43 protein-coding genes, 1 tRNA gene and 3 rRNA genes (2 of these 47 only partly in view) are annotated in these 57,671 nt (G+C 61.8%); 26 read left to right on the top strand and 21 right to left on the bottom strand.

Annotated elements, in window-relative coordinates; translation table 11 throughout:
• From treS to rrf, 5 genes are all read left to right on the top strand, one after another.
• On the top strand, nucleotides 1–618 hold the 3' portion of the coding sequence (gene treS / locus AC6I97_RS19965) for a maltose alpha-D-glucosyltransferase (protein WP_224166502.1). It extends 1,179 nt beyond the left edge of the window; the window shows 618 of its 1,797 coding nt (coding positions 1,180–1,797); its start codon lies off the left edge, out of view; it ends in the stop codon at nucleotides 616–618.
• 1 nt (nucleotide 619) lies between these two features.
• A complete protein-coding gene (locus tag AC6I97_RS19960) occupies nucleotides 620–4,276 on the top strand; it encodes a 1,4-alpha-glucan branching enzyme (RefSeq protein ID WP_309931058.1) in 3,657 nt (1,218 codons plus the stop codon).
• 494 nt (nucleotides 4,277–4,770) lie between these two features.
• Nucleotides 4,771–6,293, top strand: a 16S ribosomal RNA gene (locus tag AC6I97_RS19955).
• Between the two features lie 572 nt (nucleotides 6,294–6,865).
• Nucleotides 6,866–10,021, top strand: a 23S ribosomal RNA gene (locus tag AC6I97_RS19950).
• A gap of 145 nt (nucleotides 10,022–10,166) precedes the next feature.
• Nucleotides 10,167–10,283 (top strand): 5S ribosomal RNA (rrf, locus tag AC6I97_RS19945).
• The 16S, 23S and 5S rRNA genes sit together here, the layout of an rRNA operon.
• A 158-nt stretch (nucleotides 10,284–10,441) precedes the next feature.
• On the opposite strand, the gene AC6I97_RS19940 is transcribed toward rrf, so the two are convergent.
• Nucleotides 10,442–11,497, bottom strand: coding sequence for a patatin-like phospholipase family protein (locus AC6I97_RS19940; protein WP_497946321.1), 1,056 nt, complete (start codon nucleotides 11,495–11,497; stop codon nucleotides 10,442–10,444).
• A gap of 252 nt (nucleotides 11,498–11,749) precedes the next feature.
• Here AC6I97_RS19940 and AC6I97_RS19935 point away from each other — a divergent pair, with 252 nt between their 5' ends.
• Both AC6I97_RS19935 and AC6I97_RS19930 read left to right on the top strand, forming a co-directional pair.
• Nucleotides 11,750–12,244, top strand: coding sequence for an SRPBCC domain-containing protein (locus AC6I97_RS19935; RefSeq protein ID WP_224094486.1), 495 nt, complete (start codon nucleotides 11,750–11,752; stop codon nucleotides 12,242–12,244).
• A gap of 73 nt (nucleotides 12,245–12,317) precedes the next feature.
• Nucleotides 12,318–12,761, top strand: a complete 444-nt coding sequence (locus AC6I97_RS19930) for a GNAT family N-acetyltransferase (RefSeq protein ID WP_497946317.1) — start codon at nucleotides 12,318–12,320, stop codon at nucleotides 12,759–12,761.
• A gap of 45 nt (nucleotides 12,762–12,806) precedes the next feature.
• Here the strand turns inward: AC6I97_RS19930 and AC6I97_RS19925 are convergent, their stop codons facing one another.
• Together AC6I97_RS19925 and AC6I97_RS19920 are read right to left on the bottom strand one after the other, a co-directional pair.
• Nucleotides 12,807–13,829, bottom strand: coding sequence for a LacI family DNA-binding transcriptional regulator (locus tag AC6I97_RS19925; RefSeq protein ID WP_497946313.1), 1,023 nt, complete (start codon nucleotides 13,827–13,829; stop codon nucleotides 12,807–12,809).
• Between the two features lie 20 nt (nucleotides 13,830–13,849).
• Complete coding sequence (locus AC6I97_RS19920) at nucleotides 13,850–15,607, bottom strand: glycoside hydrolase family 13 protein (protein WP_497946311.1); 1,758 nt, start codon at nucleotides 15,605–15,607, stop codon at nucleotides 13,850–13,852.
• Nucleotides 15,608–15,813: 206 nt separating this feature from the next.
• Here AC6I97_RS19920 and AC6I97_RS19915 point away from each other — a divergent pair, with 206 nt between their 5' ends.
• The 7 genes from AC6I97_RS19915 (at nucleotide 15,814) to AC6I97_RS19885 (ending at nucleotide 25,679) form a co-directional block, all read left to right on the top strand.
• Nucleotides 15,814–17,112: a sugar ABC transporter substrate-binding protein gene (locus tag AC6I97_RS19915; protein ID WP_309926752.1), complete on the top strand. Its 1,299-nt coding sequence runs from the start codon at nucleotides 15,814–15,816 to the stop codon at nucleotides 17,110–17,112.
• Nucleotides 17,113–17,228: 116 nt separating this feature from the next.
• A complete protein-coding gene (locus AC6I97_RS19910; protein ID WP_497946307.1) occupies nucleotides 17,229–18,932 on the top strand; it encodes an ABC transporter permease subunit in 1,704 nt (567 codons plus the stop codon).
• Nucleotides 18,932–19,870 carry a sugar ABC transporter permease gene (locus AC6I97_RS19905; protein ID WP_497946304.1) on the top strand — a complete coding sequence of 313 codons (939 nt, stop codon included), beginning with the start codon at nucleotides 18,932–18,934 and terminating at the stop codon, nucleotides 19,868–19,870. Before AC6I97_RS19910 ends, AC6I97_RS19905 begins: the two co-directional genes overlap by 1 nt.
• Before the next feature lie 2 nt (nucleotides 19,871–19,872).
• Nucleotides 19,873–21,792 carry a glycoside hydrolase family 13 protein gene (locus tag AC6I97_RS19900; RefSeq protein WP_497946302.1) on the top strand — a complete coding sequence of 640 codons (1,920 nt, stop codon included), beginning with the start codon at nucleotides 19,873–19,875 and terminating at the stop codon, nucleotides 21,790–21,792.
• 92 nt (nucleotides 21,793–21,884) lie between these two features.
• Nucleotides 21,885–23,342 (top strand): FAD-binding oxidoreductase, encoded by a 1,458-nt coding sequence (locus AC6I97_RS19895; RefSeq protein ID WP_497946300.1) that lies wholly within the window; start codon nucleotides 21,885–21,887, stop codon nucleotides 23,340–23,342.
• Nucleotides 23,343–23,763: 421 nt separating this feature from the next.
• Nucleotides 23,764–25,131: an MFS transporter gene (locus AC6I97_RS19890; protein WP_497946297.1), complete on the top strand. Its 1,368-nt coding sequence runs from the start codon at nucleotides 23,764–23,766 to the stop codon at nucleotides 25,129–25,131.
• Nucleotides 25,132–25,190: 59 nt separating this feature from the next.
• Nucleotides 25,191–25,679 (top strand): pyridoxamine 5'-phosphate oxidase family protein, encoded by a 489-nt coding sequence (locus AC6I97_RS19885; RefSeq protein ID WP_497946295.1) that lies wholly within the window; start codon nucleotides 25,191–25,193, stop codon nucleotides 25,677–25,679.
• 81 nt (nucleotides 25,680–25,760) lie between these two features.
• On the opposite strand, the gene AC6I97_RS19880 is transcribed toward AC6I97_RS19885, so the two are convergent.
• The 6 genes from AC6I97_RS19880 to AC6I97_RS19855 form a co-directional block, all read right to left on the bottom strand.
• Nucleotides 25,761–26,990: an amidohydrolase family protein gene (locus AC6I97_RS19880; protein ID WP_497946291.1), complete on the bottom strand. Its 1,230-nt coding sequence runs from the start codon at nucleotides 26,988–26,990 to the stop codon at nucleotides 25,761–25,763.
• Between the two features lie 36 nt (nucleotides 26,991–27,026).
• Nucleotides 27,027–28,049 (bottom strand): ABC transporter ATP-binding protein, encoded by a 1,023-nt coding sequence (locus AC6I97_RS19875; protein WP_497946288.1) that lies wholly within the window; start codon nucleotides 28,047–28,049, stop codon nucleotides 27,027–27,029.
• 7 nt (nucleotides 28,050–28,056) lie between these two features.
• Nucleotides 28,057–29,115: an ABC transporter ATP-binding protein gene (locus tag AC6I97_RS19870; RefSeq protein WP_497946285.1), complete on the bottom strand. Its 1,059-nt coding sequence runs from the start codon at nucleotides 29,113–29,115 to the stop codon at nucleotides 28,057–28,059.
• Entirely contained in the window at nucleotides 29,112–30,113 is a 1,002-nt protein-coding gene (locus AC6I97_RS19865; protein ID WP_497946283.1) for an ABC transporter permease, read from the bottom strand. Before AC6I97_RS19865 ends, AC6I97_RS19870 begins: the two co-directional genes overlap by 4 nt.
• An 82-nt stretch (nucleotides 30,114–30,195) precedes the next feature.
• Entirely contained in the window at nucleotides 30,196–31,920 is a 1,725-nt protein-coding gene (locus AC6I97_RS19860; protein ID WP_497946280.1) for an ABC transporter substrate-binding protein, read from the bottom strand.
• Between the two features lie 43 nt (nucleotides 31,921–31,963).
• Nucleotides 31,964–33,016 (bottom strand): ABC transporter permease, encoded by a 1,053-nt coding sequence (locus AC6I97_RS19855; protein ID WP_497946277.1) that lies wholly within the window; start codon nucleotides 33,014–33,016, stop codon nucleotides 31,964–31,966.
• Between the two features lie 130 nt (nucleotides 33,017–33,146).
• Between AC6I97_RS19855 and AC6I97_RS19850 the strand changes: the two genes are divergently transcribed.
• Nucleotides 33,147–34,613 (top strand): chlorohydrolase family protein, encoded by a 1,467-nt coding sequence (locus tag AC6I97_RS19850; protein ID WP_497946276.1) that lies wholly within the window; start codon nucleotides 33,147–33,149, stop codon nucleotides 34,611–34,613.
• Between the two features lie 34 nt (nucleotides 34,614–34,647).
• The gene (locus AC6I97_RS19845) at nucleotides 34,648–35,349 is read left to right on the top strand and encodes a GntR family transcriptional regulator (protein WP_224166519.1); all 702 of its coding nucleotides are present in this window, start codon (nucleotides 34,648–34,650) and stop codon (nucleotides 35,347–35,349) included.
• Between the two features lies 1 nt (nucleotide 35,350).
• On the opposite strand, the gene AC6I97_RS19840 is transcribed toward AC6I97_RS19845, so the two are convergent.
• The 5 genes from AC6I97_RS19840 to AC6I97_RS19820 form a co-directional block, all read right to left on the bottom strand.
• Nucleotides 35,351–36,766 carry a DUF4032 domain-containing protein gene (locus AC6I97_RS19840; RefSeq protein WP_224166520.1) on the bottom strand — a complete coding sequence of 472 codons (1,416 nt, stop codon included), beginning with the start codon at nucleotides 36,764–36,766 and terminating at the stop codon, nucleotides 35,351–35,353.
• Nucleotides 36,763–38,400 carry a beta-N-acetylhexosaminidase gene (locus AC6I97_RS19835; RefSeq protein ID WP_224166521.1) on the bottom strand — a complete coding sequence of 546 codons (1,638 nt, stop codon included), beginning with the start codon at nucleotides 38,398–38,400 and terminating at the stop codon, nucleotides 36,763–36,765. The genes AC6I97_RS19840 and AC6I97_RS19835 overlap by 4 nt, the downstream gene beginning before the upstream one ends.
• Nucleotides 38,401–38,548: 148 nt before the next feature.
• The gene (locus AC6I97_RS19830) at nucleotides 38,549–39,631 is read right to left on the bottom strand and encodes an ABC transporter ATP-binding protein (RefSeq protein WP_223935952.1); all 1,083 of its coding nucleotides are present in this window, start codon (nucleotides 39,629–39,631) and stop codon (nucleotides 38,549–38,551) included.
• Between the two features lie 226 nt (nucleotides 39,632–39,857).
• Entirely contained in the window at nucleotides 39,858–40,661 is an 804-nt protein-coding gene (gene otsB / locus AC6I97_RS19825) for a trehalose-phosphatase (RefSeq protein WP_497946270.1), read from the bottom strand.
• A complete protein-coding gene (locus tag AC6I97_RS19820) occupies nucleotides 40,651–42,153 on the bottom strand; it encodes an alpha,alpha-trehalose-phosphate synthase (UDP-forming) (RefSeq protein ID WP_275965182.1) in 1,503 nt (500 codons plus the stop codon). The genes otsB and AC6I97_RS19820 overlap by 11 nt, the downstream gene beginning before the upstream one ends.
• Nucleotides 42,154–42,330: 177 nt before the next feature.
• Between AC6I97_RS19820 and AC6I97_RS19815 the strand changes: the two genes are divergently transcribed.
• Together AC6I97_RS19815 and AC6I97_RS19810 are read left to right on the top strand one after the other, a co-directional pair.
• A complete protein-coding gene (locus tag AC6I97_RS19815) occupies nucleotides 42,331–43,209 on the top strand; it encodes a DsbA family protein (RefSeq protein WP_497946268.1) in 879 nt (292 codons plus the stop codon).
• 135 nt (nucleotides 43,210–43,344) lie between these two features.
• Nucleotides 43,345–43,421: transfer RNA gene (locus AC6I97_RS19810), tRNA-Thr, on the top strand.
• A 355-nt stretch (nucleotides 43,422–43,776) separates the two neighbouring features.
• On the opposite strand, the gene AC6I97_RS19805 is transcribed toward AC6I97_RS19810, so the two are convergent.
• The gene (locus AC6I97_RS19805) at nucleotides 43,777–45,129 is read right to left on the bottom strand and encodes a cation:proton antiporter (RefSeq protein ID WP_497946267.1); all 1,353 of its coding nucleotides are present in this window, start codon (nucleotides 45,127–45,129) and stop codon (nucleotides 43,777–43,779) included.
• Nucleotides 45,130–45,213: 84 nt separating this feature from the next.
• Between AC6I97_RS19805 and AC6I97_RS19800 the strand changes: the two genes are divergently transcribed.
• Nucleotides 45,214–46,890, top strand: a complete 1,677-nt coding sequence (locus tag AC6I97_RS19800; RefSeq protein WP_497946266.1) for a RecQ family ATP-dependent DNA helicase — start codon at nucleotides 45,214–45,216, stop codon at nucleotides 46,888–46,890.
• Between the two features lie 19 nt (nucleotides 46,891–46,909).
• Here the strand turns inward: AC6I97_RS19800 and AC6I97_RS19795 are convergent, their stop codons facing one another.
• Together AC6I97_RS19795 and AC6I97_RS19790 are read right to left on the bottom strand one after the other, a co-directional pair.
• On the bottom strand, nucleotides 46,910–47,782 hold the full coding sequence (locus tag AC6I97_RS19795) for an NAD(P)H-hydrate dehydratase (RefSeq protein WP_497946265.1): 873 nt from the start codon (nucleotides 47,780–47,782) through the stop codon (nucleotides 46,910–46,912).
• A 14-nt stretch (nucleotides 47,783–47,796) separates the two neighbouring features.
• Complete coding sequence (locus AC6I97_RS19790) at nucleotides 47,797–48,591, bottom strand: histidine phosphatase family protein (protein ID WP_497946264.1); 795 nt, start codon at nucleotides 48,589–48,591, stop codon at nucleotides 47,797–47,799.
• Between the two features lie 191 nt (nucleotides 48,592–48,782).
• Between AC6I97_RS19790 and AC6I97_RS19785 the strand changes: the two genes are divergently transcribed.
• Nucleotides 48,783–50,099, top strand: a complete 1,317-nt coding sequence (locus tag AC6I97_RS19785; RefSeq protein ID WP_497946263.1) for an NAD(P)/FAD-dependent oxidoreductase — start codon at nucleotides 48,783–48,785, stop codon at nucleotides 50,097–50,099.
• Between the two features lie 2 nt (nucleotides 50,100–50,101).
• Here the strand turns inward: AC6I97_RS19785 and AC6I97_RS19780 are convergent, their stop codons facing one another.
• Nucleotides 50,102–50,380: a DUF3040 domain-containing protein gene (locus AC6I97_RS19780; RefSeq protein ID WP_497946262.1), complete on the bottom strand. Its 279-nt coding sequence runs from the start codon at nucleotides 50,378–50,380 to the stop codon at nucleotides 50,102–50,104.
• 202 nt (nucleotides 50,381–50,582) lie between these two features.
• Between AC6I97_RS19780 and AC6I97_RS19775 the strand changes: the two genes are divergently transcribed.
• Nucleotides 50,583–51,044, top strand: a complete 462-nt coding sequence (locus AC6I97_RS19775; protein ID WP_497946261.1) for a GatB/YqeY domain-containing protein — start codon at nucleotides 50,583–50,585, stop codon at nucleotides 51,042–51,044.
• 39 nt (nucleotides 51,045–51,083) lie between these two features.
• On the opposite strand, the gene AC6I97_RS19770 is transcribed toward AC6I97_RS19775, so the two are convergent.
• From AC6I97_RS19770 to AC6I97_RS19760, 3 genes are all read right to left on the bottom strand, one after another.
• The gene (locus tag AC6I97_RS19770) at nucleotides 51,084–51,815 is read right to left on the bottom strand and encodes a DUF72 domain-containing protein (protein ID WP_497946260.1); all 732 of its coding nucleotides are present in this window, start codon (nucleotides 51,813–51,815) and stop codon (nucleotides 51,084–51,086) included.
• Between the two features lie 98 nt (nucleotides 51,816–51,913).
• On the bottom strand, nucleotides 51,914–52,156 hold the full coding sequence (locus AC6I97_RS19765) for a hypothetical protein (protein WP_497946259.1): 243 nt from the start codon (nucleotides 52,154–52,156) through the stop codon (nucleotides 51,914–51,916).
• A 234-nt stretch (nucleotides 52,157–52,390) separates the two neighbouring features.
• Nucleotides 52,391–52,849, bottom strand: coding sequence for a MarR family winged helix-turn-helix transcriptional regulator (locus AC6I97_RS19760; protein ID WP_224093591.1), 459 nt, complete (start codon nucleotides 52,847–52,849; stop codon nucleotides 52,391–52,393).
• Nucleotides 52,850–52,988: 139 nt separating this feature from the next.
• On the opposite strand from AC6I97_RS19760, the gene AC6I97_RS19755 reads away from it, so the two are divergent.
• The 5 genes in view from AC6I97_RS19755 to AC6I97_RS19735 are tightly spaced (at most 59 nt apart) and all read left to right on the top strand, a layout consistent with a single transcriptional unit that may run on beyond the window.
• Nucleotides 52,989–53,927 (top strand): SDR family NAD(P)-dependent oxidoreductase, encoded by a 939-nt coding sequence (locus tag AC6I97_RS19755; protein WP_497946255.1) that lies wholly within the window; start codon nucleotides 52,989–52,991, stop codon nucleotides 53,925–53,927.
• On the top strand, nucleotides 53,927–54,817 hold the full coding sequence (locus AC6I97_RS19750; RefSeq protein WP_497947223.1) for an amidohydrolase family protein: 891 nt from the start codon (nucleotides 53,927–53,929) through the stop codon (nucleotides 54,815–54,817). The genes AC6I97_RS19755 and AC6I97_RS19750 overlap by 1 nt, the downstream gene beginning before the upstream one ends.
• A gap of 1 nt (nucleotide 54,818) precedes the next feature.
• On the top strand, nucleotides 54,819–56,015 hold the full coding sequence (locus tag AC6I97_RS19745; protein ID WP_497946253.1) for an acyl-CoA dehydrogenase family protein: 1,197 nt from the start codon (nucleotides 54,819–54,821) through the stop codon (nucleotides 56,013–56,015).
• 59 nt (nucleotides 56,016–56,074) lie between these two features.
• The gene (locus AC6I97_RS19740; RefSeq protein WP_497946251.1) at nucleotides 56,075–56,530 is read left to right on the top strand and encodes a MaoC family dehydratase; all 456 of its coding nucleotides are present in this window, start codon (nucleotides 56,075–56,077) and stop codon (nucleotides 56,528–56,530) included.
• Nucleotides 56,531–56,582: 52 nt separating this feature from the next.
• Nucleotides 56,583–57,671: the 5' portion of an MFS transporter gene (locus tag AC6I97_RS19735; RefSeq protein WP_224093599.1), read on the top strand. The gene runs 237 nt beyond the window's last position; 1,089 of the gene's 1,326 nt are visible here — the first part of the coding sequence; it begins with the start codon at nucleotides 56,583–56,585; the stop codon falls past the right edge of the window.

Raw genomic sequence — 57,671 nt, 5'->3', positions numbered from 1 at the left:
GGCAGCCCTTTCCTCTATTACGGGGACGAAATCGGCATGGGGGACAACATTTGGCTCGATGACCGCGATGCCGTCCGCACACCCATGCAATGGAACCCGGACAGGAACGCGGGTTTCTCGGGCGCGGACCCGGGCAAGCTGTACCTGCCGGTGATCCAGTCCCTCGTCTACAACTACAGCATGGCCAACGTTGAGGCAGAGGCCGCGCACTCAGGCTCCCTGCTGCGATGGACCCGGCAGATCCTTAGCGTGCGCAGGAACCACCCCGTGTTCGGCCTGGGTAGTTTCCGCCACATCGAAGCGGACCACGAGGCCGTCCTGGCCTATGTCCGGGAACTGCCCGCCGGCAATCCTGAGGGCGAGGACGCGGAGACTATCCTGTGCGTCTTCAACCTTTCGCAGCATCCGGTGGCCGCGACCCTTGATCTGCCGGAATATGCCGGCAGGGGCTTCCGCGACATTTTCGGTGGCCAACCATTCCCGGCCGTTGGGGACAACGGCCAACTAACAGTCATGCTGGGTAGCCACAACTTCTATTGGCTGCGGCTGCGCTCTGCGTTTTCCAACCCCTCATCGCCATTTACCCAGGCGATTCCCGTGGTGTCTACCAAAGGATGAGATGAAAAAGGGAACACTTAACCCCTCGATCGAAAGTCTTCTCCGGAGCTGGCTTCCCACTAAACGCTGGTTCCCGGTGAAGAGCCCCGACTTTGCGCTGGAGCGTGTGGGCGGCTTCACCCTCCCGTACCCCGAAGGTAGCGCCGGTTTGCAGGTTGAACTGCTCGCCGTAACGTATCGGACAGCCGACGGCGGTCCCCGGACCGACGTCGTCCAGGTGCCGTTGAGCTTCAGGAGCCAGCCGTTGCCGGATGCTCCCACTGCCCTGCTCGGGGAGATCACGGATCCCGAACTGGGGCTCCGGCTCGTCTACGACGCCGTGTACGACACCGAGTTCATCACGGCGTGGCTGGACCTCATGCGCCGGGAGGACACAGTGGGTGACGGCCTCGCCGCGGGCCATCTCACCCGGGGCCGTGTGGCCCTTCCGGAAGGACCTACCTCGGTCCGCGTGCTGTCCGGGGAGCAGTCCAACACGTCCGTCATCATTGACGACGGCGGTTCGACGGCGATCGTGAAGATCTTCCGTGTGTTGGCAGCCGGCAGGAATCCCGAGGTGGAGTTGGGCGCTGCGCTGACGGCAGCAGGGACAACCGAGGTGCCCGCAACGTTGGGTTGGATCACAGGTTCCTGGGATGGCCAGGACCCAGGCGGTTCGGCGACCGGCGAGCTCACGGTGGCCCATGAATTCCTGCTGGGGGGACTGGACGCGTGGAGGCTGGCAGTCGAGGCCGCTGCAGCCGGCGCTGATTTCACCAAAGAGGCCCACGAACTCGGTGCTGCAACAGCAACGGTCCACGCCAGGCTCGCGGAAACTTTCGGCACACTGGATGGCCAAACGCAGGGCGCCGGCATCATTGCGACCCTGGCCCGGCGTGTCCGCCAGTCATGGGCAGAAGCGGCTTCCGCCGTCGGGCCTTATGAGGGCAACCTCGAAGAGCTGCTGGACACGCTTCATCCCAGCGATGTGGGCCAGCTGCAACGCGTCCACGGCGATCTCCACCTTGGCCAGATCCTTAAGGTTCCCGGAAAGGCGGGGGCGCCCGGCAGGTGGGCCATCCTGGACTTCGAAGGCGAGCCCCTCCGGACCATTAACGAGCGCAACACTCCCGATCTCCCCTTGCGGGACGTCGTGGGAATGCTCCGTTCCTTCGACTACGCGGCAGGAGCCGCTGTCCGTGAGAACGCCGAAGCCAAGGTGCCCGCAACATGGGCGGATGACTGCTCCACCGCGTTCCTGGCCGGCTACAGCGAAGTCATGCCGGGAACCATTGACCGCCGCTCGCCGCTCTTTGTGGCATTGTGGCTGGACAAGGCCTTATATGAGGTGGTCTATGAGTTGCGGAACCGGCCGGACTGGCTGTCCATTCCGGTCAACGCATCACGGCAAATCCTCGACAACACGAGCCGCGGCAAGCACGCCGCGGCTACAGCGGAAGGTAATGAAATGACAGGCTCTGCACGCACCGAACGGCCCCGAGTTCCCCTGCATGTGGACTCCGAGACCTTGGCCCGCGTGGCAGCTGGAGCCCACCACGCACCACACTCCGTGCTCGGCGCCCACCTGGACGATCACGGCCACGTCACCATCCGGACCGTGAAGCACCTCGCCACGTCGGTAACGGTGGTGACGGAGGCCGGACGCACTGCCATGGAGCACGAGGCCAACGGCATTTGGGCCGCTGTCCTGGATCCGCTGCAACACGGCCATGTGCCGGACTACCGGCTGGAAGTGGTTTACGACGCCGAACCCGTCACCATTGATGACCCGTACCACTACCTGCCTACCGTGGGCGAGGTGGACCTGCACCTGATCGGCGAAGGCCGGCACGAGCGTCTCTGGGACGTCCTTGGCGCCCACGTCCAGCATTACCGCTCTTCGCTGAGTGAAGTAGACGGTGTTTCCTTTGCTGTCTGGGCCCCGAACGCCCAAGCGGTTCGGGTCAAGGGTGATTTCAACGGCTGGGATGGCCGTAGCCACGCAATGCGTTCCCTCGGCTCGTCCGGCGTCTGGGAAATCTTCATTCCCGGGGTTGTAGCAGGGGCGTGCTACAAATACGAGATCCTGACCCGCGGCGGCCACTGGGTTGAGAAGGCGGACCCCTTGGCCTTCGGCACGGAGGTTCCACCGCTGACGGCATCCCGAGTGGTGGACTCCAGCTACCGCTTCAAGGACGCGGAGTGGATGACTGCGCGCGCCGAAAAGGACCCGCACAACTCGCCCATGAGCGTCTACGAAGTCCACTTGGGATCCTGGCGCCTTGGCCTGGGCTACAAGGAGCTGGCCAAGGAACTGGTTGACTACGTGAAGTGGCTTGGTTTCACGCACGTGGAATTCATGCCCGTAGCAGAACACCCGTTCGGTGGCTCGTGGGGCTACCAGGTCACGTCCTACTTTGCGCCCACGTCCAGGTTCGGGCACCCGGACGAGTTCCGTTTCCTCGTGGACTCCCTGCACCAGGCGGGCATCGGTGTCCTGCTGGACTGGGTCCCTGCACACTTCCCCAAGGATTCCTGGGCGCTGGCCCGTTTTGACGGCGAGGCACTGTACGAGCACTCGGATCCCAATCTGGGCGAACACCCGGACTGGGGCACCCTCATATTCGACTTCGGACGCACCGAGGTACGCAACTTCCTGGTTGCCAACGCACTGTACTGGCTCGAAGAATTCCACATTGACGGACTCCGCGTTGACGCCGTGGCCTCCATGATCTATCTGGATTACTCGCGCGAGGAAGGACAGTGGCAACCCAACAAGTTCGGCGGCCGCGAGAACCTCGAAGCAATCTCCTTCATGCAGGAGGTCAACGCGACCGTCTACAAGACGCACCCCGGAGCCGTCACCATCGCAGAGGAATCCACTGCATTCCCAGGTGTAACGGCACCCACCAATCATGGCGGGCTCGGCTTTGGCCTCAAATGGAACATGGGCTGGATGCACGACTCCCTGAAGTACATCTCCGAAGACCCCATCAACCGCAGGTGGCACCACGGCACCATCACGTTCTCCATGGTCTACGCCTTCTCGGAGAACTTCCTCCTGCCCATCAGCCATGACGAAGTAGTCCACGGCAAGGGATCAATGCTTCGGAAGATGCCGGGTGACCGTTGGCAGCAACTGGCAAACCTTCGGGCCTTCTTCGCCTACCAGTGGGCACACCCCGGTAAGCAGCTCATTTTTATGGGCACCGAATTCGGCCAGGAAGCCGAGTGGTCGGAGCAGTACGGACTTGACTGGTTCCTGGCTGACATCCCGGCGCATCGTGGGCTCCAACTCCTGGTCCGCGACCTCAACGGCCTATACAAGTCAACGCCTGCACTGCATGTACGCGATAACGAACCCGGTGGCTTCCAGTGGATCAACGGTGGAGACGCCGACCACAACGTGCTGACTTTCATTCGCTGGGACCACGACGGCAAGCCTTTGGTGTGCGCAGTCAATTTCTCGGGGGGCCCGCACAACGATTACATCCTGGGAGTGCCAGAAGCAGGGGAGTGGGTTGAAGTCCTGAATACGGACTCCGGGACCTACGGTGGTTCGGGTGTCATCAATGCCGGAACATTGAAGGCTGCGTCACCGGGGACTGACGGCCAGCCGGCAGCATTGACCGTGACTCTTCCACCACTGGGAGCCTCGTGGTTCGCGTTGGCTGACTAGTTCTCTGGAACAGGGAGGGTCCTGGAGCTTGCCGCTCCGGGCCCTCCTTCCCTGTGTTTCAGGGGTTTCAGAGGTGACGAGGGAGACCTCTGCCAGCGGGCTTTGCCATCTCGCTGGAGTAGGGGTATAGTTAGTACCCGCGCTGGTCCCCGAGTGGAGATCGCCAAGCAGACAAGATACCGCAAGGAAAAATCAAGTCATGCTTGCCGATTTGACTCCGAGAGGTCCAGCCGGTAAGTTTGAAAAGTTGCTCCGGAGCGATCCAGCGAAGGCTGGTGGTACTGCTTTGGAATAGTGACCTGTTGTTTGAGAACTCAATAGTGTGCCAAGTTTGTTGATGCCGATTGTTTTTTTGATTGGTTGAAATTATATGCCGGATCGTCATGCACCCCCGTGTGTGGTGGTTTGGTTTTCAGCTGGTTTCGAATTTTGTGCAGCCGTGTTCGCCGTTATTTCCGGTGGGTGTGGTTGTGTCTGTTTGATTTTTTTTGTTTTCAACGGAGAGTTTGATCCTGGCTCAGGATGAACGCTGGCGGCGTGCTTAACACATGCAAGTCGAACGATGATCCCTGGCTTGCTGGGGGGATTAGTGGCGAACGGGTGAGTAACACGTGAGTAACCTGCCCTTGACTCTGGGATAAGCCTGGGAAACTGGGTCTAATACCGGATATGACCATCTGGCGCATGTCATGGTGGTGGAAAGCTTTTGTGGTTTTGGATGGACTCGCGGCCTATCAGCTTGTTGGTGGGGTAATGGCCTACCAAGGCGACGACGGGTAGCCGGCCTGAGAGGGTGACCGGCCACACTGGGACTGAGACACGGCCCAGACTCCTACGGGAGGCAGCAGTGGGGAATATTGCACAATGGGCGAAAGCCTGATGCAGCGACGCCGCGTGAGGGATGACGGCCTTCGGGTTGTAAACCTCTTTCAGTAGGGAAGAAGCGAAAGTGACGGTACCTGCAGAAGAAGCGCCGGCTAACTACGTGCCAGCAGCCGCGGTAATACGTAGGGCGCAAGCGTTATCCGGAATTATTGGGCGTAAAGAGCTCGTAGGCGGTTTGTCGCGTCTGCTGTGAAAGACCGGGGCTCAACTCCGGTTCTGCAGTGGGTACGGGCAGACTAGAGTGCAGTAGGGGAGACTGGAATTCCTGGTGTAGCGGTGAAATGCGCAGATATCAGGAGGAACACCGATGGCGAAGGCAGGTCTCTGGGCTGTAACTGACGCTGAGGAGCGAAAGCATGGGGAGCGAACAGGATTAGATACCCTGGTAGTCCATGCCGTAAACGTTGGGCACTAGGTGTGGGGGACATTCCACGTTTTCCGCGCCGTAGCTAACGCATTAAGTGCCCCGCCTGGGGAGTACGGCCGCAAGGCTAAAACTCAAAGGAATTGACGGGGGCCCGCACAAGCGGCGGAGCATGCGGATTAATTCGATGCAACGCGAAGAACCTTACCAAGGCTTGACATGAACCGGAAAGACCTGGAAACAGGTGCCCCGCTTGCGGTCGGTTTACAGGTGGTGCATGGTTGTCGTCAGCTCGTGTCGTGAGATGTTGGGTTAAGTCCCGCAACGAGCGCAACCCTCGTTCTATGTTGCCAGCGCGTTATGGCGGGGACTCATAGGAGACTGCCGGGGTCAACTCGGAGGAAGGTGGGGACGACGTCAAATCATCATGCCCCTTATGTCTTGGGCTTCACGCATGCTACAATGGCCGGTACAAAGGGTTGCGATACTGTGAGGTGGAGCTAATCCCAAAAAGCCGGTCTCAGTTCGGATTGGGGTCTGCAACTCGACCCCATGAAGTCGGAGTCGCTAGTAATCGCAGATCAGCAACGCTGCGGTGAATACGTTCCCGGGCCTTGTACACACCGCCCGTCAAGTCACGAAAGTTGGTAACACCCGAAGCCGGTGGCCTAACCCTTGTGGGGGGAGCCGTCGAAGGTGGGACCGGCGATTGGGACTAAGTCGTAACAAGGTAGCCGTACCGGAAGGTGCGGCTGGATCACCTCCTTTCTAAGGAGCTGCTAACAACCGTGTCGGTTCCCGTGCATGCGGGGGCTGGTGGTTGTCAGTGTTGCCCATTGCGCAGGCGTATGTTCTGCGGTGGGTGCTCATGGGTGGAATATCAACGAATCAAACGTTTGTTTGGCATGGCCTGACCGGTTGTGTCCTGGTGTTAGTACGGCAGTGCGTGCCCCCTTGGGGGTGTGTGTTGTTGGGAACGTGCCGGGGCGTGGTTTGTGTGGGTTGTGTTTGGCGCACTGTTGGGTCCTGAGGCAACAGGACCTTTTTGCAGCAATGCAGGGGGACACAGTTCTGGTGTTTCTTTTGTTCCTGCTTCCGGTTCGTACCGGCACCCGTGTGGGTGTTGGGGGTCTGGTTGACGGGGTTGTTGTTTGAGAACTACATAGTGGACGCGAGCATCTAGAACATGCATGGTGCCGGCTCTTCGGGGTTGGTGGGTGTGTGTTCTTACAGCAATTTCTTATGAATGAACCTGGCCTTTTGTGGTCGTGGTTCTCTCGAATAGATGATGCATCGTGAACCGGTGGGCCCCTTTGTTGTGGGTTTGCTGGTTTGTGTGTGGTCAAGTTTTTAAGGGCACACGGTGGATGCCTTGGCATTAGGAGCCGAAGAAGGACGTAGGAATCTGCGATAAGCCTGGGGGAGTTGATAACCGAGCGTTGATCCCAGGATGTCCGAATGGGGAAACCCCGCACAACGCTTTTGGGTGATTGTGTGACCCGCATCTGAACACATAGGGTGCGTGGGGGGAACGCGGGGAAGTGAAACATCTCAGTACCCGCAGGAAGAGAAAACAAGAGTGATTCCGTTAGTAGTGGCGAGCGAACGCGGATCAGGCTAAACCGTTTCCATGTGTGATAGCCGGCGGGCGTTGCATGGGCGGGGTTGTGGGACTTTCCGTACTGGTTCTGCCGGACCGGTGGGGTGTGTAGTGCAGGCATAGGTGAACGGTCTTGAAAGGCCGGCCAGAGAGGGTGTGAGCCCCGTAACCGTAATGTTGTGTACCGCCTGGAGAGGATCCCAAGTAGCACGGGGCCCGAGAAATCCCGTGCGAATCTGTCAGGACCACCTGATAAGCCTAAATACTTCCTAATGACCGATAGCGGACCAGTACCGTGAGGGAAAGGTGAAAAGTACCCCGGGAGGGGAGTGAAACAGTACCTGAAACCGTGTGCTTACAATCCGTCGGAGCAGTCGTGAGTAATCACTAGTAACTGTGACGGCGTGCCTTTTGAAGAATGAGCCTGCGAGTTAGTGTTACGTCGCGAGGTTAACCCGTGTGGGGTAGCCGTAGCGAAAGCGAGTCTGAACAGGGCGAGTGTAGTGGCGTGATCTAGACCCGAAGCGGAGTGATCTACCCATGGCCAGGTTGAAGCGACGGTAAGACGTCGTGGAGGACCGAACCCACTTCAGTTGAAAATGGAGGGGATGAGCTGTGGGTAGGGGTGAAAGGCCAATCAAACTCCGTGATAGCTGGTTCTCCCCGAAATGCATTTAGGTGCAGCGTTGCGTGTTTCTTGCCGGAGGTAGAGCTACTGGATGGCCGATGGGCCCTACAAGGTTACTGACGTCAGCCAAACTCCGAATGCCGGTAAGTGAGAGCGCAGCAGTGAGACTGTGGGGGATAAGCTTCATAGTCGAGAGGGAAACAGCCCAGACCACCAACTAAGGCCCCTAAGCGTGTGCTAAGTGGGAAAGGATGTGGAGTTGCGAAGACAACCAGGAGGTTGGCTTAGAAGCAGCCATCCTTGAAAGAGTGCGTAATAGCTCACTGGTCAAGTGATTCCGCGCCGACAATGTAGCGGGGCTCAAGTACACCGCCGAAGTTGTGGATTTCACACAGTACCCTAGCCTTCGTGGTTCAGGGGTGTGGAGTGGTAGGGGAGCGTCGTGTGGGCAGTGAAGTCGCGGTGGAAACCAGCGGTGGAGCCTACACGAGTGAGAATGCAGGCATGAGTAGCGAAAGACGGGTGAGAAACCCGTCCGCCGAATGATCAAGGGTTCCAGGGTCAAGCTAATCTGCCCTGGGTAAGTCGGGACCTAAGGCGAGGCCGACAGGCGTAGTCGATGGACAACGGGTTGATATTCCCGTACCGGCGAAAAACCGCCCATGCCAAGCGGGGGATACTAACCGCCCGGAGCCTGCCCGCCCACCCTTGTGGTGTGTGGGTTTTGGCCGAGCGCGGGACCTGATCCCGGGAGGTAAGCGTATTAACAGGTGTGACGCAGGAAGGTAGCCGGGCCGGGCGATGGTTGCCCCGGTCCAAGGATGTAGGGTCAGGGATAGGCAAATCCGTTCCTGTGTGTTTCGAGCACGATCCTGAGATCTGATGGGACTCCCGTTCGGGGGGATCCGGTGATCCTATGCTGCCTAGAAAAGCATCGACGCGAGGTTTTAGCCGCCCGTACCCCAAACCGACACAGGTGATCAGGTAGAGAATACCAAGGCGATCGAGAGAATTATGGTTAAGGAACTCGGCAAAATGCCCCCGTAACTTCGGGAGAAGGGGGGCCTGCCCCGTGATGGAGACTTGCTCTCCGTGAGCGGGTGTGGGCCGCAGAGACCAGGGGGAAGCGACTGTTTACTAAAAACACAGGTCCGTGCGAAGTCGCAAGACGATGTATACGGACTGACTCCTGCCCGGTGCTGGAAGGTTAAGAGGACCGGTTAGCCCCTTGTGGGCGAAGCTGAGAATTTAAGCCCCAGTAAACGGCGGTGGTAACTATAACCATCCTAAGGTAGCGAAATTCCTTGTCGGGTAAGTTCCGACCTGCACGAATGGAGTAACGACTTCCCCGCTGTCTCAACCATAAACTCGGCGAAATTGCAGTACGAGTAAAGATGCTCGTTACGCGCAGCAGGACGGAAAGACCCCGAGACCTTTACTATAGTTTGGTATTGGTGTTCGGAGTGGCTTGTGTAGGATAGGTGGGAGACGTTGAAGCCCGGACGCCAGTTCGGGTGGAGTCATCGTTGAAATACCACTCTGGTCACTTTGGACATCTAACTTCGGCCCGTGATCCGGGTCAGGGACAGTGCCTGATGGGTAGTTTAACTGGGGCGGTTGCCTCCTAAAAAGTAACGGAGGCGCCCAAAGGTTCCCTCAGCCTGGTTGGCAATCAGGTGTCGAGTGTAAGTGCACAAGGGAGCTTGACTGTGAGAGAGACATCTCAAGCAGGGACGAAAGTCGGGACTAGTGATCCGGCGGTACATTGTGGAATGGCCGTCGCTCAACGGATAAAAGGTACCTCGGGGATAACAGGCTGATCTTGCCCAAGAGTCCATATCGACGGCATGGTTTGGCACCTCGATGTCGGCTCGTCGCATCCTGGGGCTGGAGTAGGTCCCAAGGGTTGGGCTGTTCGCCCATTAAAGCGGTACGCGAGCTGGGTTTAGAACGTCGTGAGACAGTTCGGTCCCTATCCGCTGCGCGCGCAGGAAATTTGAGAAGGGCTGTCCTTAGTACGAGAGGACCGGGACGGACGAACCTCTGGTGTGTCAGTTGTACTGCCAAGTGCACCGCTGATTAGCTACGTTCGGATGGGATAACCGCTGAAAGCATCTAAGCGGGAAGCTCGCTTCAAGATGAGATTTCCATACACAATACGTGTGAGAGGCCCCCAGCCAGACCACTGGGTTGATAGGCCGGATGTGGAAGCGAGGACCAAAGACTCGTGAAGCTGACCGGTACTAATAGGCCAACAACTTACACCACACACAACACACTGCACGCGTCCACTATGTGGTTCCCGAACAACAACCGTTCCAGGAACCAACAACTGAATACACAACACCACAGTTGTAACCACACAGTCTTCCCACCCCGCACCCGAACAGGTGCGCGGGACGGGTAACAAGGTTACGGCGGTCATAGCGTGGGGGAAACGCCCGGTCCCATTCCGAACCCGGAAGCTAAGACCCACAGCGCCGATGGTACTGCACCCGGGAGGGTGTGGGAGAGTAGGACACCGCCGGACACACATTAGGTAGAGACCCCCAACCCACACCGGGTTGGGGGTCTCCCGCATTCAATCGACTGCATTCAAACGAGAAAAAACAGACCAACACAAGACAAGCCCCGACCACCACAGCCGGGGCTTGACCCATTTAAACCGGGTTTAGCTATGCCCCGTGTTTAGCCGTTCCAGAACCCATCGAGTCGCTCGGCCAGTGTTCGGCCTTGGTCGTAACCGGCATGCGCAGCTGCCGGACGTAACGACAGGTCCATTGCATTGGCTCCGAACATGTGCTCGGAGCTGCCCTCCGGGAAGATTGTTTCGACCCGGCTGCCGCCGGCACGTAATTCGTCGACCTGCGCGGCGAGATGCATGCCCCACTCCAGCGGAGTCCGTGTTCTGCCCCCAAATGGTGACAGCACCAGGACGCGTGCGTATCCCGAAGCCAGGTCCGCGTTCTCGGCGTTGGATCGGTAACCGCCGTCAATGTATCGCCCGTCACCGATGCTGTAGGCGAATCCACTGGCGCAACTGGCGGCTACAGCATCCGCCAGTTCCACTCCGCTGTGACGATCGAACTGGACCGGCTGACCTGTTACGGCGTCCGCGGCAGTGATGAGCACTGTTCGCTGGGGCCATTGCAAACTTGGGAGTCGGGAGGCAACTGTTGCACGCCACTGTCTTTGGCTTGATTCGTCCGCACTAGCAGGCAGCTCGAGCGCTGCAGCGCCCATCTTGCGACGCATATCGGCAGGATCCTTCGACGCCTCAATGATCTTTTGTGTTCGTTCCAATTGATCCACCACATGCCGCACTGGACCGGACTGTGCTGGACCGGACTGTGCTGGACTGGACTGTGCTGGACTGGACTGTGCTGGACCGGACTGTGCTGGCCTGGGCTGCGGCGGCCGTGGCTGGGGTGGCGCGGCAAGGATAGCTGCATACAGTTCTGACGGGCTCGCGCCAGCTATCTGTGCAGCTGCGGTGGAGCCAGCCGATGTGCCCACCGTCAAGTCGGCCGTGGTCACATCCAAGCCGGCATCGAACATTCCAGCGAGGACGCCGATCAGCCACGCATTGCCCGTGGATCCACCGCCACCAAGCACCAGCGCTCGTCCGGCTGTTTGCCCGGGAATCGTGGCGGGTGTTTCCTGCGGCTGGTCCCGGGCAGACCGTGGCTGCCCGGAAGTGGTGGTCGAGGTGCCGGGCAGGGTTGAAAAAGGTGTTGTGTTCATGGGAGTCGCCTTTCGCGAATTGCCTCTGTGGCGCTCCCGTTGGCGACTAGCTGAGTCGCGAGATCGTGTCCTGCGGGGGAGCACCCATTTCGGATACTGCGTTCATGGGTCTCACCTCCTGTTGATAGATCACGATCAACGGGACTCTAGCACCGCGCTAACAAGCTGCGCAACCAAGCCAAGCTCCAGCAGCCGGGGTGGACATGGTTGCCGGGGGAAATGCGCGTTTCGGCACCGGTAGAGTTGGTGGTCATGGACAGTATTTTCAGTCATCCCGAGCCGGAGCCTGAGCCCTCGTCACAGGACACCAACGACCTCGAACCCCTGGTGGTGACAGTGGTGGTGCCAACCAGCGTTTCACATGCCTTTTTGGGTTTTACGGACCATCCCCATCTGTGGTGGCCCCTTGAGGAGGAGAGTGTGTTCGGCGCGGGATCACACGTGGAATTCGAGGAGAACCTGATCCTGGAGACGGCCGAGGACGGGCGCACTTCGGTTTGGGGAACCATCGATGACTGGCAACCGCCGTTGTCCTTCCATGCAAGCTGGTATCCGGCGAGCACGCCCCTCTGGTCCACTGAATTGAGGGTCTCGTTCAGGGCGGTTGAGGGTGGCACGGAGGTGCGGTTGGTTCATGACGGTTGGGAAGGGGCAGAGGATCCTGCTGCCAGCCGGGCATCGTATGCGGAAGGTTGGCCTCGGGTCCTGGAACGCTATGTACGGTTCATGGGCGGGACAGTTGCCTAGGGTCAGGCGACTTCGTGCTGAGGATTGGTCACTCCTGAGGAAAGTCCGGCTGGAAATGCTGACGGACACGCCCATGGCTTATGTCGAAAGCCTGGAGGCGGCGCGGCGGCAAACGGATGCGCAGTGGCAGGAGCGGACTGCCGCTATGGCCGGCGATTCCAGCGTGACGCTGGTGGCTGACGGTGGCGTGGATGGAAGTCCGTTCTGTGCGCTGATGAGGGTTGTCGTGAAGCATCCTCAAGACCCGCAGAAGCCCCTTCAGGCCATGCTGATAAGTGTCTACGTTGCCCCCGAACATCGAGGTTTGGGGTTGGCTGATGAGCTCCTTCACGCGGCGTGCGAGGCTGCCCGGGTCGATTTGGGTGCTAAGGTCTTGGAGTTGGGCGTCCACGAGGACAATACGCGGGCGCTGGCTTTCTACCGGCGGCACGGTTTCAATACCACAGGGGACAGCCGGCCGTATCCGCAGGACACGTCCAAGCGGGAACTGGTCATGGAAAAGGTCCTGGAGCAGTAGCCGTTGGTTGAGGCGGGAGCCCCGGTTCCCGGGATGAGCGCCAGCCTAGGAAGCGTCACTCCTGGGCACGGCCGTGCTCGAACGAACCACGAGCCTGGTGGGGTGTTCAGTATCGGACGGTTCAAGGACCAGGCCATTGTTGATGGCGCCCAGTAAGGTGCGCACGGCCAGTGCTCCTTGCCCCTTCGCGTCCTGGTCGATGGTGGTGAGGCCCATGACCTTGCCGAGGTCGTGTCCGTCGATGCCGATGACCGAGAGGTCCTCTGGAATCCGCAGGCCGAAGTCACGCGCAGCGAGAATGGTGCCGATGGCCATCTCGTCTGATGCCGCGAACACCGCTGTTGGTCGCTCTGGTGCGCCTCCCAGCAATTGTCGGGCAGCGGCGTAAGCGCCTTCGATAGTGAAGTCGGCGGAAACGATCCATTCGGGCCGAACCTGGGAGCCGGCGTCGTTCATTGCTTTCTCGAAACCACCGCGCCGTGTCCCGGGAAGCTGGAAGTCCTGCTCGTATGCTTCTTCGCCGGTCATGTGGGCGATCTTGGTGTGACCCAGGCCGATCAGGTGGTTGGTGGCTTGCTGTGCAATCGCGGAATCATCGATCCGGATGGTGGATGCCCCCGGAAGGGGCCCGCCGATTCCAACGATCGGCCGGTGCACGGCGAGGAGCTGCTGCATCTCGTCCTCGCTGAGCTCCAGGGAGACCGCAATGACCGCGTCCACGCGCTTGCGCAGCAGGAAGTCGTTGAACACACTGTGCCGGTGTTGGGGGTCTTCCCCGATGTTGTAGAGCGTGAGGTCGTATCCGGCACTCAGGAGCGCCGCGGAGGCACCCTCGATCACCGCTGAATAGAACCAGCGGTGGACCGAGGGCACCACCAGGCCCACGTTGTGGGTACGGCCGGAAGCCAGGCTCGAGGCGTGATAGGAAAGCACGAAGCCAAGCTCGGCTGCGGCTGCACGTGCCCGTTCCCGGCTGGCGGGGGAGACGTTGCCTTTGCCACTGAGCGCGCGTGAAACCGTGGCAACGGAGAGTCCCGATCTCTCGGCTACGTCCTTGATGCCGGTCATGCTGCTCCTCGGTGGGAAAGTTAGCTGGTTGTGAGCCAGATGCTCTCCCCCGAGCTTAGTAGATCGGTGCCCTGCAGATTGGAGCCCACGGGATGGGCGCCGGCTGCTGCCGAACTGCGAAGTATTACCTTGCCGTCGGGAAGCGGCAGGGGCTGGTTACCCACATTCATGATCACCAGGGTGTCGCCGTTGAGGTAGGCGAGCGAGGAGTCGGTGCAGTAGTCCTCCACCCATGCCAGGGAACCCTGGCCCAGCCGACGTTCGGCGCGTTCGGCGAGCATTTCCCGGTAAAGGCTAAGGTGCGACGCCGGATCCTCCTGTTGCTTGTCCCTCGCCAATGCGGCCCAGGACTCTGGTTGCGGCAGCCAGGGTTCCTGGCCATCGCCGAAACCGGCATGCAACTCCGACGAACGCCAGGGCAACGGTACGCGGCAGCCGTCCCGGCCTATCCTTTCTCCGCCGGTCCGGGCGAAGGTTGGGTCCTGACGCATGCTTCCGGGAATGCTTGTGGAGTCAGGCAGCCCAAGCTCTTCCCCTTGGTACAGGTAGGCAGCACCGGGGAGGCCAAGCATGAACATGGTGGCCGCGGCAGCCCGGCGTCGTCCGAGTTCTTCATTGGGCTGTACATCGTCGGGACCGATGCCGTCGCCGTCGCGGGGACCGGGGCCCTCGTAACCGAAGCGGGAGGCGTGCCGGACGACGTCGTGGTTGGACAGTACCCATGTGCTGGGAGCGCCAACCGCGTCCAGGGAGACCAGCGAATCGGTGATGATGTGGCGCAGGCGGTTCACGTCCAGACCGGCGTGCAGGTACGGGAAGTTGAAGGCCTGGTGCATTTCGTCGGGCCGAACCCACTGTGCCAGCCGTGGAAGGGGATCGACGTTGGCTTCGGCGCAGAGGATCCGGTCGGGGCCATATTCCTCCAGGATGGAGCGCCAGCGCCGGTAGATATCGTGCAAGGCGGGTTGGCCGAACATGGGGGCATCGTGGCCGGGGTAGCCATCGGAGCTGTTGCCATCCGCGCGTCCGCCCCAGTTGGGCAGGCCGGCGGCTTTCACCAGCGCGTGGGCCACGTCAACCCTGAAACCGGAAATGCCGCGGTCCAGCCAGAAGCGGAGGACCCGCTCGAACTCGGCGTGCACGGCATCGTTGTCCCAGTTGAAATCCGGCTGGGAGGAATCAAAGAGGTGCAGGTACCACTGTCCGGGCTGGCCATCCGGTTCCATGATCCGGGTCCAGGCGGGGCCGCCAAAATGGGACTGCCAGTTGTTGGGAGGTTCGTTTCCGTCAGGTCCTTGGCCGTCCCGGAAGATAAACATGTCCCGCTCGCGGCTATTGGCCGGAGCCGCGAGTGCGGCTTGGAAGGCGGCGTGTTGGTCGGAGCAGTGGTTGGGAACAAGATCTGCAATGACCCGCAGGTGCAGGCGGTTGGCTTCGTAGATGAGGGCATCGAAGTCCGCGAGGCTGCCGAACAGCGGATCGACATCGCAATAGTCGCTGACGTCATAACCTGCGTCCCGCTGCGGTGAGCGGTAGAAGGGCGAGAGCCAGACGGCATCAACGCCCAGTTCGGCGAGCTGGGCGAGTTCACGGGTGATACCGGCGAGGTCACCGATTCCGTCGCCATTGAGGTCACGGAAGGATCGCGGATAGATCTGGTAAATGACTGCGGAGCGCCACCATCCGTGGGCCCGGGAGGCCTCGTGGACGGGGGTCAATGCAGTGAAAGCTGCAGAGGGCGCGGACGCCTCAACTGGAAGCAATGAATCAACAGACATGAACACATCGTAGAAGACCAGGCATCAGATTGGAAACGCTTTCAGTCAAAATTGTCCTTCCATGACAGCAATGTTTGGTGGGGGGGTTTACCAATCATCGTTTTGACATGTACTGTTTGGAAGCGCTTGCAGTTGTGAGCCACATCACCGACGTTGCCTCTGGGCGAAGAGCCCCGCCGTCGAAGCACATAAGGAAAGGGACACCAATGAAGGTGCACAACACCCTCGCGACTCAGACCACCCGCCGCGTTTTCGCTACCGGCGCGATCTCCGTGGTCGCAGCCCTGGCCCTGAGCGCCTGTGGCGGCAGCGCCTCCACCGCTCCCAGCTCGGAAGCCACGAAGCAGGACCTCAAGGCAGCCGGCGCCGGCACCATCACCATGTGGGTAGATGCCGAACGGTCGCCGGCGTTGAAGGACATCACCGAAAAGTTCAAGTCCGACACCGGCATCGAAGTCAAGCTCGTAGTGAAGGATTTCGCTGCCGTCCGCGATGACTTCATCACTCAGGTTCCTACCGGCCAAGGCCCGGATCTGATCGTTGGACCGCATGACTGGATTGGAAAGTTTGTTCAAAATGGTGTGATCGCACCGGTGGAACTGGGCGACAAAGCCAGCCAGTTCCAGGATTCGTCCATCAAGGCCATGACCTACAACGGCGCCGTCTACGGCGTACCGTACGCGATCGAGAATATTGCCCTCCTGCGAAACACCAGCATCGTGGACAGCAAGGCGAGCACCTTGGATGAGGTAGTGGCCAACGGCAAGAAGGCCGTTGCAGAGGGCAAAGCCACCTTCCCGTTCCTGGTGGGCATGGATCCCAAACAGGGCGACCCGTACCACCTGTACCCGCTGCAGTCATCCATGGGTTCGCAGGTTTTCGGTAAGAACGCCGACGGCGGTTACGATGCCAAGCAGCTGCTCATTGGTGACGCTGCCGGCGTCGAATTCGCCAGGAAGCTGGCCGCCTGGGGCGATGCCGGCGAGAAAATCATCAACTCCAACATCACAGGCGACATCGCCAAGGAGAAGTTCCTTGCCGGAGAATCTCCCTACTTCCTGACGGGTCCGTGGAACGTGCCGGATGTTCAGAAGAAGGGCATCAAGTTCGCAGTTGATGAGCTGCCCACGGCCGGTGGCGAGGCAGCGCAGCCATTCATCGGCGTCAACGGTTTCTTCATCAGCGCCAAGAGTGCCAACGCCCTGGCCACCAATGAGTTCGTCACCAACTACCTCACCTCAGAGTCCGCCCAGGACTCCATGTACACGGCCGGCGGTCGCCCGCCGGCGCTCAAGGCATCCTTTGAGAAGGCAGCCAGCGATCCCGTAGTGGAGGCCTTCGGCAAGATCGGCGCCACCGGCGTGCCCATGCCGGCCATCCCCGAAATGAGCGCCGTCTGGGCCGACTGGGGCGCCACGGAACTGGCCATCATCAAGGGCCAGGGCGATCCCGCTGAAGCGTGGACCAAGATGGCCGCGAGCATCAAGTCCAAGATCGGCGGCTGACGCCGCAACCGGTGATTCCACCGGTCTGCCCGGGGCCGGACGGTGCCCGCCGTCCGACCCCGGGCCCACCGTCCGGCCCATGCCAGCCGCAAACTGCTTTACTCCAAGGATCAAAGATGCCAGAGCCAGATCTCCACGAACTGCCAGCCAGTCCAGCCAGTACGACGCCGGTGCAGCCGCCTCGCGGTGCTCCCCACCAGAAGGCTGCCCACCAGAAGGCTGCACACCAGAAGGCTGCACACCGGAACGCTGCCCGCCGGAAAATAGGGAACGGCAGCCGGGGCCCCGACTCCATCAAGGGCACCATCCTAAAGATCGTCCTGTTGGGCGTGGTGGATGCCTTTGCCGTGTACGTGCTGATGATGCTGTTCCTGAGCCAATCATGGGCCGCGCTCGCTGTCTCCTCGCTGGTGGTCCTGGCGATTAACTGGATCTATTTGCGCAGGGGCGGGCTTCCGGCGAAGTATCTGGCTCCGGGTGTGCTGTTCCTGCTGGTGTTCCAGGTCCTGGTGGTGTTCTTCAGCGGCTATATCGCCTTCACCAACTATGGCGACGGGCACAACAGCACCAAGGAAGACGCCATCGCGGCCATCCAGCTGACTGCCCAGAAGCGCGTCCCGGATTCGCCCGCATACAAGGCGGCCGTGCTGACCAAGGGCGATACGTTCTACCTCTTGTTTACGGACCCCTCCGGCAAAGCTCAGATAGGCAGCACCGAGGCGCCGCTCACTGACGTCTCCGGGGCGGGAAAGGATGCCACCGGCAAGGCCAACTCCCTTCCCGGTTACGAAACACTGAAATTCCAGGAGATCGTGGCCAACCAGCAGGAAATCCTGAAGATTACCGTTCCCGTCTCGGAGAACCCCGCTGATGGAACCCTGCGCACCGCCGACGGCAGCACCGCCTACCAGTTCAAGCCGGCGCTGAGCTACGACGCCGCCACCGATACCTTCACTGACAGCGAGACCGGCACAGCCTACCGCGACAACGGCAAGGGCGCCTTCGCGGACGCTGACGGAGAGACGTTGGCCACCGGCTGGAAGATCGACGTAGGCATGGAGAACTTCGCCCGCGCCTTCACCGATCCGAGCCTCCGCGGTCCACTCCTGGGCGTCATTCTTTGGACTTTCACCTTCTCCGTAGCCTCCGTTGCCTTGACGTTCGCCATGGGACTGTTCCTGGCCATCACCTTCAACCGTGAGGATCTGCGCGGCAAGAAGGTTTACCGGATCCTGATGATTTTGCCCTACGCATTCCCGGCATTCCTGTCTGGATTGGTGTGGTCGGGCATCCTCAACCCCGAGTTCGGGTGGCTCAACCAGACACTGCTGGGCGGGGCGAACATTGGCTGGCTCACGGACCCTGTCCTGGCAAAGATCAGCGTGCTGGTGGTCAATGTGTGGCTCGGATTCCCGTACATGTTCCTGGTATGCACCGGGGCACTCCAATCCTTGCCAACAGAAATTGACGAGGCTGCCCGCATGGATGGAGCATCCCCTTGGCGAGTGTTCCGCTCCATCAAGCTGCCGCTGCTGCTGGTCTCGGTGGCACCGCTGCTGATCTCCTCCTTTGCGTTCAACTTCAACAACTTCAATGTCATTTACATGTTGACCGGTGGCGGCCCGCGCTTTGCAGACACCGATCGCGATATCGGAGCCACGGACATCCTGATCACGCTGGTCTACAAGGTGGCGTTCGGCCAAGGCACAGGGCGCGACTACGGACTGGCAAGCGCGCTCGCCATCATCATCTTCATCATCGTGGCCACGATTTCGGCCGTTAGCTTCAAGCAGACCAAAGCACTCGAGGACGTGAACTAATGAGCGAGGCACAGGTACGCACCCTCCCCACCATTGAACATGCGCACGACGGCGGTCCCGCATCGCCGGCGCCAAAGCGGCGTCCCTTTGGGGTTTGGTTCAAAGACAAGGGCTGGCGGCACGCCGTCGGGATCGTCACCACCATCTTCGCCGTGTTCCCGCTGCTCTATGTTTTGTCGGCGGCACTGGACTCCAATGGCACCTTGGTAGGCTCCAACGGTCTGTTCTCCAGATTCGATACCGGCAACTTCACTGCGCTCTTCAGCGATCCAAGCCGTCCCTTCGGCCGCTGGTTCTTCAATACCCTGGTGGTGGGCCTGGTTACTTCCGCCGCCACGGTCTTCCTGGGGGCGATGGCCGCGTACGCGTTCTCCCGTATGCGCTTCAAAGGCCGACGTGTGGGACTGTTGACCCTGCTCCTGCTGCAGATGTTCCCGCAACTGCTGGCCGTCGTCGCGATCTTCCTCCTCCTCAGCGGTATCTCGCAGGTGATCCCCGCCCTGGGCCTTGGCAGCCAACTGGGGCTCATCATGGTGTACCTCGGTGGCGCGCTGGGTGTGAACACGTACCTCATGTACGGCTTTTTCAACACGGTCCCGCAGTCCCTGGACGAAGCTGCCAAGATCGATGGCGCCAGCCATGTCCAGATCTTCTTCGGCATCATCCTGCGCCTGGTCACTCCCATCCTGGCGGTTGTTGGACTCCTGGCATTCATCGGTATCTCCAGTGAATTCGTGATCGCCAGCGTTGTCCTGACCGATCCTGATAGCCAGACCCTCGCCGTCGGGCTCTATTCCTACGTGGCACAGCAGCGTTCGGAGAATTGGGGCGTCTTCGCCGCTGGCGCCGTCATCGCGGCTATCCCGGTCATGGCGCTGTTCCTCTTCCTGCAGAAATACATCGTCAGCGGCCTTACCGCTGGCTCAGTAAAAGGATGACCATGTCGCTTGCCGTTCCACATCACGACGGATCCGCTCTTTATGTTTCGAGCCATGCTCCCGGGCGGATTTCCTTGGGCGAGGTTGTTCGGCTTCGCCTGCGCGTTCCGCAGGACTGGGGTTCCGCGTCCCGCGTTTGGGTCCGTTCCGTGCAGGACGGCGAGCCGCGGTACGACGCCGCGATCCGGCTCGGCAGCATCGATGGCTGGGTCTGGTGGGAAACGGCGATGCTGGTGGCCAATCCTGTGGCGAAATACCGGTTCCTGCTGGAAATCGAGATCAGCAGCGCGAGTGGGCGGCACTATTGGAACCTCAACGCCCAAGGGCTTTTCAACAGAGACGTTGCTGATTCAGCGGACTTCCGCCTCACCACATTTGCCCCCGCACCGCAGTGGCTGCATCAGTCCACCATGTACCAGGTGTTTCCGGACCGTTTCGCCCGCTCTGCCCAAGCCGATGCTCACCCCCTCCCGGACTGGGCTGTGGGCAGCTCGTGGGACGAAGCAGTAGTGGCTACCGGGCGGGAAACGCCCATTCAGTTCTATGGCGGTGACCTGCCCGGAATCACGGGGAAACTGGACCATCTCCAGGAATTGGGCATCGACGTTCTCTACCTGACGCCCTTCTTCCCGGCCCGTTCCAACCACCGCTACGACGCCTCCACCTTCAACTCCGTGGACCCGCTCCTTGGCGGGAACCAAGCGCTGGTGGAGTTGGTGGAGGCGGCGCACTCCCGGGGCATTCGTGTGATGGGTGACCTTACCGCCAACCACACGGGCGAAGCACACGACTGGTTCGTGAAGGCTCTCGCCGATCCCGGCTCGGAGGAAGCGGGTTACTACTACTTCAGCGAGGACCATTCGACGTACGAGTCGTGGTGGGGTGTGCCGTCGCTGCCGAAACTTAACTGGTCTTCGGACGCCCTCCGGCGGCGTTTCGTGACGGACGAGGATTCGGTGGTTGCCCGGTGGCTCAAGCCGCCCTTCAACCTGGACGGCTGGAGGATAGACGTCGGCAATATGACCGGACGCCTTGGCTCCGTGGATCTGAATCACGAGGTTGCCCGGCTCATCGCCGAGCGGGTCCGTGAGATCAACCCGGATGCAGCTTTGTTGGCCGAGTCCACATCCGATGCCGCGCCGGACTTCACGGGTGAGCACTGGCACGGTGCCATGACCTACTCCAACCTCACCCGGCCACTGTGGTCCTGGCTTGCCGGGGATGCACCGCACGTAAACTTCTTTGGGTCGCCCCAGGCAGGACCCAACAAGATCGAGGCCGAAGCCTTCCTGGCCACCCATCTGGACCTCACTGCGGGATTTAGCTGGGGTGTGCGAAATAACACGATGAATGCGCTCAACACACATGACACCGCACGCGCAGCGACAGTAATGCTCGACGGCGGCCAGGAAGTTGGCGCGCTGCTCACCTTCACCCTGCCGGGCGTTCCTGTCCTGTTCGCGGGAGACGAGTTTGGCCTTGAAGGCTTCAACGGCGAGGACTCCAGGACGCCCATGCCGTGGGGCTGGCAGGAAGGAAAATCCGGCCGCCACCCCGTCAAGGATCTGCGTTCCTTCTACTCGGCCCTGGGGCGGCTAAGGAGTGGGCTGCCCGCACTCACCGAAGGCGGGCTGCGCTGGATTCACGCGGAGGCGGACGCCGTGGTATTCGTGCGTGAGACCACTGATTCTGCAGTCCTGGTCATGGCCGTCCGCGACTCCGCCCGGGTCTGCCTGGATAAGGCCGTCCTTTCCAAGCTGCAACTCGAATCGCTGTCCGACGCACCCCTGCACAGCTTTGGGAACATCTCGACGAGCCGGGGGAGTGAGGGCGACGTACTGCTATGCGCGGACGGCATTTCTGCTGGTATCTGGTCCCTGCCCGGAACCTGCCTTCCTACGGTGGTGGGTGGCGCTGATTAGACTGGGAGCACTGAAAACTCTGCGAAGACTGCCGATTTGGCGTGTCCGCGGAGCTCATGTGTGAAGGGACCACCTTGTCGGACGAAACGGCTATGGCCGGAACAACAGAGGAAAGCATCAAAGGCCGCACTGTCGGCCGCCCGGAAGCCGTGCAAACGGACGCCGGCCACAGTGCCAGGCAGCGCGCGTTCTTGGAGAGCCTTGCCGGCGGACTCCGGCCCGGCCAGATCGCCGAAGATGAAGCCACCCGCACGGTCTATTCCGTAGATCAAGGGCCATTGCTGGAGCGACATTTGCCGCTCGCCGTCGTCTGGGCCGAATCCGTGGAAGACGTCCAAAACATCGTCCGCAGTTGCGCAGCCTACCAGGTGCCAATCGTCGCGCGTGGTGCCGGAACGGGTGTCTCGGGAGGCGCACACGCCACCCAAGGCTGCATCGTGCTCAGCCTGGAACGAATGAACCGCATCCTGGACCTCAACCCCGACGACGAGACCGCCGTCGTCGAACCTGGCGTCATCAACGCCGAACTCAATGCCGCAGCCGCCGAACACGGGCTCATGTATGCACCGGATCCGGCCAGCTACAAGATGTCCACCATCGGCGGCAACGTAGCCACCAACGCAGGTGGACTGCGCTGTGCAAAATACGGGGTGACACGGGATTCTGTACTGGCACTGGACGTTGTCCTGGCCGACGGTTCACTGCTCCACACCGGGCACCAAACGTTCAAGGGCGTTGCCGGATACGACCTCACGGCACTCCTGGTCGGCTCCGAAGGGACACTCGGAATCGTCGTGGGCGTGACGGTCCGCCTGAAGTACCTGCCACGCGAAGTCCACACCATCGCCGCGTTCTACCAGGACTTCCGCAGCGCCGCCGCAGGCGTCCTGGCAGTAGGCAAAGCCCGGGTCCAGCCAGCCATCATGGAGCTCCTGGACAACGGAACACTCATCCAGCTCGACGAGATGAACGGCTCAGACCTGCAAACCCGCGGAAAATCCCTGCTGCTCATCCAAACAGACGGTTTTGGAGCAGCCGCGGAAGCCGACGTCGTCCGGCAAGTACTCGCCGAAGGCGGAGCCAAAGTCACCACCGAAGCCAGCGAAGAAGCCGAAATGCTCGTCGAACTACGCCGCAACAGCCGCGGCGTGGAAATGGACGACGAATTCAGGGTAGGCGAGGACATCGCTGTTCCACGCTCCAGGCTGGTGGACTTCGTGGCTGAACTCGAAGCCATGGCCGACCGCTTCCAGGTCCGCCTCAAAGTGGTGGCCCACGCTGGAGACGGAAACCTCCACCCCACGTTCTGGATGGACCGGGTAGACCCCGCCACAGACGCCGACGCCCTGGTACGCCTCAACGCTGCCCTTGATGAATCCATCCGGGTCGGCCTCGAAATGGGTGGCACGATTACCGGTGAGCACGGCGTGGGGCAGTACAAGCTCCGATGGCTCGGACTGGAACAACCTGAGCCGGTGCGGGAACTGCAGCGGCGGATCAAGGAGTTGTTCGATCCTGCGGGGATTCTTAATCCTGGGAAGGCTATTTAGGGGTTTGCCTGCGGGGGTGGTGGCGGACCCGGGTGGCGGGCCGCAGGGCCGAAACGCTCTGCGCGCTCGGTCGTTCCTCCCTTAGACGCGCGCTGCCGCGTTCCGGCCCTGCGGCCCTTTCGTTCGGCTCGCCACGGGCGTTGCCGCGTTTCGGCTCGCCACGGGCGTTGCCGCGTTTCGGCTCGCCACGGGCGTTGCCGCGTTTCGGCTCTGCGGCCCTTTCGTTCGGCTCGCCGCGGGCGTTGCCGCGTTTCGGCTCTGCGGCCGTTTTGCGACCTCCACCTTCCGTCCGGGATGGTATTCCAAACAGTCGCCTGCTTTTCTCCCGTCGCATTAACCTCGGGCCATTTCGCATGTTTACTTTGTGCCGCGCTCCTCGTAGTCTTGTTTGGTATACCAAAGTTGCTATGAGGAGAATTGCGTGCGCGAGAAGCGTTTGGGGCTGGGTGGGCGGCGTTCTCGGGTGTCCCGTGTTGTGGTGTTGTTGGCTTTGGTGCTGGTTTCCGTCAATCTTCGGCCTGCCATCACCACCATTGCCGGTGTGATGAACCAGGTCCCGGGAGCGTTTCACGTGGATCCGGCTATGCTCCCTGTTTTGGGTACGTTGCCGGTCCTGGCCTTCGGTGTTTCCGGGCCGATTGGGCCGTGGCTTGCCCGGCGGTTTGGAACAGGGCCTGCCGTGGCGCTTGCACTGTTGGTACTCGCTGCCGCGTTGATCGTCAGGGTCCTTGTACCCCCGCTCCTCCTTCCCGGCACGTTCCTTGCAGGCATGGCAATCATGACGGCCAGTGTGCTGGTTCCGCAGATCGTCAAGGCGAACCACGGCTCCGGCTGGTGGACGGGGCTCTGCACCATGGGCTTTGGGCTTGGAGCAGCGCTCGGCGCAGGTTTGGTCCAGCCCCTTGCCCAGGCTTTCGGCGGGAGCCTCTCCTGGGCGCTGGCGGTGTGGGCCGTCCCGGCACTGTTGGGAGCATGCCTCATCCAACGCTCCGGAAGACGGTCGACGGCGGCGGCAGGCGCCTCCGCCGGCAAAGCCGGGTCAACGGCAGGCGCCGTTTCGCCGCTGACGCAGGGCGCGCCGTCGTTCTCTGTATTCCCGGCGCCTGTCATCCCGGCGCCCGTCAGCCCGTCGGAAGTCACGCCGGTGCAAGTCACACCGCTGCGTAAGCAGCGCACAGCCTGGGCTGTCACGGCTTTCTTTGGACTTCAGGCCATGCTCTACTTCGCGATCACGTCATGGCTGGCGGTCTATCTCGTCTCCAAGGGGCTATCATCGGCGGACGCTGCTGCGTTGCTGGCCTGGTTCAGCCTTGCGGGGCTCCCCGCGAGCCTGCTGGCTCCTGTGCTGGCCGGTCGTCCTGCCATCCTGCGGATCATGGCACCCGGCCTGGGACTGGCGGTTGCCCTGGCACTTTTAGGAGTCCTCGCGGTGCCGTCCGCCCTGCAGTTCGTGATGGTGGGGATCCTGGGAGTCGTCCAGAGCGCCGGGTTCGGCCTGGCGATGGCTTTGGTAGTGATCCGCTCCTCAGGTCCGCAGACAGCGGGAAAGCTCTCGGCCATGAGCCAAGGGCTGGGGTTCGCCCTTGCCTCGCTCGGTCCACTCGTCGCCGGGCTGCTCCATGCATGGACCGGAGGCTGGGAAGTGACGTTCTGGGCACTCGCGGCCCAAGCGGTGGTTCTGGCCGCTACAGGCTTCCTGGCCATACGTGGGCCCGTAGTGAATGTTGAGCCGGTAAGCCGCAATGCATCCCCCAACGGACTATTCACCCTCGCGCGCGGGGGTGAATAGTCCATTAGGCGGGGTTCGACCACTGTCGGCCGGCTATGCTCCGGCGTATCCTCTGCGATATGACCAACTCAACGTCTGGCGACAACACCCCCAACACTCCCGCCACTGAAGTCCTGGAGACCAACGAATGCTGGGAACTTCTCCGCGGCGTTTCAGTGGGCCGGCTTGCCGTGTGGGTGGACAACCACCCGGACATCTTTCCTGTGAATTACAAAGTGGACCACGGGACCATGGTTTTCCGCACAGGGGAGGGCACCAAGCTTCATGCAGCCCTTGGTGACGCTCCTGTTGCGATCGAGGCTGACGGTGTCGATGCGCAAACCGGAGTCGCCTGGAGCGTGGTGGTCAAGGGGCAGGCTTCCGCCGTGAAGCTGACGCAGGACGTGCTGGATACCATCGGCCTGCTGCTGTTTCCCTGGGAAGCGGGGCAAAAGGACCAGTTCATCCGCATTGTTCCATCGGACGTGTCCGGGCGTCGTTTCAAGGTGACGCCTCCTGCAACCTGGTGGACGCCACTGGATGATGCGCCCACAGCCAGGGGCGAGTAGCGCTTAACGCCGAAACCCGCTCTGTCCGCACTCAGACCGTTGTACAGTCAGGAGTTCGGACACGAGCGGGTTCCTTAGCAGTTAGAGCAGTTCCAGTTGGTCTGCCACCACCTTGCCGGCGTGGATCACCGTGCGGTCCTTGCCCCGGTCCATGACTGTGGAAGCCACAGTCTCGCCGTCCACCAGAAGCAGCTCGGCCGGATCTCCGACGTCGACGCCGGGACGGTGGGCAGTGTCCTTCAGCCTGGTAGCGCCGGGGTCAAGGATGCTCGCCCCACCGATGGTGGCGATCGCCAGGCAATGCTCGATTAACTCGTCCTTGCGGAAGCCATGGGTGAATGCGAGCTGCCAGGTGCGGTCCAGCATGTCCGTGTTGCCATAGGGGGACCAGTAGTCGCGCTGGCCGTCCTCGCCCAATCCATAACGCACCCCGGCCTCTGTCAGGAGCGGGATGGGCAACTGACCGGAAGCAGCGGGGGCAACCGAAGCCATGGATACGTCAAGTTCCGCGAAGGCATCAATGAGCCTGCGCGTGGTGGCCTCGTTGACGCTGCCTAGTTGGTAGGCGTGGGACATGGTGACCTTGCCCTGCATACCCAGCGCCCGCGTGCGTTCCAGCACGAGGTCGGTGCTGAAGACGCCCAGCTCGCCGGGCTCATGGAGGTGGATGTCGATTGGCACCTGGTACTTCTCAGCCAGGCCGAACACGATGTCCAGGTGTTTCGCCGGATCCCGGTCCAAGGTGCACGGATCAATCCCGCCCATGACGTTGGCACCCGCCTTCAGCGCCTCTTCCATGAGCTCCACCGTCCCCTCTTCAAGCAACAATCCAGCCTGCGGGAACGCGATGATATCCACGGAAGCCTGACCGGCGAACTTCTCCTTGGCAGCAGCAACGGCGTCGAAACGCTCCAGCCGGCAGTCCACATCCACCTGCGCATAAGAACGAACACGCGTAGTGCCACGGGCGATCATCCGGTTCAGGGTGTCATTGACGCGGTCCTGCAGGGGGACTTCGGCGTTGCGCCAGTTGAGGCGGTCGTTCATCATCATGGTCCATACACCCGGACCGCCGGTGTGCTCGCGGAACGGCAGGCCGATCCGGGTGGAGTCCAGGTGCACGTGGACGTCGGAGAAGGACGGCAGCAGGAGGCGTCTACGGCCTTCCACAACGGTCACGCCATCTGGAACGACGCGCTCAGGGTCATGAGGCTCGACGGCGGTGATCTTGCCGCCTGCTTCGCCCGCCGCAAGGGTGACGTCGCTGAGCGCGTTCCCCCAAGGACGGACGGCGCGGATCAGGGTGTTCAATGTTTGCTCCTTTGCTGGTGAATCTATGTCCTGCGTCTATTGCACGCCTGCCATGGCTGCCGCGGCCATACCTGTGTGGTGGCAAGCTGGCGCGGCGGGCTGGGCAGGCGTGGGAATCTGGTCGATGCAGCGTTGGCGCTGTTCCTCGGGAAGAGTGCCGATCAGAGGGCACCGGGTCCGGAAGACGCAGCCGCTGGGCGGATTGGCCGGTGCTGGGAGGTCTCCCCGGAGAAGGATTTTCACTTGCTCGCGGGCGGCCCTTGGATCCGGGAGGGGCACAGCAGAGAGCAGGGCCTTGGTGTACGGGTGCAGCGGGTTCTGGAAGAGCTCATCCCGGGGCCCCTGCTCCACGATCTTGCCCAGGTACATTACGGCAACTTCATGGGAGATGTGCCGGACCACGGAGAGGTCGTGGGCAATGAAGATGTAGGACACTCCAGTGTCGCGTTGGATCTGCTGCAGGAGGTTCACTACCTGCGCCTGCACCGAGACGTCCAAGGCAGATACGGGCTCGTCGCAGACAATTACCGATGGGTTGAGGGAGATGGCCCGGGCAATTCCGACCCGTTGCCGCTGCCCACCGGAGAACTCGTGCGGGAACCGGTTGTAGTGCTCAGGTTTGAGCCCCACTTGGTCAAGGAGTTCCTTGACCCGGTTCTTCAGGCCGCCCTGCGGATTGATCTTCTGCGCCACCATGGGAGCTGCAATCGCTGTGCCCACTGTCTGCCTCGGGTTCAGGGAGGCGAAGGGGTCCTGGAAGATCATCTGGACCTTGCGCCGGAAGTTGTACAGGTCCTTTCCGCGCAGCTGGCTGATGTCGGTGCCATCCACCATGATCCGGCCGCCCGTCGGGTCCATAAGCCGTGCCACCATGCGTCCCGTGGTCGACTTGCCGCAACCGGACTCACCCACGAGTCCCAAAGTCTGGCCTCGAGCGAGACTGAAGGAGACGCCGTCGACCGCTTTGACCGATCGCTTGGGAGCCCCTGGCAGGAGGCCGCCCTTGAGCGGAAAGTGCTTCTGGAGGTTCTCCACCTGGAGAATTGGTTGATGTTCCATGGCGGTCCTAACGCGAATTCCGAATGGTAATAATCTGCGGCCCGCTCAGGTGGCAGCGATTGCCATGCCCGTCGTCCACCGTAAACTCAGGCCTCTGCTTGGCGCAGACGCCGTCGCCCACGAGTTCGGCGTACTGGCACCTGGCGCTGAAGATGCAGCCTTTGGGCAGGTCAAGGAGCGACGGCGGCTGGCCGGGTATGGGGTTCAGCTGGCTCGCGGAGCCGTTCAGGGTAGGCATCGAATTGAGCAGGCCCAAAGTGTAGGGGTGCCGGGTGTCGTAGAAGATCTCGTCCACGGGACCCGATTCGACACACTGGCCGCCGTACATGACCAGGACGTCGTCGCAGATTTCGGCCACGACGCCGAGGTCGTGCGTGATGAGGATGAGCGCGGAATTGGTTTCCTCCTGCAGCTCTGACATGAGGTCCAGGATCTGGGCCTGGACTGTTACGTCCAACGCGGTGGTGGGTTCGTCAGCGATCAGCAGTTCCGGTTGACAGATCAGTGCCATGGCGATCATGGCCCTTTGGCGCATGCCGCCGGAGAAATGGTGCGGGTATTCATCGAAGCGCTGCTCGGGACTGGGGATACCCACCCTTCCCAGCATGTCGACGGCGGCTCTCCGGGCCTGCTTTTTGCTCGCCTTGTTATGGACGAGGTAGGCCTCGGCGATCTGGTGTCCCACGGTATAGAAGGGGTGGAGCGCCGAAAGAGGATCCTGGAAGATCATGCCGATGTTGCGGCCACGGAGTTGGCGCATGGCGGATTCGGGCAGCGTGACAAGATCCTTGCCCTGGAACATTGCCTGTCCGGTGACGTGGGCCGAGGTGCCCTTAAGGAGGCCCATGAGGGCTTGGCTGGTGACGGATTTTCCTGAGCCGGACTCGCCTACGATGCCAAGGGTCTTGCCGCGCTCCAGGGTGAAGTCCATCCCGTTAACGGCGGAGACCAGACCGTCATCCGTGGGGAACTTCACGGAGAGGCTTCGGACGTCCAGGAAGGGGGCGGTGGCCGTGGCGCCCGCTGGGCGGCGGGCAGGGGATGACGTCAGTGGTGTGTGGGTCATTGGAGCCTCACTCGGGGATCGATGGCGGCGTAGGCGAGGTCCACCAGAACATTGGCGACGATGACGAAGAACGCGGCCAGCATGGTGATGGCCATGGTTACCGGCAGGTCACCCGAGATTGCGGCGTGCACGGCAGTGAATCCCAGGCCGGGGACGGAGAAAATCTGCTCGGTAAGGACGGCGCCTCCCAGGAGCAAGCCGATGTCCATGCCAAGCATGGTGACAACAGGTGTGATCCCGGCACGGACGCCGTGCTTGAACGTGACGGTCCGGGGGGCCAGGCCCTTGGCGCGGGCAGTGCGGATGAAGTCCTCGCCGAAGGTTTCGATCATGTTGGTGCGGGTGACGCGGATGTAGGAGGCGCTGAACAGGACGGCCAACGCAATCCATGGCAGCAGGTAGTTCGCCACCCACGCGCCCGGCCCGTGTGGACCAAAGGGGCTATTGATCTCGTTGGTCGTGAACGGCAGAAGGTGCAGCTGGTTGACGAAGAGAAGCAGCAGGAAAAGGCCCGTCACCGGGATGGGCAGCGATACGCCCACCGAGGCCGCGCCGACGATGAACTTGTCCACGGGCGAGCCCTTGCGCAGCGCAGCGAGCAGGCCCAGCCCGACGCCGGTAATGGTCCACAGGATGAGGGCCCCAATGGCCATGGAGAACGTGTAGGGGAGCGAGCGGGCGATGATGTCCGCAACGCTCTCATTGGTCTGGAAAGACTTGCCCAAGCATGGCCATTCACAGAGCGTCTCGGCTCCGGGCGCACCAATCATGCGGGGTGAGAAAAGGCCGCGCATGTAGTCGATGTACTGGATAAAGAAGGGCTGGTCCATGCCCAGGGCAACGCGGGCCTCGGCCACGCGTTCGGGAGTGCATTCCTGTCCGCAGGCGGCGGCCGCGGGGTCCGAGGGGCCAAGCTGGAAGAGCGTGAAAGTGATGAAACTGACTGCGGCGAGCAGCAGGACCAACGATCCGGTCCTGCGAAGAATGAAAGTCATCATTGTGGTGGTTGCGGGGCCGCCTGCTGGAGCAGGCGGCCCCGCTTCTCCTTCTGGACTATGCCGATGTGTTGTCGAAGCCCGGTTAGTGCTCGACGCCGACGATCGAGAGGTCGATGCCGCCGAAGAAGTAGCCCACCTGGGCGTTACGGACGTTGGATCCCACCACGCTGTTGGTGTGGCTGCGGATGAGCGGGACGATGGGATACGTCTTCAGGGCCGTGCCGAACGCCTCGGACCACTTCTTGCCCAGCTCTTCAGAAGTACCGTCCGTGTTGCGCAGGTCAAACATCGTCTTGGAAACTACGGGATCGAAGTAGCGGGAGGTGTTGGAGAAGCCATAGCTGGTTCCTTCATTGTTCGGTCCCAGCAATGGGTCCGCTGATGTACGGACGGAGGCCGGATCGGCACCGCCGCACCAACCCGAGCGGCCCATGTCCGGAAGCTGTTCGCTGGCCAGGACCGAGTAGTAGTTCGGCGCGGGGATGGCCACCAGCTCAACATCGATGCCCAGGGCCTTCAGGTTTTGCTGGACTACGGTGCCGGTGTTCTTGAAGGCATCGCGGTTGTTGGCGTAGCCGTATGTGAGGGACTTGGGGTAGTCCTTGCCTTCAAGGAGCTTCTTGGCTTCCTCCAGCTTGGGCTTGCCGGCAGGATCCAGCTCCAGCTCAGTCTCGACGTAACCACGCATCTTGGAGTTCAGCGGGCTCTGGGTGATCTCGCCAAAGCGTCGTCCACCGTACTGCACCAGGATGGATTGGCGGTCCAAGGCCAGGGCGATTGCCTTGCGGACGTCCGGGTCCTTGATCTTTTCCGTGTTCAGGCTGAGGACATCGTTGCAGCCCAGAAGGCCGGACGCGACGCGATCCTTTACCTTGGCATCGGCCAGCTTGGCGGAATCCGAGGTCTGGAGAGCGCCGTTGGAATCGAGGGTAATGGCATTTGGATCCGAGTCAGCCAACAACTGCTGGCTAATGGTTGCCTGCGAGGTGGAGAGGGAGAAGCTGAAGGTATCCGGAAGGGCAGTGCGGTTGGAGTCCGTAGCGGGGTCCCAGTGCGGGTTGCGGACCAGTTTGAGCGACTTGCCACGGTTGTAGGACTCCACCATGTATGGCCCCGAAGACATCGGATGGTTGGTGTAGTCCAGCTTGGTGTCCTTGGCCTTCGGGACCGGGGCTGTATTGGAACGGGATGCCAGGGCCGGGAACTCCGCGAAGGGCTTCTTCAAGTGGAAGATGATGGTGCGGTCATCCGGCGTTTCCACTGCCTTGAGCACAGCGGAAGGATCCTTGTACGGCCCCTTGTACCCGCCGGCGTCGAGCGCTGAATTCAACTCCTGCGGCGCCTGGGTGAAGACATCCTGCGCGAAGGTGCGTTCCACGCCGTACTTGATATCGGCGGAGGTGATGGGTGTGCCGTCCTCAAACTTCACGCCTTCCTTGAGCGTGAACGTCCAGCTGAGGCCATCGTCGGAAACTTTGCCGGTGTCCGTCGCGAGGTCAGGGACCACTGTTGGTGGTTGGCCTGCGGTTTCCTTGGCCATGGTGAGGGTCCGGTAGTACAGCTGGCCCACATTGGCGGTCTGGACGTAGTTGCTGTTGCCGGGATCCAGGGTCTGGAAGTCCGAGGACATCAGGACGTTGAGGTTGCCGCCCTTGGTGTTGAAGCCGGACTTCACCACCACTGGTGCCAACTCCGTGACCGATTCTGCGGACTTGGTGTTGCCGGGCTGGTTCTGGCCAGCGGCGCAGCCTGTTGCGGCCATGGCAATCAGCACGGAAAGCGCCAGTGCTCTCGTGGGGGTTTTCATGATGCTCCTCTTGAAGGGGTTGGGTGGAGGGAGATGTTGGAAGTTAGTGGCGGGAAGCCTTGGGGTCCAGCGCGTCCCGGACGGCGTCGCCCAGGAGGTTGAACGCCAGGACGGTGACGATGAGCATGACGCCAGGCACGGCCAGGAACCATGGATCGCTGAGGTACCAGTTGCCGGATTGCGCGGCGTTCAGCATCTGGCCCCACGACGGTGTGGGGTCCTTGACGCCGACGCCCAGGAAGGAGAGGGCTGCTTCGGCAGAAATGTTGGTGGGGATCAACATGGTGGCGTACACCAGGACGACTCCCATGACGTTGGGGATGATCTGGCGGAACAAGACACTCAGGTGGGAGGCCCCGAAGGAACGGGCCGCTTCGACGAATTCGCGCTCGCGGAGGCTCAGCACCTGGCCTCGGACGATTCGGGCCAGATAAGCCCAGCCGAAGAATCCGAGGATGATCACCAGCGAGGCCATTGGCAGGAAGCTGCCTTCACCCAGCGGCGTGTCCCGGAGGCGCGACTGCAGGATGGGCGTCAGTGAGAGCACCAGTAGAAGGTGCGGAAAGGCAAGGAACAGATCCATGATGCGGCTGATGATGGCATCGGTCTTGCCACCGAAGTAGCCAGCGGCCGCACCGAGTACTGTTCCCAGAACTACGGACACGGCAGTGGACAGCAGTGCGATGGTGAGGGAAACCTGGCCACCGTAGGCAAGCCGGGCGAACAGGTCGCGGCCCAGGCCGGGTTCGACGCCCAACCAGTGCTCGGCCGATGGATACATGTAGCCGGGGAGCGGCAGGCCAGGCGTCTGGAAGTCGTCCAATACTTCGGGGCTGGTGTTGGACGTGAAGGGGTCATTGCCGGACATCGCGCTGAGTACGGGGGCAAGGATGGCGAACAGCATGATGGCCACCACGACGCACAGGCTCAGGAGTGCGATCTTGCTCCGTCGGATCCTCATCCACGCCGTGGCGAGCAGCGAGCGCGCCTCGGCGGTGGCTGCTTTGCCCTCTGGCGAGATTGCCGGAGTGGGCGGCGGACTGCCGGTATTCGGTTCGATGGACTGTAGCTGGGTCAACGGTTGTGCTCGTTTCATGATCCAGGGAGCTGACTCCGCGATTCTTGTATACCAAACTAGATTAGATCACGATTGATGCGATGTAAATCACAAATAATGTACTGTTTGGAATACCAGATAGCTATTTTGTTCGAGCAAAGGAGTGCACGTGCCCATCAAGGCAACTGCCCGCTACGTCCTGGGGCACAACAACGGGCAACACGTGCTGCTGGAGGATGCCTGCGTCGTCTACAGCGGCGACACCATTGAATACGTCGGGCACAACTACACAGGTCCCGTAGACGAGGAACTCAACCTCGGTGACGCACTGCTGATGCCAGGCCTGATCGACCTCGATGCCCTGACCGACATCGACCACCTCATCCTCGATAGCTGGGCAGGGCCGGAGCAGGCAAAGGGACACCAATGGTCCGAGGACTACTTCCGCAACCGCCGGGCGGATGTCTTTACCGCCGAGGAACGCCAACAGATCCGTGAGTACGCCCTCATCCAACTGGTCCTGCACGGCATCACCACCTACATGCCCATTGCGTCGGAGGTCCATTCCGAGTGGGCGGAGTCTTTTGAGGAACTCGTGGGTATGGCGGAGAGCAGCCGACGGCTGGGCTTGCGTGGCTACCTTGGGCCCGCATACCGCTCGGGCGTGAATGTCGTGTTGGAGAACGGCGAACGCTCGGTCATGTTCGACGTCGACCGCGGCCGTGAGGGGCTCGCGGACGCCTTGCGCTTCATTGACCATGCGACGGAGCTGAACGACCCGCTAATCAGCGGCGTCCTGCTCCCGTGCCGCATCGAGACCCTGGACATCGAACTGCTCAAAGCCACGGCGGCCGCTTCGGAAGAGCGGGACGTCCTGGTTCGCCTGCACTCCCTCCAGGGACTCGTGGAAAGGAAGCTCATCCTGGACCGGCATGGAGTCACGCCCCTGGAGCTCCTGGACCAAGTGGGCATGCTCAACGAACGTTTGCTGATCCCGCATGCCACGTACACTGACCGCAACCCAGCCGTGTTCGGAGAGGACCGCGGCGACCTCGCCCGGCTGGCAGACAGCGGCGCCAGCATTATCCACTGCCCGCTGACATCCATGCGCTATGGCAGCACCTTGGATTCCTTCAACGCATACAAGGCAGCAGGCATCAATATCTCCCTGGGTACCGACTCCTTCCCGCCGGACCTGGTCCGGGGCATCGACGCGGGCGTGCAGCTGGGCAAGATCCTGGCAGGCAACAACGACGCCGGCGACCTCGCCGGATACTTCGACGCCGCCACGCTCGGAGGAGCCCGGGCACTGCGACGAACCGATCTGGGCCGGTTGGAGCCCGGGGCCCAGGCAGACATGGTGGCCTTCTCCCTGGGAGACATCCGGGACGGGGTTCACGAAGACCCGCTAAGGACACTCACGCTCAACGGAACAGCCCGCCAGGCAGTGCTTTCAGTGGTGGCCGGCCGGACCATCATGGCCGATGGTCTCATGGAGGGAGTGGACCTGGATTACTGGCGGTCGAAGGCGCAGGAACTCTTCATCAGGATGCGCAACGCCTACACACTCAGGGATGCCCTGAACCGCCCCTCCGACGAGCTGTTTCCACCCGTGTATGCTCGGTTGGAACGCTGACCGGCGCCGGCCGGCGAATGGAGCGGACGCTGGCATGAAGGGAAGTTTGACAGTGGCTGAGGCGATGCCGGAAACCGGAAATGGCCGCGATGACGAAGCCCGTGCGGAGCACGTCTACCAACTTGTGTTGGAGGGAATCGTCACGGGCACCTTCGCACAGGGTGGGCGCTTGCGTGAACGGGAACTCTCCGAGATGTACGGCGTCTCCCGGATCCCCGTCCGCGAAGCCATTCAACGCCTGGAGAAGGATGGCTTCGTGGCCACCTTCCCGCGCCGCGGCGCCGTGGTCCGGCAACTCACGCTCACGGACGTCAACGAGCTCTTCGACGTTCGCCTTTGCTTGGAAACGTTCGCCGCGAGGATGGCTGCCACCCGCGTTGCCGAAGGCCATTCAAGCGGCCGGCTCGAGGAACTGATGGAATCCTCCAACGCCGCCATCGACGAGGATCGCGCAGACGACGTCGCGTTGATCAGTGCCGAGCTCCACGCCGAGATCGTCCGTCTCTCCGGCAACAGGCTGCTCATCGAGTCCGTGCAGCCGCTCTTTGGCCGCATGCGCTGGATCTTCGGACTGGCCCACAACCGCAGCAATGAGCTCCAACGGGACGAACACAAAGAGCTCTGCAACGCCATCCTGAAAGGCCGGCCGGACCTGGCGTACTCGCTGGCGTACACGCACATTGAACTCGGCAGGGAACCTGTACTGGCTGGCCTCGCGGAAACCCTGGAACCCTAAATTAGTCGTCCGCGTCCGGGTATTCGTCCACTTCGTCGTACCGGCCTGACTCCTCCACCTCAACCTCAAGGATCTTGAGCATCTCGGTGTCCGGGTTCAACATGATGGCGGCCTCATCCCTGCGGTGCTGCAGCACAGTGTCCAGATAGGACTGCACAGTCTCAGCCAGCGGGATGTAGCGGTCCTGCTTCTGGCTCATGTACCAGCGGTGCTCCAGGACCTCGTGCACCACTTCAGCCGGTTCCAGCTTGCCGGCAAGGTGCCTGGGGATGGACCGCACGATCGGCTCGAAGATCTGGCTGACCCATGCGTGGGCGCTGATTTCCTCATCCAGTTCAGGGTTGTTGTCTGCCCTGAACTGGTCCATATCGTTCAGCAGCCGCCGGGCCTGGTTCTCCTGGGCATCCAACCCGGTAAGCCGCAGCAAGCGCCTTTGGTGATGGCCGGCGTCGACGACTTTTGGCTGCAGCTGGATGGTTGAACCGTCCGCCGTGGTCTTGATCGCATATTCCTCGACGTCGAAGCCGAGCTCATTGAGCCGGCGGATGCGGGCGCCCACGCGCCAGCGCTCGCCGAGTTCGAAGGATTCCTTCTCCGTCAACTCAGCCCATAGCCTGCGGTAACTGTCCATGATGAGTTCACTGGTAGCCACGGGATCGACCTTTTCCTCGATGAGCCCGCCATCCAGGAGGTCCATCAGTTCGCCGGCGATGTTGACGCGGGCAATCTCGAGATCGTACTCGCGCTGGCCCATGGACAGGTCCGGGTAAAGCTCGCCGGTTTCGGCATCCACAAGGTACGCAGCGAACGCGCCCGCGTCACGACGGAACAGCGTGTTGGAAAGCGAGACATCTCCCCAATAGAAGCCAATGAGGTGCAGGCGGACAAGCAGCAACGCCTGGGCGTCGATGAGACGCGTTAACGTGTCCTTCCGGAGCATCTGCGAGAAAAGCGCCCGGTACGGCATGGAGAACTTCAGATGCCGCGTGACCAGCACCGGGTTCAGCGGCTTGCCGTCCGCGGTGGTCCGGCCAGTGATGACAGCAACCGGCTCCACGCAAGGAACGTCCAGCCGGGCCAGCTTGCGGAGCATGTGGTACTCATGGCGGGCCACGTGCTCCGAGGTTTCCTTGATGGCAATGACCGATCCACCCAAGTGCGCGAAACGCACGATGTGCCGGGAAATACCGCGGGGGAGGGCGGCGAGGTTCTCGGCCGGCCAGTCCTCAAGGGCAATGTGCCACGGCAGGTCCAACAACTCCGGATCCGCCGCGGCGGCAGTGATGTTAAGGGAACCGATAACGCTGGCCGGTGGTGCTGTGTCCTGCGCGCTGGCCGCCTCAGTCCGGGGGAGCTTGCCGATCTGCCCGTAGTCGGTCGGTTCGTCGTGCCACTGGGCTCCGTTTTGCTCGCTCATGCCTCAATTGTTCCGTACTCGCCGGTGTTGGCGTTCATTGCTGGGGGAAAGGGAGATTCGGGCATCGCGGACCACTGGACGTCCGGTGCTGCCTGGAAGGTGACGCCCTGCCTTGTGAGGCGCTCACCCAAGGCGCCAAGCCGACGTCGGAAGTCACCAAGGTCCCGCGCGTCCTGGGCCGACCACGCCACTTCCGCCAGGGAAACTGCCCTGGGGTACATGAGCCAGTAGGCCTGTTGGTTGTTCCGGACCGTCTCCGTCCACAACGGGCCTTCGACGCCCAGGATCCTGTCATCTTGCACGCCCCCTTGGGCGGGATTCCAGTCGTAGTACTCGGCCCACGTGAAAGGCCCACCGTCCACCCACTCAAGGCCGACGGGACTCGTTGCTTCATACTTCTGGTCCAGGTACGTGTTTGCCGCAGGGGACATGATCATCAAGGACCCCGTGGACTCTGCCTTCTGAACCAAAGGGGGGAGGTCGCCGAACCAATACTGCACGACGTCGCCCTCACGGAGGTCCACGGCGGCGTACTCGTTCCAACCCACCACTTTCTTGCCGGTCTCGGCGGCGATGCGGGCGAACTCCTGCGTCATGCTGACGTAATGCTCGTGATCCGTTACCAACGCTTCGTCACCCCCGATGTGCAGGTAGGGGCCGATCGTCATGGCCGCCATTTGTTCAAGGACTTCCCTGACGAACTCATACGTCACAGGAAGGGCTGCATCCAGCGTCGACCAGCCCACTGCTGCCGAGGTACTCATGCTTGCCGCATGGCCGTCCGGGTTGAGCTGCGGTATGGCTGCAAGGGCCGCATTGACGTGGCCTGGCAGATCGATTTCCGGGACCACCAGCACGTTCCTGGCAGCGGCGTATTCCTGGATCTCCCGGAGGTCCTGCTGGGTATAGAACCCCTCCCGGCCGCGGACTGGTGCGGCTGTGGGGAACTCCACCGCGCCTGCTCCGCCGATTTCCGTGAGCTTGCCATAATCCAGGCCCGATGGATTTTCCTCCGGCGTTCGGATCTCAATACGCCATGCCTGGTCATCCGTAAGGTGCAGATGCAGGGCATTGAGCTTGAACTGGGTCATGACATCTATCTGCTCCTTCACCTCTTCAACGGTGAAAAAGTTCCGGGCGACGTCGAGCATGAGTCCGCGATAGGCGAACCTGGGCGCGTCCTTAATCACGACGGCGGGAATCACCCAGGTGCCGCCGGTCGCGTCGTACGAATCCGTGCTGTTCGAATCCGTGTTGTTCGTATCGTCCGCACCGGTGAGGGAGTGTTCAATAGCAGGCGGGAACAACTGGCGGAGCGTTTGGACTGCGTTGAAGAGGCCAGCGGGGGTTGTTGCCGCGAGGCGTGCACCGGCATCGGTGACAGTCAGCTGATAAGCTTCCGGACCGCCGTCGAGCGTTTCCACGAACTCCAGGGCGATGTCTCCGGCGTCGGCTGTCCCGACGACGGGAAGAGCGAAACCTGTGCCGCGGCGAAGCAGCACCGCCAGCTGCTCCGCGACCGGGACGGCTGCCTCGCTTGCCGCGATCCGGGCCGTAGGGGCAAGCGTGAAGCCCTGACCGTCCGATGGCGCGACGTGTACGGGCCGGGGGATCAGGTTGTCCGTGGTGTTCATGCCGTTCTTTCTGCGGAAAGGTTAACGCGAGAGCGGCCCGACCGGGAAGGGTCGGGCCGCTGTCACAATGCGGATACTTCTGGTGGCTGGGCCCACGCCGGCAGGGTTCCCTGGCCGAAGCGGAGCGAGGTTAGGGTGCCGGTGGGGATTAGTCGCCCAGGCGCAGGCCGGTCTTGGTGTCGAACAGGTGTACGTGGCCGGACTGCGGACGAACGAAGATGGACTCGCCCTTCATCGGGGGGCGGCGGCCGTCAACGCGGGCAACGATGTCGTGGCTCTTGCCATCCAGGATGGTGTGGCCGTAGACGTAGGCGTCGGCGCCGAGTTCTTCGACGACGTCAACCTCAACCTGAAGGCCTTCGCCGTTGCCGACCGTCTCGAGGTCTTCCGGACGTGAACCAACAGTAACCGTCTGTCCGTGTGCTTCTTCGAGGACGTCGCGCTTGACCGGGTAAACGGTGCCACCGAACTGGACGCCGCCGTCGACGACCGGCAGTTCCAGCAGGTTCATGGCGGGGGAGCCGATGAAGCCTGCAACGAAGACGTTCTGCGGGCGGTCGTAAAGGTTGCGCGGGGTGTCAACCTGCTGGAGCAGGCCGTCCTTGAGGACTGCGACGCGGTCACCCATGGTCATTGCCTCAACTTGGTCGTGCGTCACGTAAACCGTGGTGACGCCGAGGCGGCGGGTCAGGGACGCGATCTGCGTACGGGTCTGGACACGGAGCTTGGCGTCAAGGTTGGAAAGGGGCTCGTCCATGAGGAAGACCTGGGGGTTACGGACGATTGCACGGCCCATGGCAACACGCTGGCGCTGACCGCCGGAGAGTGCCTTCGGCTTGCGGTCCAGGTACTGCTCGAGGTCAAGAAGCTTGGCGGCTTCGCGAACACGCTCGGCGCGCTCTTCCTTGGAGACGCCTGCAATCTTCAGCGCGAAGCCCATGTTGTCCGCAACAGTCATGTGCGGGTACAGGGCGTAGTTCTGGAAGACCATTGCGATGTCGCGGTCCTTCGGCGGAACATCCGTGACGTCGCGGTCACCGATCAGAATGCGGCCGGCGTTCACATCCTCAAGACCTGCGAGCATGCGCAGGGAGGTGGACTTGCCGCAACCGGAGGGTCCAACGAGGACCAGGAATTCGCCATCGGCGATGTCGATGTTGAGTTTATCGACGGCGGGCTTATCTGTGCCCGGGTACAGACGCGTTGCGTTATCAAAAGTAACTGTAGCCACAGTTATCAATCCCTTCACCGGCAGGTACGTGCCGGACGATCCGTTGTGAATGGTTCATTTTCTTCAGTTGAACTCCCCGGCCATTGGCCGGGGAGGATCGTGTGACGTCGCACGGTACTGTGCGTCACATCACGTTCAAGAGTATGTCAGACTTTTGGATTTACTGCGCAAATGTTACGAACGTCACATGTGACGCTGGTCCCGCTCATGCTTCCCAATGACGGGCTCATGCTTCGGCAGTGACTCGGCGGCGCTCCCGCAGGAGTGCTTCCAACAGTTCCGCAACCTGCACCGGGGCTTCCACCCGGTACTCTGCCTGCGTGAAATCCAAGCCCACCTTGATGCCGACGTCGTCGCCCATCAGCCGGCCCAAGGCGTCCTCATCGGTCACGTCGTCGCCGGCGAACAGAATGGCCGTGGCGCCGGTCGCTTGACGGAGGAACTCCACTGCCTCTCCCTTGGAAGCCTTGACAACGGAGGTCTCCAGCACGCGTTTGCCGGTTTTTACGTACACGCCAGGATGTTCGCGCAGAACCCGCGTGGCGGCCTCGACTGCATCTTCCGCAACGTCGTCGTCGGCAAGCCGTGTGTGAAGGACGACTCCGGCGGGCTTGTCCTCGAGCAACGTCCCTGGCGCGACATCGACGATGCCGGCCAGGACGTCGCGTACTGAAGCGAGCCGTGCACGCTGTTCATCATCCAACTCCAGGCCCACGGACCCTTCGCCCAGCCATACCTCCGCGCCGTGGCTGCCAATCAGCAACGTGTTCACAGGAGGCGAGGCGACCAGGCGCAAACTGTCCAGGGCGCGTCCCGAGATGAGTGCCGTCGTCGTGCGCGGCAGTTCAGCCAGGGCTTCCAAAGCCGCAGCCGATCGCGGAAGCGGCCGGGCGTCACCAGCATGGTCCACGATTGGGGAGAGGGTGCCGTCGAAGTCCAAGGCCACCAGGAGTTGGTCCGTGCCCGCGATACGCCGGATGGCGTCCAACAGTTCCGGGGACAAAGACAGGGGCGTCTGCTCAGCTGTCATCGCGCACCACCTTCTCCTCGAGGGCGGCCAGGAACTCCGCCGACCAATGATCGACGTCGTGGTCCAGGATCTGCTTCCGCATCAGCTTCATGCGGCGGCGGGCTTCCTTGGGGGAGAGGTTAACGGCCCGGAGAATGGCCGACTTAAGGCCGTCGATGTCATGCGGGTTGATCAGGAGCGCCTGCTTCAATTGGTCGGCAGCTCCCGCGAATTCACTCAGTACCAGCGCGCCGTCGTCCTCGGAACGGGCCGTCACGTATTCCTTGGCCACCAGGTTCATGCCATCGCGCAGCGCCGTGACCAGCATGACGTCCGCGGCCAGGTACAGCGCCACCATTTCCTCAACGGGGTAGCTGTGGTGCAGGTAGCGGACTGCAGTGTTCTGGATGGTGTCGTAGGTGCCATTGATATGGCCGACGGTGCCCTCGATTTCTTCGCGCAAAAGCCGGTACTGCTCCACGCGTTCGCGGCTGGGGCTCGCTACCTGTATGAGGGTGGCGTCCTCCACCTTGATGCTGCCCTCACGCAGGAGTTCCTCGAAGGCCTTCAGGCGGTGACCGATGCCCTTGGTGTAGTCCAGGCGGTCCACGCCAAGAAGGATAGTCTTCGGGTTGCCCAGGTCCTTACGGATCTGCTTGGCCCTCTCGATGATGTCCGGCCTCCCGGCCAACTCGCGGATCTGGTCCACATCGATGGAAATAGGGAAGGCCTGCGCCCGGGCAATGTGGGTGACCTCGCCGTCCGGGCCCTTTACATGCACTTGCTGCTGCTTGACGCTGGCGCCCAGGAAGCGGCGGGCAGAGCGCATGAAGTTGCCGGCATCGCTGGGACGCTGGAAGCCCAGCAGGTCCGCGCCCAGCAGGCCATCAATGATCTCGCGGCGCCACGGCAGCTGGGCGAAGATCTCCGGAGGCGGGAAGGGAATGTGGTTGAAGAAGCCGATCTTCAGGTCCGGCCGTGCCTCGCGGAGCATGCGGGGAACCAACTGGAGCTGGTAGTCCTGGACCCACACCGTCGCGCCGTCAGCGGCATGGCGGATGACGGCGTCGGCGAACTTCTTATTCACCTGGCGGTACGAATCCCACCACGTGCGGTGGAATTCCGGCGGGGCAATGACATCGTGGTACAGCGGCCAGATGGTCGCATTGGAAAAGCCCTCGTAGTACAGCTCGACATCGTGGCTGCTCAACTGGACCGGGACAAGATCCATCGCTTCGTGGCTGAAAGGGCGCACGGTTTCATCCGGGGCGCCATGCCAGCCCACCCACGCGCCGTCGGACTTGGTCATCATCGGTGCAAGCGCGGTAACCAGGCCGCCCGGTGAGCGTCGCCAGCCCCCGCCACCATCGCCGTTGCCATCGCTGCTGCAGCGATCGACGGGCAGGCGGTTGGACACCACCATGAAGTCGAACTTGCTCGCCGTTGGCTTCCTGGTGGGAGAGGCCCTAACGCCGTCTTCCGTCTTGAGTTTTTCGCTTGCCAAATCCTGCATTACTGCTCCCTGGGGTTGCTGTGACTCACCTCCCAGCCTACCGGCGGAATCATAGAGGGCGGTTGATCGTTCAACGACCGGGTCATTGCGTGCGCACCGACTCTTCAAGTTTGCTCCCGTAAACTGACCCCGTTGCCCTAGCTATGCACTACCGACGTCGAGTAATCCGAGGAACTGATGAGCCCCGCAAACGAACCCCGCCTCTCCAAGGCTGAACGCACCGCCCAGGCACGGGAGAAAGCGCGCGAAATCCGCGAAGCGCAGCTGAAAAAGGAAAAGCGCAACAAACTCCTGATCGGTTGGGGCATTGTGGTGGCCGTTGTCGCGATCCTTGCCGTCATCGCGTTGGTAGTGACCACCAGCATCCAGCAAAGCGCGCCGATCGCCGATCAGGGTCCCACTCCGGCGAATGGCAATGTGCACGGCGGCGTAACATTGCTGGCCAACTCCGACGTCGTAAAGTCCGATGCTTCGTCCGTGAACGTGGCAGACGTCCCTTCGGCCCCGGCAACCAAGCCCGCCACGGTCACTGTTCCCGGTGGTGAGCCCGAGGCCGGCAAGCCCGTCAAGGTGATCGCCTACATCGACTTCATCTGCCCGGTTTGCAAGCGGTTTGAGACAACCTACGGGGAGTCGCTCACCAAACTACGCAACGAAGGCAAGATTTCCGTCGAGTACCGTCCCCTTGGCTTCCTGGACCAGCAATCCACCACCAACTACTCCTCACGCGCCGCAAATGCCGCAGCGTGCGTGGTGAACTCTTCGCCTGAGAAGTACGCCGACTTCTTCAACCTCCTCTTCGAACGCCAGCCTGCCGAAGGCAGCGCCGGTATCTCGGACAACGACCTCAAGGCCATGGCCAAGGAGGTAGGTGCAGCGAACATCGACTCCTGCGTGGACAGCAAGCAGTACCGGCCCTACGTAAAGGTGGCTACGCAAGAAGCGGCAGCCATCGGCATCACGGGCACCCCCACCGTGTTCATCGACGGTAAGAAGTGGGACGGATCCACCGACCTGAACGCTGAAATCCAGACCGCGGTTGACGCCAAGGGCTAGGTCTTAGGAATTTACGACGGCGGCTGGTCGCCTCGGTTTGTGCCTTGCGCTCAACCTGGGGTGGCTGGCCGCCTTCGTGATTTCCGTGACGGGGAGGGTCTGGGCTAACCTTATCTAGCGTCGTTTTCGGCGCATGCCTCCTTAGCTCAGTTGGCCAGAGCACCGCTCTTGTAAAGCGGGGGTCGTCGGTTCGAATCCGACAGGGGGCTCCACAAAAATCCGCGGCGCTACCGGGACCAAGTCCGGTAGCGCCGCGGTTTTGCTTTCCCGGAGACTTCCGGATCCCTTCCGCCCCTGCCATGCGGGAGGGTTTTGTGCGCCGAGATTGTAGGCATTCTTCCGACACCTGCGGACAGGACGGATCGGGGCGGCGTTGTTTTTCATACACTCCCGACTATCTCAAGTCCAGCGGGCGGCCTGTCAGCACGCATAGACCTGGAATCCCTGCCATTCACGGGCTCGCCGTTGAACGGCTCGTTGCGCGAGCTGCGGTTTCGACGCGCCGAACTGGCGAACTGAAGCGGTACTGGGCCCATCTACGGCACACTCATTCGTGCCTTGCACGGTCTAAGGGACTTCCTCCTGCGGCACCGGGATCCTGCGTTGGCGTTCACGCTGACCCTGCCGAAGTGCCAGTAGCGGAAACAGGAGCACGGAGAGCATGCCGGCTCCAACGAGCGCCGACGAGATTCCGCTTGAAATGAAGCCCTGATCCCTGCCAATGGCCGTGACGGCAACGATGATCGGCAGGCCGGTTGCCCCGAAAAGCATGATGGCCCGTTTCTCGGCGAACGTGGACCTTGGCGGGGCAGCAAGCATCGACGGCAGGCCCCGGATGATCAGCAGGAGGAGCACGAACAGCGGGACCATTGCCAGGGCTGACGGGCTGGACGTGAGCGCGCCGAGATCGAAATCTATGCCGGTATCGATGAAGAAGATGGGCACCAGGAACCCGAAGGCAACAGCATCGAGTTTGGTCTCGATCACCTTCCGGTCCCGTTCGGGTGCGCGCGCAATGGCCACTTTCCAGAGGACGCCTGCGGCGAATGCCCCCAGCAACATGTCCAGTCCCAGGACCATGCTCAGCACCACGAGCACGGTGAGGATGAACATGATGGAGCGGACAGCGAACTGGCCGCTCGTGTGGAGAGTCCGGGTGACCTGCGAGTGGAAGAGCGTGTGCCTCGCCTTGGAGGCAAGGAAAATCGCAATGCCGGCCAGGAGGACGAATCCGAGAAGCACCGCCGTGGCCGGTCCCAGCTGCCTGCCGCTGAAGAACAGCGAGATTGCAATCAGGGGACCAAACTCACCAGCTGCACCCAATGCCGTGACGGCGATACCCATCGGGGATCTTGATTCACCGGCATCACGAAGAATGGGCAGCAACGCCCCCAACGCCGTGGAGCACAGCGCCACCCCGATGATGACCGCGGCCTCCGGCGTGGGGGCCAACAGAAAGCCCGCCCCAACGCCCGCGGCCAACGAGATCAGCCAACCGGCAGAGGCGCGGATGGCGGGCCGGCCCCGGATATCGGAAAAATCTATCTCGTTGCCGGCCACGAAGAAGAGCATCGCCAGCCCGAAATCAGCCAGGGTGTCTGTGAACTGCGTGGATTCGATCCATCCCAACATGCTGGGACCCAGCAGGATTCCCAGGACGATCTCGAATACCACGAGCGGCACTTTGACCACCCGGTCAAGCAAGCGGACCGCCAGGGGCGCCGCCACAGCCAAGAGTGCGATCAGAACCAAGGATGTAGACAAGCCCTGCATCAGCGGTACCTCCGGTACCTCGGCCGCTTCTACCCCGGCCGCTTCGACGGAAAAGTATTCCAAAGCTACCGCCACACCTTCGATGACGCCATGATGCCGGACTCCCGGTAGGCGGCCAGAGTTATCCACAAACAGGAAGAAGCGCACGACGCCGGGTCCCGGCCCGCGTTAGTCTGGTTACCTCGGCTGAAGCAAGCGGCCGCAACACCCACTGTGCGGAGCCGTTTTCCAATGTCCGATGATCCAGACCTGGGCGCCCTTGCGGCGTCTTCCTTTTCCCTCCCCAAGCTCCGCCCCGGCCAACTCGCCGCCATGAATGCGCTCGCCGGCGGCCGCGACGTCCTGGCCGTCATGCCCACTGGGTACGGCAAATCAGCCACCTACCAAGTGGCAGCCAAGCACCTTTACAACCAAACCGGGCGCCCCGCCGTCGTGGTTTCTCCCTTGATTGCTTTGCAGGAAGACCAGCTGGACGCGCTGAACGGGCAGCTGGGTGACGGAGTGGCCGTCGCAATTAACTCCTCCCGCAGCGACTCGGAAGTGGAGGACGCCTGGGAAGGAGCGGAGTCCGGCAAAGCCACTTTCGTGTTTCTGGCTCCCGAACAGTTGGCCAAACAGGAGACCGTGGACCGGATAGCCAAGCTGGACATCACCCTGTTCGTGGTGGACGAGGCCCACTGCGTCTCCTCTTGGGGCCATGACTTCCGCCCCGACTACCTCGATCTGGGAAATGTCCGCGAACGATTGGGAAACCCTCCAGTGGCGGCCCTTACGGCCACAGCCTCCCCGCCGGTGCGCGATGAAATTCTGGAACGGCTCGGCATGAAGGATCCGCTGGTCCTGGTCAGGGGCTTTGACCGGCCCAACATCAGCCTTGACGTGGTCCGGCATGAAGAAGACAAAGGCAAGCGAAAAGCAGTCCTGGAGCAGGTTGCCGCGCTGGCCAAGGGGGGAGAGCGGGGGCTGCTGTACGCCGCCACGCGCAAGGACACGGAAAAGTACGCCACCAAACTGGCAAAGGAAGGACTCCGCGCGGAGGCCTACCACGCCGGTCGATCCGATGCTGACCGGGATCGGATCCATGAGCAGTTCCTGGACGATCAATTGGATGTCGTGGTTGCCACAACGGCTTTCGGCATGGGTATCAACAAACCCAATGTGCGGTTCGTCGTCCATGCCGACATTCCGGAATCCCTGGACGCCTACTACCAGGAAATAGGCCGTTCCGGACGCGATGGGAAACCGGCTGCTGCCACACTGCATTACCGCGAAGAGGATCTTGGCCTGCGGAAGTTCTTCGGCACGCATTCACCGGACCCGGATTCGCTCCTGGCAGTCCTGAAGATCCTGAAAGCCGCAGGCGCTCCTGCCCCCAAGAGCGCGCTCGCGGAGCTGACCGGATTCCCCGTCCGTCGCCTCACCGGGCTCGTCAACCAGTTGGAGGAAGCCGGCGCTGTCACCACAGGCAAGCGCGGCATTCGCCTGGCATCCAAAGCCAAACTCTCAGCCCTGGTGGCACGCGCCGTCGAACTGGCCGAGGCCCGGCAGCGCGTTGACCAGTCCCGGCTGACGATGATGCGCGCCTATGCGGAGACGGACAGCTGCCGCCGGCAGTTTCTGCTGGGCTATTTCGGTGAGGAACTTTCGAAGCCGTGCGGCAATTGTGATGTGTGCGCCGCTGTTTCCAGGGCTGTCGATGGCAACTCAAACCGTCAAAGCCCAAATGAACAGCGGGCTGGCGAAAGCGACCTATTCCCGCTGCAGTCCGCTGTGATTCACAAGGAATGGGGGCCGGGTCTGGTGATGAGGCATGAGGACGACGTCATCACCGTCTTGTTCGAGCAGGAAGGGTACAAGACGCTCTCCCGCAGGGCAGTCGTGGAACACGAACTCCTGAAGCCTGCATAACGCTACGAGGCTCAGTGTTTCAGGTGTTCAGCTCCAGCATCAGGGCGGGCAACTCGTCGGCAAGTTCGCGCGCAAGGAACCCGAGTGGGCCCAGTTTGCTGGCCAAACGGTCGGCTGCGGCGGCGTGCAGGTGGGTTCCCCAGCAGGCAGCCTGCGCGCCGGTGGTCCCACGCGCCCGGAGACCGGTGATGGCACCGGCCAGTACGTCTCCACTGCCTGAGGTACCCAAACCTCCGTACCCGGTGGTGATCTTCCACAGTTCAGGGTCCCCGGGGTCTTCTCCATGTGGGCGTGCGATCACGCCCTGGCAGCTAACCACTGCACCGTACTGTTCGGCGACGGCGGCAACGTCGGTTTCGAGGTGGTTTACGTCCCGTCCCAGCAGGACTCCAGCCTCTGTCGGGTTGGGAGTGAGGATCAACCGGCCCCGCCAGGGTTCCAACATCCCCTTTAGCTTCACCAGTCCGCCGAGGGCGAAGGCGTCGAGGACAACGGCCGGCCCTTCGCCTTTGAGTTCCTCCCGCTCCAACAACCTGGCAAGCAATTCCCCTGCCAGGTCCGAATCATCCAGGCCGGGCCCGACCAACACTGCGTCTGCCCGTTCCAAGTACCTTGAGATGACGTCCAACCCCTCACCGGTAACGGACCCATCGGCAGTTTCCGGCAAGCCCACCGCCCCGCACTCCGGGAACGCGACTCCCACCTGCACGGCCACCGATTCGGCCACAGCCAACGTAATCTTTCCTGCCCCCGCGCGGAGGGCGGCGATGCCGGCCAGGACGGTGGCGCCCGGAGTGGTTCGTGCACCGCCGATGATCAGAACAGCGCCGCGTGAGTATTTATCTTCGCCCGGAGCGGGCAGCGGCCACTCACGCAGAAGCGATGGCGTCACTTGCGTGGGTGGAATCACTGTGGGTGGACACTGGCATCTCCGGCATGCTCGGTGACCGTGACGCCCTGTTCGGTGAGATGATCGGCCACGTTGAAGCTCTCGAGCATCCATGGTCCAGCGCCAGAGGGGCGCACGTACCGGGTAATTGATGCGTTCAGCACCGTTGTGCTGGCGGCGAGATCCAGGATCTCGCGCTCGGACATCCCCTCCAGTACGTATCGGACCAGAAGGATCACTGCATCATGGCAAACGAGCATTACACGGTGTCCTCTTCCCAGATTGTTGAGCTCGTCCAGGACGGATCGCAGGCGAAGCGCGACGTCAGCCCAGGATTCACCTCCGGGTGGCCTGTAGAACAGCTTGCCCAGCCAGAGGCGCCGCTCGGCCTCGTCGGGGTAACGCGTTTCCACGCCTAAGCGGGTGAGCCTGTCCAAAATGCCCAATTCCCGGTCGCGGAGGCGTTCATCCGTGTGGACTTTCAGGGGCCAGCCAGCTGTTTGAACAGCAATTTCCGCTGTCTGAAGGGCGCGTGCATAGGGGGAGGAGACCACCGTGTCCGGGCGGAACTCCTCCGCAATCCGGGACAGCGCAGTTCCCAATGCCTTGGCCTGATCCTGGCCGGTATCCGATAGGTTGACGTCCGGGTCCCTGGCGGGGACGTCAATGACCTCAGCCCGCGCCAGGCGGGCATCCGTCGCGGCCACGTTGCCTTCGCTTTCTCCATGCCGGACCAGCAGCAACTCAACAGCCCCGGCTTCCTGCACCGCCTCTGTCAGTTGCCTTGCCTTTGTCCGCTCGTCGTCGTTCAAAAAAACCAACTCCTTCGCGCGCGCTTGCCGAATGCAGAACACTACCCACTGCGTACCCGCGGGACCAGAGAATAAACGCACGACGGCGAGCTACCGTCCCAGCGTGGCCGTCCACCCGCCGTCGAGCCTGAAAGACATTAGGGGACCCTCCGGTACTGTTGCCGGAACCCATGGTGAAGTAAGTTGCTCGCATGGAGGACTCATACCAAGTCATCGTGGTGGGTGCCGGATTTGCAGGCGTCGCGGCAGCCAAAAAACTCGGACGCAAGGGCGTACGCGTCCTGTTGATTGACTCGAACAACTACCACCAGTTCCAGCCGCTCCTTTATCAACTGGCTACTTCCCAGATCGGGGTTTCAGCCATCACGCGGCCGCTGCGCTCCGTTTTCCGCCGCTATAAGACCGTCAAAATCCTGACGGCGGGTGTTGCCTCCATTGATGCCGCCCAACGGTCAGTCACTACTGCCGATGGCGTGACTTTGCGGGCGGACATCCTCGTCATTGCGGTAGGTGCCGTTCCCAACTTCTTCAACACACCAGGTGCCGGGGAATATGCTTTTCCGTTGTACTCCGTCACCGACGCCACCAGGCTGGGCACTGCCATTACGCGGCTGCTGGATGAGGCCGACAGAAGCTCAGAAGGCATGGTAGACGTGGTGGTAGTGGGAGGAGGACCCACCGGCGTGGAGACCGCCGGGGCCATGGCAGAAAACGTGAAATACATGGTCCGCAAGTACTTCTCTCCCGAGCTCGCCGCCCGCTGCCGCGTGCACCTGGTGGACATGGTGCCGAGCGTGTTGAACATGTTCTCCACGAAGTCGCAGCGGTACGCCACCGAACGTCTTGGGAAGGTGGGCGTCCAGCTGCATATGGGAGTGGGCGTTACCGAAGTGCGAACAGATGGTGTGGCGCTGGCTGACGGGAGCTTCGTCCCCGCGCAGATCGTCGTTTGGGCAGGCGGTCTGAAAGCAGGAGACCTCATCAGCACTTCGGGACTGACACAGGGCAAAGGTGGGCGCGTCGATGTTCGTCCGGACCTGACCGCCCCGGATGTGGATGGTGTCTACGTCATCGGTGATGCAGCGAACATCACCGATTCCACTGGCGCAAAGTTGCCACAGCTTGGCTCGGTAGCCCAACAATCGGGAAAGTGGGCGGCAGCCAATATCCTTGCAGACCTGACTGGCGGAAGCCGTACTCCCTTCCGCTACGTTGATAAGGGTTATATGGCCATGGTGGGCCGCGGTGCCGCAGTAGCAGAACTGGGCCGCAAGCGAATCCAGTTGCAGGGCCTTTTCGCTTTCTTGTCCTGGCTTCTGGTCCATCTGGCCCTCTTGTCCGGGGTCCAGCAGAGAGTCCGTGCACTATTTTCCTGGCTCAATGGATACCTCCTGCACAGCCCCGCGCAGGTGGTGGTCAGTGGGCCAACCGAGAAGGAGCTCCCTATGCTGACACTTCCCGAAGTACGTCCGGCCCCATCAACCGATACGGGGCTGGAAAAGGAATAGGCTCAGCCCGAGGTGGAACGCGCCCTCTGAACGAAATGTGCCACTAATCCCCACGCCACCAGAAGGAAGCCACAGTATCCCAACGGGGACGGGTTGATTGGTATGGCCAACAGCATCAGCAGCACTCCGACGGCGACAGCAAGAACGTGGCGGGCCCGCGGTTCATAGGGGCGACGCGCCGGGATTCCTGTTTCCAGTTGACGGGCCAAGTCCGGATCCTGGATGAAAAGTTCCCGTTCGAGTTGCTGCAGCACCCTGCGCTCCTGTTCGTTTAGGTGCATGGTTGTCCCTCCCATGTAGAGCTAAGGCTCCTCGGTGCGATCGGTGAGCCAACCGGTTCCTTCAAGGAATTCCAGCGGCACAATAAGCTAAGCATGCTTACTAAATGCTCCGCAAGGAAAATTTTCCGGACCCTTATTCCGGGCCGCGTCCACTTGGGGGACTGGCTACGATGGCAAGTAGGTACCCCGATCAAGGAGCACAATGTCACTGAAAGATCGCCTCAAAGAAGACGTCGTAGGCCACATGAAGGCGGCCAACAAGACAGCGCTCACCACCGTGCGGAATGTCCTGGGTGAGATCGCCACCCGCGAGAAATCGGGCAAAACGCCCATCGAGTTGGACGATGCGCAGGTTACGTCACTGCTTCAAAAGGAAGCTGCCAAGCGCCGGGATACCGCACGCATCTACACCGAAGCCGGGGAAGCAGACAGGGCAGCCGCCGAAGTTGCGGAGGCTGAGATCATCGAGGCGTACCTCCCCAAGGCCCTCAGCCGGGAAGAAGTAGAGGGCATCGTCGACGAAACCATCGCAGCTTTGAAAGCCGACGGGCAGGAACTGTCAATGCGTTCCATCGGCGCCGTCATGAAGCCGGTTACGGCCAAGGTTGCAGGACGCTTCGACGGCAAGACCGTCAGTGAGATCGTGCGGGGCCGCCTGGGCTAGGGCCGACTAGGACCCGCTGGCTGGCTCGCCCCGGGCGAGTCAGCCGTTCCCAAGCAGCCACCGCAAAGTATCGGCATTGCGCACGGCGTTGCCACCGCCGTCGTTGTTGAAGTAGGCGTACACGTCCTTGCCCGTGCTGTTCCACTCACGGATCCGATCCGCCCACCAGCGAAGGTCCTCCTCCGAATACGAGCCCCCGTACAGGTGATGGGGGTCCGGTCCGTGAAGCCGGACGTAAACGAAGGGTGCCGTGGCCCGGAGGATGCACGGCAGATTGGCTCCGCTCATGATGCAGTAGGCGGCCTCGCGGCGTTCAAGCAAGCCGTATACGTCAGGGTGGTCCCAGGTATCGTGCCGGAACTCCACCGCCACACGAATCCAATGCGGCAAGGCTGCCAGGAAGTAATCGAGCCGGGCATCATCGCGGGCGAAATCAGGCGGAAGCTGGACAAGCAGCACAGCTCTTTTGTCACCGAGTTCGTGCCAACAGCGGGTAATGCGCTCCACCCACACTTCAGGGCTGTACAGCTTTTTCCCATGTGTGAGGCCGCGCGGTGCCTTGACCGACATCGCAAATCCAGCCGGCAGGCGATCATGCCAGCTTTTGAATGCGGTGTCCCGCGGCCAGCGATAAAAACTCGCGTTGAGCTCAACGGTGTCGAACCGTGCCACGTAGTGCGCCAGGCGCTTGGCCGTGGGCAGGCCGGGCGGGTAGAGCACATTTTCCCAGTGGTCGTAGCTCCAGCCGGACGTACCGATGCGGATACTCATGCTGTGGATGGTAGTCCCGGCGAACGCAAAAAATGCGTCATTTCACGCGTCGGGTGGGGCGTCCGGAGGCCACCATCAATGCTCGGATGCTCTTCTGCTCAGGACTTGATCCCAGCCCTGACAATCAACGCCTGGAGATCTTCGGCAACCTTGGCCACCTCGCGCTGCCGAGCGTTCCGTGTCGACTTGGCCGCGTGCGTGGCGGGCCGGGTGGCGCCGGGAGAAATGCGTGTCCGGGGATCGCGACGGAACGCGCCATCGCGTCCAATCCTTGGATCACGCACGGGGGCGTCGGCGGTGACGCGGCCCTGAAGGGGGTCGTGGAAAAGTGGGAGGTTCATGGTCCATTCCGGGGTATCAGGATGTGAACTTTGATCCTGACATATGCCCGAACGCCGCGATATGGACAGGTGCCTACCTTCACCCTGAACCACTGTGCACATGTCCATGCCGACGCTGGGGTGCTACCTGGTGGCGGGCTACGCCGTCGTCTCAGCCGTTTGGCCGCGATGTGCCGTCCCCAGCGGTCAGGTAGAGCGTCCGCGAGTTACCGGGGGGGATGAGTGGGCCCCATCCTAGCCCCAGAGGGCCTTCCTGAGCAGCGCCTTGAGTTGCGTCGCCTCAGCGTTGCTCAGCGAAGACAGCTGTACTTGCTCGCACGCGTCCAGGGCCGAGCGAGCCTTCGTGTGGATCCGCCGGCCTTCAGCCGTGGAAACGATGATCTTGGCACGCCTGTCCTGCTTGCCCTGAGCGCGTTCCACCAGGCCGCGGTGCTCGAGGTCGTCCACCAGGCTGACTACTTGGCTGGGGTCGAGGCTGAGGAAATCGGCTAGTTCGCGCTGGGTGGGCTCCAGGCCGCTGCATGCCAGGGTCAGCACTGAGAACGACCTTTCGCGCAACCCGTAGTCCGCCAGCGCCTTGTTGTTGAGGACCGAGCCTGTTGCGTGCAGCTTGGCAAGCAACAAGCCGACGTCGTTGCCGATTTTGGCGGCCGCGAGGCGCGGGGTCTCAACTTCGGTGCTTTGCAGGCCCATGACAACTCCAATAGTAAACAAAATCAATCATTGACTTTTACAATGATCCGTATTCTCATTGATCATGACAAGGATCTCACGACGCAGTGGGATCGGCCCCACCGGCTCCGGCCGGTGACTGCATGCGAAGGAGCACGCCATGAGCTTGAACGGCAAGGTTGCAATTGTTACTGGGAGCGGGCAGGGTCTTGGCCTTGCTTACGCGAGGGAGCTCGCCCGCCAGGGTGCCGCCGTCGTTGTTAATGACGTCAATGCCGGGATGGCGGCGCAGGCCGTCGCACAGATTGAGGCCGACGGCGGCCGGGCCACCGCTGTTGTGGTTCCGGTGGGCACTACGGACGCCGCCAAGGCGCTCGTGGCAGGTGCCGTTGAGGCATTCGGCCGGTTGGACATCCTGGTCACCAATGCCGGCATCCTTCGCGACAAGAGCCTGCTGAAAATGACCGATGAAGACTTTGACCTGGTGATCAACGTCCACCTTCGCGGAACTTTCACGTGTGTCCGGGAGGCATTCGCTTACTTCAAGGAAAACAACATTCCCGGCCGCATCATCACCATCGGCTCCCCGACAGGCCAGCGCGGCACCTTCGGCCAGACCAACTACGCCGCTGCCAAGGCCGGGATCGTGGGCATGGTCCGCACCTGGGCACTGGAAATGAAGAAGGCCGGCGTCACGGTAAACTCCGTGATCCCAGTGGCCGCCACTGCCATGACCAAGACCGTCCCGTACTTCCAGAAGGCCGTGGAGGCGGATGAACGTGGCGAGGCCATGCCGTCCTTCTTCCGTCACGACCTCGGTTTCGGAACCGCGGATGACGTCGCCGGGCTGATTGCGTTCCTGGCCTCTGATGAGGCTACGGGCATCACCGGTCAGGCCATCGGCGCCGGCGGTGACCGGCTTCAGGTCTGGACGCACCCGACCGCGGCAACCACCGAATACCGCGACGGCGGCTGGAGCTACGAGGCGCTGCGCGAAAACGCCGGCTCCCTCTTTGGCGCGGACGCGTTGCAGGGCTACGGCGAGGAATTCCTGCCGTTGCCCGCCGAACTGCAGCCCGAACCAGTACAGGCCCGCTGATCATGACCCGTTACGAACCTGGCATCGACGCCGCCAAGCTCGATGCGATCGACATGCACGTCCACCTTGAGGTGGACAGTTGCGGCCACGGATCGCTTCCGGACGCGCTTACTGAGGCCTCCGCGAAGTACTTCAAGGCCGAGGACCGTACGCCGTCGTTGGACAGGATTGCCGCGATGTACCGCGAACTGAACATGGCCGCCGTCGTCTTTACTGTGGACGCCCGGACCCAGCTCAAGCACGAACCCAACAGCATCCCGGAACTGATCGCCGGCGCCGCGCGCCACAATGATGTGCTCATTCCGTTCGGCAGCGTTGACCCGCGCACGGGGGAGGACGCAATCGCCGGGGCGAAGTACCAGGCTATTGAACTCGGCGCCCGCGGTTTCAAGTTCCACCCCTCGCTGCAAGGCTTTGATCCGTCCAACGAGCAGTTCTACCCGCTGTGGGACACATTGCAGGAACTGGGGCTGCCGACAATTTTCCACACGGGCCAGAACGGTATGGGTGCCGGGCTTCCTGGCGGGTACGGCATCAAGCTGGCATTCTCCAACCCGCTGCTGCTGGATGCTGTGGCGGCGGATTTCCCGGGCCTGCAGATCATCATGGCCCACCCATCGGTGCCTTGGCAGGACGAGGCCAACTCCATCGCCACGCACAAGTCCAACGTGTTTATCGATCTGTCCGGGTGGTCGCCCAAGTACTTTCCGGAGTCCCTGGTTCGCCTTTCAAACTCGGTGCTCCAGGACAAGGTGCTGTTCGGCACGGACTTCCCACTCATCACTCCGCAGAAATGGCTCGGCGCGTTTGAGGATCTTCCCCTGAAGGACGAGGTTCGTCCGAAGATTCTCAAGGAGAACGCTGTCCGGCTGCTCGGTTTGGATGGTTGAGATGTCCACCACGGCGTTGGAACATCGGCTTTACGCCGCTGCTGATTGGTATGACTCCGAATCCCTCCTCACGGACGACGAACGCCACATCCTGGCCCGGCTCCGGGATTTCCTTTCGCAGGAGGCCAAGCCGTTGCTGGCCGATTATTGGGAGCGGGGCGAGTTCCCGGAGCAGTTGGTGCAGCCTTTGATCGATCTCAACCTCATGGAACCGTTCGAGGCGCCCGCCCGGGGAATTTACCACGGCTTCCGGATCTTCGAACTTGCCCGAACCGATGCTTCCCTGGCCACTTGGTACACAGCCCAAGCCGGGCTGTTCCGTACAGCCATCCGCGTCGGTGCTTCCGAGCCCCAACAAAAGGAATGGATGCCAAAGGTTATCGACTTCTCGCTCAAAGGCGTCTTCTCGCTGACCGAGCCGGAGCACGGCTCGGACATCGCCGGAGGGCTGTCCACCACAGCGCGCTTTGATGCAGATCTCGACGGCGGCAGCTGGGTTTTGGAAGGCGCGAAGCGTTGGATCGGGGGAGCCTCAACTGCCGACGTGCTGTGTGTGTTCGCCCGGGATGTAGCAGATGGGCAGGTCAAAGCGTTCTTGGTGGACCGCACCGCGCCCGGGGTCAGCCTGGCGAAGATCGACGGCAAGACGTCATTGCGGATGATGCAGAACGCCCACATCACCCTGGAAAACGTCCGGGTTCCAGAGGCCATGCGCCTGCACAACGTGAACTCGTTCAAGGATGTGGCTGCCATGCTCCGGGCGATGCGCTCGGATGTTGCATGGATCGCCACCGGCATCCAAGCCGGCGCGTTCGAAGCAGCGCTGGCATACGTCAACGAACGCCAACAGTTCGGACGCCCATTGGGGTCCTTCCAGTTGGTGCAGGAGAAGTTGGCCCGCATGCTCGGAAACATTACGGCTTCGATCTCGCTCGTGGTCCGGCTAACGGAACAACAGAGCAGTGGAATCTACCGGGACCAGGATTCAGCCCTGGCGAAAATGCAGACCAGTTTGTTCATGCGCGAGACCGTCGCTCTCGCGCGCGAAGTGGTCGGCGGCAACGGCATCACACTCGCTTCCGACGTCGCACGATTCCACGCCGACGCCGAAGCCGTCTATTCCTACGAAGGCACCCACGAAATCAACGCCCTCATCATCGGCCGCGCCCTCACGGGCGCCAGTGCCTTTACCAGATAGTCCAGCGCCTTCACCCGCTAGCCGCACTCTTTACAACCGACAACTACCAGGAGGCAACGATGCCCAATCTCGTCGTCGATTTCGACACCCTGCCCACCATGACAGGCAAGGACCTAGGCACTACCGATTACCGCGAAATCACGCAGCAGCAGATCAACCTGTTCGCTGATGCCACGGACGATCAGCAATGGATCCACGTTGATCCCGAGCGCGCCAAGGACGGCCCGTTCGGTGCGCCCATCGCCCACGGTTTCCTGACGCTTTCCCTGATCATCCCGTTCTGGGGCGAGCTGTTCGACGTCGACGGCGTCACCACCAAACTGAACTACGGCCTGGACAAAGTGCGCTTCACTTCCCCGGTCAGGGTGGGCTCCAAGGTGCGCATGCAGGCCACTATCGCCGAAGTCACCGAGGTCAAGGGCGGCGCCCAGATCAAGGTCAACGCCACCATCGAGATCGAAGGCAAGGAACGCCCCGCCGTCGTGGCCGAGTTCCTCGCCCGCTTCTACAAGTAGGAACCCCGTTTTACAAGAAAGACTCCCCACCCCTCCTCCCCAAGGAACAGCCATGTCAGGACACACTGCGCTCGCACCTCTGAGCACGGCCGCCAAGCGCAAAGAAGCGCGCACGGTCATCTTGTCCAGCTATCTGGGCAGCACCATCGAGTTCTACGACTTCCTGCTGTACGCAACGGCCGCGGCCGTTGCCTTCCCCAAGGTCTTCTTCGCCGGCACGGATGAATGGGTGGGCGTCGTTGCCGCCTACGCAACCTTCGCCGCCGGTTACGTAGCAAGACCCTTGGGCGGCATAATCTTCGGCCACTTCGGTGACCGGATCGGCCGCAAGGGCATGCTCATCGTCTCCATGGCAATGATGGGCATCGCCTCCACGCTCATCGGCCTGATTCCCGGCGCCAGCGTGATCGGCCCCTGGGGTGCGGTCATCCTAGTGGTCCTGCGGGTCTGCCAGGGCATCGCGGTTGGTGGCGAATGGGGCGGGGCCGCGCTGATGGCGCTGGAGCACTCCGATCCCAAGCGACGTGGCTTCGCGGCATCGTTCGTCAATGCCGGTGCGCCTACCGGAGCCGTGCTTGGCACCGTAGTGATGGGCATCTTCTCGGCACTACCGCAGGACGCCTTCCTGGCGTGGGGATGGCGGGTGCCGTTCCTGCTGTCCTTCGTTCTCCTGATTGTGGGCATGTTCGTTCGGCTGCGAGTCTCGGAAAGCCCGATTTTCGCCGAGGCAGTAGCCAAGGAAGATGCCCAAACCACCAAGCGCAAGATCCCGCTGCTTGAAGTGCTGCGCCGCCCCAAGGCATTGATCATGATCATGTTCGCAGGTGCCGCGGGCTTCGGCCTTCAAGTTGTGCTGCCCACGTTCTCCGTGACCTACGCAGTGTCCAAGGGTGCACCCCAACAGGGCGTGCTTTATGCGTTCGCGGGAGCCTCGGCCATCTCCATCGTGTTCGTTCTTCTAGGCGGAAGGCTGTCCGACCGATTCGGGCGGCGGCCGGTAATGGTGACGGGCTTGGCGTTGTTCATCGCCTACCTGTTCCCCATGTTCGGGATGCTCGGTTCCGGGAATGTCGGCCTGATCTTCCTGGCCTTCACTGTGGCGCTCGTCCTGCACTCGTCCCTGTACGGGCCACTGGCAGCG

The sequence above is a fragment of the Arthrobacter sp. TmtSoilC48 genome, assembly GCF_059739425.1.
Note: the sequence above shows the minus strand (reverse complement) of the source record. Positions and strands in the feature narration are given on the sequence as shown.

What these genes read in the sequence shown, in the direction of transcription:
- AC6I97_RS19960 (WP_309931058.1), top strand. Translation starts at nt 620, where the DNA reads ATGAAAAAGGGAACACTTAACCCCTCGATCGAAAGTCTTCTCCGGAGC.
- AC6I97_RS19940 (WP_497946321.1), bottom strand. Translation starts at nt 11,497, where the DNA reads ATGAACACAACACCTTTTTCAACCCTGCCCGGCACCTCGACCACCACT.
- AC6I97_RS19935 (WP_224094486.1), top strand. Translation starts at nt 11,750, where the DNA reads ATGGACAGTATTTTCAGTCATCCCGAGCCGGAGCCTGAGCCCTCGTCA.
- AC6I97_RS19930 (WP_497946317.1), top strand. Translation starts at nt 12,318, where the DNA reads ATGGCTTATGTCGAAAGCCTGGAGGCGGCGCGGCGGCAAACGGATGCG.
- AC6I97_RS19925 (WP_497946313.1), bottom strand. Translation starts at nt 13,829, where the DNA reads ATGACCGGCATCAAGGACGTAGCCGAGAGATCGGGACTCTCCGTTGCC.
- AC6I97_RS19920 (WP_497946311.1), bottom strand. Translation starts at nt 15,607, where the DNA reads ATGTCTGTTGATTCATTGCTTCCAGTTGAGGCGTCCGCGCCCTCTGCA.
- AC6I97_RS19915 (WP_309926752.1), top strand. Translation starts at nt 15,814, where the DNA reads ATGAAGGTGCACAACACCCTCGCGACTCAGACCACCCGCCGCGTTTTC.
- AC6I97_RS19910 (WP_497946307.1), top strand. Translation starts at nt 17,229, where the DNA reads ATGCCAGAGCCAGATCTCCACGAACTGCCAGCCAGTCCAGCCAGTACG.
- AC6I97_RS19905 (WP_497946304.1), top strand. Translation starts at nt 18,932, where the DNA reads ATGAGCGAGGCACAGGTACGCACCCTCCCCACCATTGAACATGCGCAC.
- AC6I97_RS19900 (WP_497946302.1), top strand. Translation starts at nt 19,873, where the DNA reads ATGTCGCTTGCCGTTCCACATCACGACGGATCCGCTCTTTATGTTTCG.
- AC6I97_RS19895 (WP_497946300.1), top strand. Translation starts at nt 21,885, where the DNA reads ATGGCCGGAACAACAGAGGAAAGCATCAAAGGCCGCACTGTCGGCCGC.
- AC6I97_RS19885 (WP_497946295.1), top strand. Translation starts at nt 25,191, where the DNA reads ATGACCAACTCAACGTCTGGCGACAACACCCCCAACACTCCCGCCACT.
- AC6I97_RS19875 (WP_497946288.1), bottom strand. Translation starts at nt 28,049, where the DNA reads ATGGAACATCAACCAATTCTCCAGGTGGAGAACCTCCAGAAGCACTTT.
- AC6I97_RS19870 (WP_497946285.1), bottom strand. Translation starts at nt 29,115, where the DNA reads ATGACCCACACACCACTGACGTCATCCCCTGCCCGCCGCCCAGCGGGC.
- AC6I97_RS19865 (WP_497946283.1), bottom strand. Translation starts at nt 30,113, where the DNA reads ATGATGACTTTCATTCTTCGCAGGACCGGATCGTTGGTCCTGCTGCTC.
- AC6I97_RS19860 (WP_497946280.1), bottom strand. Translation starts at nt 31,920, where the DNA reads ATGAAAACCCCCACGAGAGCACTGGCGCTTTCCGTGCTGATTGCCATG.
- AC6I97_RS19855 (WP_497946277.1), bottom strand. Translation starts at nt 33,016, where the DNA reads ATGAAACGAGCACAACCGTTGACCCAGCTACAGTCCATCGAACCGAAT.
- AC6I97_RS19845 (WP_224166519.1), top strand. Translation starts at nt 34,648, where the DNA reads ATGAAGGGAAGTTTGACAGTGGCTGAGGCGATGCCGGAAACCGGAAAT.
- AC6I97_RS19840 (WP_224166520.1), bottom strand. Translation starts at nt 36,766, where the DNA reads ATGAGCGAGCAAAACGGAGCCCAGTGGCACGACGAACCGACCGACTAC.
- AC6I97_RS19835 (WP_224166521.1), bottom strand. Translation starts at nt 38,400, where the DNA reads ATGAACACCACGGACAACCTGATCCCCCGGCCCGTACACGTCGCGCCA.
- otsB (WP_497946270.1), bottom strand. Translation starts at nt 40,661, where the DNA reads ATGACAGCTGAGCAGACGCCCCTGTCTTTGTCCCCGGAACTGTTGGAC.
- AC6I97_RS19820 (WP_275965182.1), bottom strand. Translation starts at nt 42,153, where the DNA reads ATGCAGGATTTGGCAAGCGAAAAACTCAAGACGGAAGACGGCGTTAGG.
- AC6I97_RS19815 (WP_497946268.1), top strand. Translation starts at nt 42,331, where the DNA reads ATGAGCCCCGCAAACGAACCCCGCCTCTCCAAGGCTGAACGCACCGCC.
- AC6I97_RS19800 (WP_497946266.1), top strand. Translation starts at nt 45,214, where the DNA reads ATGTCCGATGATCCAGACCTGGGCGCCCTTGCGGCGTCTTCCTTTTCC.
- AC6I97_RS19785 (WP_497946263.1), top strand. Translation starts at nt 48,783, where the DNA reads ATGGAGGACTCATACCAAGTCATCGTGGTGGGTGCCGGATTTGCAGGC.
- AC6I97_RS19780 (WP_497946262.1), bottom strand. Translation starts at nt 50,380, where the DNA reads ATGCACCTAAACGAACAGGAGCGCAGGGTGCTGCAGCAACTCGAACGG.
- AC6I97_RS19775 (WP_497946261.1), top strand. Translation starts at nt 50,583, where the DNA reads ATGTCACTGAAAGATCGCCTCAAAGAAGACGTCGTAGGCCACATGAAG.
- AC6I97_RS19770 (WP_497946260.1), bottom strand. Translation starts at nt 51,815, where the DNA reads ATGAGTATCCGCATCGGTACGTCCGGCTGGAGCTACGACCACTGGGAA.
- AC6I97_RS19765 (WP_497946259.1), bottom strand. Translation starts at nt 52,156, where the DNA reads ATGAACCTCCCACTTTTCCACGACCCCCTTCAGGGCCGCGTCACCGCC.
- AC6I97_RS19760 (WP_224093591.1), bottom strand. Translation starts at nt 52,849, where the DNA reads ATGGGCCTGCAAAGCACCGAAGTTGAGACCCCGCGCCTCGCGGCCGCC.
- AC6I97_RS19755 (WP_497946255.1), top strand. Translation starts at nt 52,989, where the DNA reads ATGAGCTTGAACGGCAAGGTTGCAATTGTTACTGGGAGCGGGCAGGGT.
- AC6I97_RS19745 (WP_497946253.1), top strand. Translation starts at nt 54,819, where the DNA reads ATGTCCACCACGGCGTTGGAACATCGGCTTTACGCCGCTGCTGATTGG.
- AC6I97_RS19740 (WP_497946251.1), top strand. Translation starts at nt 56,075, where the DNA reads ATGCCCAATCTCGTCGTCGATTTCGACACCCTGCCCACCATGACAGGC.